The sequence below is a fragment of the Schinkia azotoformans genome (genome assembly GCF_035811335.1).
GTDB lineage: Bacteria > Bacillota > Bacilli > Bacillales > Bacillaceae_J > Schinkia > Schinkia azotoformans.
Map to the genome: position 1 here is coordinate 115,344 of NZ_JARSMD010000005.1, position 57,310 is coordinate 172,653.

Below are 57,310 nucleotides of genomic sequence, written 5' to 3' on the forward strand. Positions count from 1 at the left end.
GCAATGTATCAATTGGTACCCGTTGCTTTTTTAACGCCGATTTGGAATGAAACATTTGGGTTTATTCAATTTTGGATTACAGCCATTGGAATAACCGGATTTGCATTATCACTGGCATTTTCCCCTAAACTCACAATGATAACAGGGTTTATTACGTTGATTGGTGTATTAATGTTTCTCTATCAAATGGCAATGACTATGAAAAAGCAGACGGAAAAGAATATCCTAACCGCTTTGGTTGGCACTGCCTTAGTTTGTTTGCTGCTGACAATTTTGTTTGGTATTTTTCTCGCAGCAAGTGTTAGTGGCCATCTTCCATTAGCCAATCATGTCGCATTGTTGAAAACCCATATCATTCTAGGAATTGCAGGATGGTTTTCGCTGCTAATATTCGGGTTTTCCTATAAAATGGTGCCAATGTTTTCATTAGCACATGGCTTTTCAATGAAATTAAGCAAGCCGATTTATTTTCTTTATATTTTCGGCTTACTTTCGAGCATTTTATCATTTTGGACCAACCGATCGATTCTCTTTCAATTGGGAATGATGTTGTTATTTATTTCATTTTCTCTTTTTGTCTGGCATATTAAACAAATTATTAAAAAACGTCTAAAGAAAAATTTAGATAAGCCTTTTACCTTTTCTTTAGTGGCCATTATAATTGGCTGGATTATGCACTTGGTTGCTTTGATTTCGTCATTCATTTCAATTTCTCCTTATTTATTTGGAGTTATTATCTATTTATATATTATGGGTTGGATTGTATTCAGCATTATGGGTTATTTATATAAAATTGTCCCTTTTTTATGGTGGACCTATAAATACAGCAAGGAAATGGGACAGCCTAATGTACCAACCTTAAAACAACTTATGAATGAAAAGCTTGGAACCATTTTATTTATTTTATGTTTAATCTGCTTTGCAGGGTTTGCTGTTTCATTCAGCTTTAAACTAGCAGGCCTGTATATGTTTGTACAATCATTGTTTGCTGTCACAACCGTTGTTTTTAGCGCGACTGTAGTTAGTATCCTTAAAAAATAACGATATTGGAGGAGTTTACCATGGAATTAAAAGAAAAAATCCTAAAAGAATTAGAAACTGTTATCGACCCTGAATTAGGACTAAACATTGTTGATTTAGGCTTAATTTACGATATAAATATTGACGAAGAAAATAACGTAAATATCAAAATGACGTTAACAACGCCTGGCTGCCCGCTACATGACAGTATTACAAGTGGTGCAAGATATGTCCTTGAAGCTATGGAAGAAGTGAATGAGGTTAACGTTCAGTTAGTATGGGAGCCAGCTTGGTCTCCTGAGCTAATGAGCGACCGTGCAAAAGATTGGTTAGGAAGAAGATAAATAGAAAAGCGGAAGCACCCGTTTAGCGACGTATAAACTGGAGCCCATCGACTGAGATAAAGGAAACACGGCGAACTTGTGAGCCGATGTTGACTTATCGTAGGGAGGTGGGCGAAGTTTACGAGTCGCTGGGTGCTGAAGCTAGACAATGAAGAAAAGCGGAAGCACCCGTTTAGCGATATTTCATAGAAAAAATTGGAGTGATGAAGATGAGTAAAGTTGTAGAACTAGACGTACGTGAGGATCTAAAAAATAAACAAGAACCATTTCAAAAAATAATGAAGGCTATTGAGGGTTTGGATTCAACTGGTGATACATTTATTTTACATGCACCATTTAAACCAACACCATTATTAGGTGTATTTAGCTCAAAAGGTTTCTCTAACGAAGCTGAAGAGATCGAAGAAGACTACTGGAAAATAACTTTTGTTAAACAGTAAGGAGAATTCTTATGAAGCTTGATAATCGTGGACTTGAACCACCACAACCAATGATGAGAACACTGGCAGCACTTGATGAATTGCCTGAGGGTGAAGAACTGATTATAAATAACGATCGCCGTCCAATGTTCCTATACGAGGAATTAGATGGACGGGGCTATAAGCATGAAACGATTGAATTGGAAGATGGCAGTTTTCAAATTACAATACGAAAATCGTAAGCGCCTTGCTTAGCGAAATCCACTAGGCGCTGAGCGCTGGAACTAGACAATTAATTATGCACAGACTTAAAAAGGTAGTTCAGCCAACTTGGGCCTGAACTACCTTTTCTATTTTTCCTTCCTTTATATAGAAGATGCGCTCTCCTAATTTTCTTGCTTCCTGGAGATCATGTGTGACCATTAATATCGGAATTCCCCATAATTCATGAAGACGAAGAAGCTCTTCATGGCACTGCAAGCGTGTTTCATAATCCAATGCTGAAAATGGTTCATCAAGCAATAAGAGGGATGGTTCTGTGGCTAAAGCCCTTGTTAACGCAACTCTTTGTTTCTCCCCACCCGAAATTTCTCTCGGGTATTTATTTAACAAATGTCTTATATTTAAAACATCAATGATTTGTTCCGTTAATTCCGTGTTTTTCATACCATAGGCAATATTCTTCCAAACCGTCATATGGGGGAATAAGGCGTAATCCTGAAAAAGGTAGCCAACATTCCGATTTTGTACGGGAAGCGGCTTACCGGCAGAGTGAAAAAAGTCGACTCCATTACTTACGATCGAGCCATAATCTGGCTGCGCCAATCCTGCAACGCAATTTAAAATTGTTGTTTTACCTGAACCGGATGGGCCAAACAATATGGCAATTTCCTTATTAATATGTAAATCAACATCAACTGTAAAATGGGCAAGCTTTTTTTTAATTTGAATTGTTAACATCGATACCCACCTTCCTACTCTTTAGATGCGTACTTCATTATATTTCGCTTACTCCACCAATTTAGCCACATAATTGTGCTGAATCCAAGAGCAACGATGATGATGACCCAAAACTGGGCTACCTCCGTTTGTCCCGATTCTACTGCAAAATAGATCGCCATTGGGATCGTATCCGTTTTATTTGGTATATAGCCGGCAATCATTAGCGTAGCCCCGAACTCACCTAATCCCCTTGCAAATGCCAATACAAGCCCTGATAACAGCCCTGGCCATGCCAGCGGAAAGACGATCGTCCAAAACACCTTCCACTTGGATGCCCCCATCGTCAAAGCAGCATTTTCTAAATTCCGGTCATAATTTTGAAAGGCTGCTGACGCACTTTGATACATAAGTGGGAACGATACAACAATGGCGGCAATGACAGCACCCAACCAAGTAAACACGATCTGGATATCAAACCAGTCCAGTAACAGCCTTCCTATCAGCCCATTTTTTCCAAATAATAAGAGCAAGCCAAAACCGACAACGGTCGGCGGAAGTACTAAGGGTAAAAGAAGTACAGATTCAATTACACTCTTCCCAAAGAAGTTGCGACGCGATAAAAATCTTGACACAACCAGACCTAAAAAAAATACAATAATGGTGGAGATACTTGATATTTTTAAGGAAAGTAGCAACGGAGAATAATTCAATTGTATCAGCACCCTTTTTGATCTGCTTTATTTAACAAAACCATATTTCTTCAAAATACTTTGTCCGTCTTCACTTAGTAAGTAATCAATAAACTGCTGTGCTTCTTCTTGATTTTCACTATCAGCAATGATTGCTGCCGGATAAATAATTGGAGTATGTAATGTTGCATCAGCTTCAGCTAATACTTTTACTTTATCTGATGTTAAAGCATCACTTGAATAAACGAAACCAACATCTGCATTCCCTGATTCAACATATGTTAACACTTGACGTACATCTTTCGCATAGACTAACTTTGCTTGTACTTCGTCCCATTTTCCAAGAGCCTCTAGTGCCTCTTTAGCATATTTTCCGGCCGGGACACTTTCTGGCTCACCAATAGCTATTTGAGATAATTTGCTAGGGTCGATATCTTTGAATGAAGGAATTGTTATCCCATTATTTTTTTCTCCAACTAGGACAATTTTGTTCCCAGTGAAGTCCGCTCTTGAATCAACAGTAATTAAAGATTTCTCTTCCAAATTATCCATTGATTTTTGATCAGCTGATAAAAAAAGATCAGTTGGCGCTCCCTGTTCAATTTGTGTAGCCAATTTACCTGAGCCCCCAAAATTGAATGCCAGTTTAACAGAGCTATGCTCATTTTCATATACTTGTTTCATTTCATTTAAGGCATCTGTTAAACTCGCTGCTGCTGATATCATTAATTCAGTTTGTTTTTCTTCAGGCTTTAGTGTCTCTTGCTTTGGTTCTTCCGCATTCTGCTGCTGTGAAGAATTATTTGCTCCATTATTTTGGCTGCATCCTACTGATAATATCATAATAAACAACAAAACTAGAAAACCAATTGATATTCTTTTCTCCATGGTGAAACCTCCTTTTGGCTTTAATTATAAATAATTATATCTAGTTATAAATAGTTATAACTAATTTGATTATAATTATAATTAGTTATTTTGAGCTTGTAAATGATAAAATATGGATAGTTAATGAACTCTAATTTTTCTTAGGTGGAGGAAGGTAATGAAAAATGAATCTTATACGACGGAAGAAATTTCACAAATATTAAAAGTATCAAAATTAACTGTTTACGATTTAATCAAAAAAGGGGAATTAAAGTCTTACCGAGTCGGTCGGCAAATGCGAGTAGATGCCTCTGACCTTGAAAACTATAAAAGAAAAGCTAAAGGTCTTCCACCCCATGAGGAGCAACTGCATTCGATTTCGAATGATCTTGCGGCTACACTAAAACAGGACCCGACTTTAAACAATGCACCACGTTCGATCATTATAAGTGGACAGGATATGTGCCTAGATATTTTGGGCAAACAGATTGAAAAAAGGTCCAATCTATACCGCCCATTGCGCTCCTATGTTGGTAGTCTAGATAGTTTATTTTCAATGTACAAAGGTGAAGCGGATATTGTCAGCACCCATCTAATTGACGGGGATACGGCAGAATACAATATTCCTTATATTCGAAAAATCCTAGTCAGCCATCATTTTATCGTTTTAAATCTTATCTCTCGTTTGGCTGGTTTTTATGTAAAAAAGGGAAATCCATATAATATCCGAACTTGGGAAGATCTAAAAAATAATCAAAAATTAAAGTTTGTTAATCGGGAAAAAGGCTCCGGTGCAAGAATACTTGTAGATGAAATGTTGAGGGTTCATAATATTGAAGAATCTGAGATTAATGGCTATTTACAAGAGGAAAACTCTCACCTTGGTGTGGCTGGAATGGTCGCAAAAGGTGATGTTGATTTGGCAGTTGGGATTGAAAAAGCTGCCCAAATAGCCGGAATTGATTTTGTACCATTAGTTAAAGAACGATATGATATCGTTATTTTAAAAACCGAACATAACAAAGAATTAATCGAACTAGTTACCGAAATTCTTCAGTCCCATAAATTTAAAGAAGAGCTTTTGGCGTTAGGATACGATGTCACTCAGACGGGAAATATCCTTTATGAGCAATAATACAATATTCCAAATATTATGAAAGGGCTTTCTTAAAGTATTTGACATTGAATGGGTCTAGTGGTATTCTATAATAGACCGTTTACTTCATATATAGGTTTAAGCAATAATGAAATGATCATTAGTAATTCAGCTGTGTTCTGTCTCGCGATGAGAAAATCGTTATTTAGAATTTATGTAAGTCGTAATGGTTCAAGATTACAAAGCACATATCGAAGTGCAAGGAATTTTAGGAGGCAAACACATGCAAACTGGTAAAGTAAAATGGTTTAATGCAGAAAAAGGTTTTGGATTTATCGAAGTTGAAGGCGGAGACGACGTATTCGTTCATTTCTCAGCTATTCAAGGCGAAGGCTTCAAATCATTAGAAGAAGGTCAAAACGTTGAATTCGAAATCGTTGAAGGCAACCGCGGACCTCAAGCTGCTAACGTTGTTAAAAGATAATAACTGCTAAATGTCAAAGGATGTCCTATTAATAGGGCATCCTTTTTTAAATGGTTAAGAAAGTATGCATTTTGCGCATAATTGTCTAGCTCCAGCACCCAGCGACTAGTAAACTTCGCTAAACGGGTGCTTGCGCTTTTCTAATCAAATACACTTATCTTTAGTCTGACATGAATTTTCAATAGCACAGCCTGCACATTTTCCTTTTTTACTGTTTTTAATATATTTTATTAATGCCCAACCGGCGTAACCAAAAATTGCAGCACCGATGATTATACTTGCCAACACGGAATTCCCCGCCCTTCTATAAGAATATCAGCCGAAAAAACGCAAGATTTCCGGCTGAATCAATCTTTAAGCATATCCAAGCGCACGACCCACCTGATATATGATTAAACATAATACATAAGCTAATACAAGTGCGTATCCGATCGCAAATAATGTCCATTTCACTGATCCGGTTTCTTTTTGAATAGTTGCTGTCGTTGCCAAACATGGTACATATAACAGAACAAACGCCATGAATGTAAAAGCAGAAAGTGGTGTATAAGCACCTGCTAGCATCCCTTGTAACGAATCAACATCCGGTACATGATAAATAATATTCATCGTTGATACAACAACTTCTTTAGCAAAGAAACCCGTTAATAATGATGCACCCGCCTGCCAAGTGCCGAAGCCAATTGGAGCTAACAGTGGTGCAAACACGCTGCCAATCATAGCAAGAAAGCTATCGTCCATTTCTACCGCTAAGCCATGAGGACCTGCATAAGATAACAACCAAATTACAACTGAACCTGCAAAAATGAATGTTCCGGCTTTACGAACAAATCCTTTCCCTTTATCCCAAGTGCTTCGTGCCAATGTCTGAAACTGTGGAACACGATATGGGGGAAGTTCGATTACAAATACCGATGTTTCACTTTTTAATATTGTTGAAGAAAATATTTTAGCTAAAATAAGTGCCATGACAATTCCTAATACATAGAGTGCTAGTACAACAAATGCCTGATTTGCGGCGAAAAACGCACCAACAAACAATGCATACACAGGCAAACGTGCTGAACATGACATTAAAGGAGTCAATAATATTGTTAATAATCTTTCCTTCGGCTGTTCAATCGTTCTTGCCGCCATGACACCCGGTACATTACAGCCAAATCCAATAATCATCGGAATAAATGATTTACCATTTAACCCGACTGATTCCATAAGACGGTCCATTACTAATGCGACCCGTGCCATATAACCTGAATCCTCTAAAAACGATATGAAGAAAAACAAAATAAAAATTTGTGGGACAAACACCAAGACGCCTCCCACACCTGCGACGATTCCTTCCAATATAAGCGATTGTATAAAATCAGAAGCTCCAATACTTACTAAGCCAGCAGTAAGCCATTCAGTTAATGGTCCTGAGAAGAACGCATCAAGTGCATCTGATAACGGAAAGCCTAGCCAGTTAAAAGTAAGCATAAACATTAAATACATGAAGAATAGAAAAATCGGAATTCCTAAAATTTTATGGGTTACGATCAAATCAATTCTTTCAGTGAGCGGAAGCTTATCAGCTTTATTTCGTTTTGCTACACCATCAATGATTTTGTCAATGAACTCTCTTCTTACATTGTAAATTGCCTGATGCAAGGATTTGCCTTCATTTTTTTCAATAAGTTTTGCTTCTGTTTCGAGAAGTAATTGTTCCAACTCTTCACTAGAAATAAATTTCTGTAAATAGTCGAAAACAACCTTGTTTCCTTCGTAGAACTGTAGGGCTAACCATCTTAACGGTGGCAATTGCTCTATAATTGATTTTTTCTTCCCAACAACTAATTGAGAAAGTTTATCAATCCCTTTTTCAATTGCAGAACCATAATACAAATTGAGCGGTTCTTTTCTTTGGGTTGACGTTACAACAAGAAGTTTGCTTAATTCATCGCAGCCTTTACCCGTACGGGCAATAATTGGAACAATTCGGACTCCTAATAGGTCGCCCAATAATCTTTCATTTATATCGATGCCTCGATTTTTGGCAACATCCATCATATTTAAACCGATGATCAACGGCTTGCCGAATTCTAATAATTGAACCGTTAAATGTAGATTCCGTTCAAGCTGTGAAGCATCGACAATATTTAATACCTCTGTAAAAGATTCGTGAAGCAAAAAGTCAGTAACGACCCTCTCATCCTTTGAAAGAGGGTTTAAAGAATAGATACCAGGAAGATCAATGAGATGTCCTTGTTTGTTGCGAAGTAAACCAACCTTTTTCTCAACGGTTACTCCGCTCCAGTTTCCTACGTATTCATAGGAACCTGTTAAACTATTAAAAAGTGATGTTTTTCCTGTGTTCGGATTTCCAAATAAGGCTATTTCAATCATGATTTATCCACTCGTATAGTTGAGGCTTCATTTCTTCTTATGCCGACACATTGACCATATGTTTCAATCATACAAGGACCACCAAAAGGCATATTGCTCTTTAAACACACTTCCACACCTTCATAAATACCCATATCTATTAATCTACGTTTCACTATATCTGAAAGCATAGAAAAATCTTTTATTCTAGCTTTTTCACCTTGCTTTAAATCTGATAAAACCAAGGTTCATCCCTCCACACTTGGATAATGATAATTATTCTCATTCTTAATTATAAAAAAAAATTGTCCTGTTTTCCACAAGAAATTATTTATTCAACAAAAATGTATAAAAAAATAACATTAAATAGACATAAGTTGCTTATCAAAAGGAAAAGGGGGATATCATCCCCCACTTACAGGTGGTATTAATGCTACTACATCTCCAGCTTTTAATTCGAGTTGATCTTCCGCGTATTCTTCATTTACGGCAACCATTACTGATTGAAGCGGTAAATTATACCTTTGAGTTATCTTTTGTTTCAGATCCCCTACGGTTATCGGCAATTCTGTCCAAGTAACGCTGGGTTCACCAATTGCTTCCCCAAGATGGGCAAATAATAAAATATTAATCATTACCAAAGTCCTCCTTTTCAGGTTTTCCGGAAGGATAGGCTTTTCTCTCAAGTTGATCGCCAATCCACGATTCGCCATCTTCCCAATGTTCCTTTTTCCAAATAGGAACAATTTCCTTAATTCGCTCAATAGCATATCGGCTTGCTTCAAACGAATCAGCACGGTGTGGAGTTGAAACAGCGATTACAACAGCAATATCTGATATTTCAAGTCTGCCAATTCGGTGGGTAATGGCAACAACTGCGTCACGCCATTTTTCTTTTATTTCGTCACCGATTTGTGTCAGCTTTTTCTCAGCCATTGATTGATAGGCATCATACTCTAGATAAAGCGTTTTTTTACCCTTAGTCAATTCACGAACCGTTCCAATAAAAGTATTAATTGCACCTGCTTCACGGCGTACTACTTTGTTAGTAACTTCTTCAATCGAAATCGGGTCTTTTGTTATTAAAAACAATTGTTCACTCAATCAAATCTATCCTTTCAAAATAGGATTTAACCCATCTCAGATAATCATTTTCATCATTAATATGAAATTGGTTCCCTATTTTTGTCTCAAGTGGTTTGTACCAAGAAATTACAGCTTGAATATTTTCCAGCTGTTCCAAAAGCACTTCGTCCTCCTCCGACCGTAAAAGAACAACTTTTGGAAAAACCTCCCTCTTAAACCCTTCAATCAAAATTATATCAAGTGGTAGGTTATTATAAAAAGATAACATCTCAGGGAGCGTCCATCCTTCACCATTAAATGCATGTAACTGGAGCATTCCTGCCCCTTCAACACCTGTCACGGTTGCACCAGCTTGCCGATGCTTAGCTGTGTCCTTGCCCGTATCATATGAATCCGGAAGGCCACCATGTCCATGATGTTTAATTGTACCAACCTTTATTCCACTTGCACTCATTCCTTCAATTATCTTTGTTAGCAAAGTTGTTTTGCCACTATTTTGAAAGCCAACAATCTGTAGTACCGGGATGGTTAATTCCACGGCCACTCACTGCCTATTTGATCTTCTAATAATAAAACGTCTACTTCATCACCCTTTGTAAAACCTCTTGTTCCCCCAGGCAAGATGATAAGTGAATCACAATCTACTAATGAAGTTACAACGTTTGATTTGTCCAAGCCGGATGGTTCTACAAACAATTTTCCCTCATTAAACAGTAATTTACTTCTTACGAATCTTGTAAACGGATTTGCTTTTGTAAAATCACTATTTAACGTTGCCTTTACCTTTTGCATATGTGGTTTCTGTGAATGGAACCAGCTGCGTATGATCGGTCTTGCATAAAGTTCAAAGCCTACAAAACAGGCGGATGGATTACCGGATAAACCAAATAAAAGTTTACCATTGTGCTGGGCAACGGTTGTAACACTTCCAGGTCTCATCATAATTTTATTAAACAGGACTTCAGCCCCTAGCTTTTTATAGATTTCAGGGACATAATCATAGTCTCCAACTGAAACACCGCCGGTTGTAATGAGAATATCAACTTCATCCAATGCTTTTTTTACTGCTTTAAAGCAAGTGTCAAAGTCATCTTCAAGTTTACCGTAATATGTTGCTTCAGCACCTACTCGATTGATCTGTGAAGAAATCATGTAAGCATTGCTGTTACGAATTTTCCCCGGCTCCATTGGTTCATTAACGTCAAGAAGCTCAGTCCCGGTAGCATACAAACCGACAACCGGTTTTTTTACAACTGGAACTCTACCATATCCAAATGTAGCTAATAATGCCTTAACACCCGGATTAATTCTGCGACCTGCCTGAACAAGTACTTCCCCGGCTTTCGTTTCTGAACCTTGGTAGGAAACATTATCACCTGGTTTATATGATCGTTTGATGACCATATACGGTTTTCCATCCTTTTCAATGTCTTTTGCCAGCTCAAGCATGACAACAGCATTGCATTCCTTTGGCATTAAGGCACCTGTCATAATTCGAACAGCTTGGTAAGGACCGACTTCTTTCTTTGCGATATAACCAGCACCAATCTCTTCAATAACCTCGAACTCAACCGGATTATCTAAAGAAGCATGGACTGAATCTTCAGCGCGAATGGCAAAACCGTCATATGGTGCACGATCAAATGGGGGAATATCATGACTAGCCTTGACTGCGTCCCCCAAATACCGCTGGTCACATTTATCTATTGATACATATTCGATTTCCCCTTTAGGAGCATATTTCATAACTTGTTTTACTGCTTCTGGGACAGCGATTGCATCTCTTTTATCTAGCACATTCCGTGCCTCCTTTTAAGAGTGTTTCTTTAAACATAGTTTATTCTAATAATACAGGCATATTATGACTGTGATGAATTTCACGTTTTCCACTGATACTTTTATCAATATACAGAAAAACTCCATTTGCAGCCGCTTTTTTATAGTAAAAATTCAAAAAACGGCCATAAATAGAGTTGTTCTTTAATTGATTATGATAATGTTAAAACTTCATATTGCGAAGATAATTCAATAAACTTATCCATTCCACTGATTTTTCCAGCCGTAAGTTTATCTGAAACCTCATAATAATCTGCACATGTTTTGCATGCTAAGACTGATACCCCTTGATTCTCCAGTTCTTTCAAGTGAACAGAAACAAGCGACTGATCAGTCATAGTAAAAACGCCACGGTTCATACAAAAAATAGCTTTTGGCTTTTGCTCTTTTTGTTTTAAAAGAGTAAAAAAGGTTTCTAAAATACCTTCCCCTAAATTCTTATCTCCTTGACCAAGCTGATCAGAAAGCACCAAAATTACTTTATTTTCCACTCTCTTCTCTCCTTAATTGCTCTTAATCTGGAATACCTAATGCAATCTTGGCATAACGAGACATTTTATCCTTAGACCAAGGTGGTGTCCAAACAATTTTCACGATTGTTTCCTTTATTTCAGGTAAATCTGCTAAAGCATTTCTAACATTAGCTTCGATTGAGCCTGCTAACGGACAACCCATTGAAGTTAAAGTCATTTCAACTGTTAAAACCCCATTTTCATCCATATCCAAACCGTAGACTAGTCCTAAATTAACAATATCTACACCAAGTTCAGGGTCTAGGACATTTTCTAATGCGCCAAGAATATTTTCTTCCAAAGCTTTATCCATTTCTCGCAACACCTTTCCTTCTATCAAATACGCCTTGGCGTATTTGCACCCAGATTTTTTAGGCCCACAGGAAGTGGGTCACAAAGACGTTGCCACAGGAAGTGGCGTTTTTAGTCTTTGATCTTAGCTCGAAAATCTTCCTCTGAAAATCTGAGGCATCCGCCGGAGGCCTTAACTTTATTCATTAATGAATAAAGTTAAGCTTTTCTTATTTCTTTTAGTATACCGAAAAATCAGGTCGGATAAAAATGATTTACATCAAGTTACAAAAATTTGCGAAACCATTGGACAGTTTCAAGCACCCCATTTCTTGAAACCTTGTGTCCTGCCTTTGGTTCACTCAAGAATTTAAATTTTTCAGGATTATTTTTGTAGAGGTCTTTATTATTTACATAAAACTCATAGGCATAATCATATGGAACAACTGAATCCTCTTTGCCATGCCAAAATAATAATGGACGATTATAAAGCTTTTCCGGTTCAAGTGATAAATCATATGGTTTCAATTCATTGATTTTTTCTTCTAATTCTTCATCTGTAAAAGGCAGCTTTTCCCCTTGCCTTTTAATTTCAGTGATTAGTCCATTTGCGAATTGCTTATAGGCGGGGCAACCCATTAAGGAGACCGCTGTTTTTATCCATTCGTATTGTTTTAGGGCACCAAGCGTGATGATTCCACCCATCGATAACCCTGCTAAACCAATTCTCTGTTCATCAATAAGCGCTTTTCTTACTAGCTCTTTTCTAATTTCATTTAATTCGTGGATTGTTTGGATAACCATATCCCAGAATTTATAATATATCTTTTCTGTACTAATATTGGAATGGTCCAACCGCTCCCCATGCAAATAAACCTCCGGTAAATAAACCCGGAAACCTTCATTTGCTAGCAAGTAGGCATAATGTAAGTTATGCTCTTTTGCACTTGTGAATCCATGGATAAAAAATACTACTGGAGTCTTTTTATCCAATAAGCTTTGATTAGATACATGTAATGTCGGAACACCGGCGATCACTTCATGATTTATTGTAAACATACCTTGGCTCCCTCAAAGAATAAAGTTAATCAACTATTATATCCTACCATTTTTTCCTAATCCCTAAAAGTTTAAAGTCCTTTTGGAAAAGTGTTTTTCTAGACAAAAATTTCAAATAAAACTAAACTTAATATACTGATAAGAAAAGCGAAAGCGCCTTGCTCATCGCCGTACAAACTGGAAGGACTTCGGTCTCGAGATAAAGGAAACTTGAATTGCGTTACAATTCTTAGTTGACTTATCGTAGGGAGGAGGCCTGAAGTTTGCTAGGCGCTGGCTGCTTGCGCTAGACAATGATGCTACTTTCTTAACCTTGACTAGAAAGGACTTGACACGGATGAAACCACATTTAATTGCAATTGATTTAGACGGAACACTTCTTAGAGATAATAAAACAATATCAGAACGAACATTGAATACAATCAATCATGTGCGTAAACTTGGCCATCATGTAATGATCGCTACTGGAAGACCTTTTCGTGCAAGTCATGTATATTACAAGCAAATGGGGTTAGATACGCCTATCGTAAATTATAATGGTGCTTATGTTCATCATCCACATGATGCTGCCTGGGGTACTTTCCATTCACCGCTTGAACTTAATGTAGCCCAACAAATTATTGATACCTGTGGAAAATACAATATTAGAAATATTATGGCACAGGTTAAAGATGAAGTTTTTTTACAAAATTATGATGAAGCAATTATGGAATTTCTTACATTCGGTACCCCTCCAAAAATTGAAATTGGTCATGTTCGCGAAAAATTAAAAACTGAAACAACTTCCATCCTTATTCATTCAAAGGAAGAAGAACTTGACACTATCCGCCATCATCTCGCAAAAGAAGTTGGCAATTATATCGAACACCGGACTTCTGGTTCACCATGGAATATTATTGAAATTATTAAGGCGGGTATTAATAAAGCGGTTGGTGTAAAGAAGGTTGCGGCCACGTATGAGATTCCTGAAGAACGGATTATTGCCTTTGGTGATGAGGATAACGATCTTGAAATGCTCACGTTTGCGAAATATGGGGTTGCTATGGGGAATGCAATTGATGAAGTTAAATCAGCTGCATATGATGTCACCAATTCAAACGAGGAAGATGGTTTGGCTCAATTTTTGGAAAAATTCTTTAAAATTTCCTAAGCATAGATCCCGTCATCTTGATTCAAAATAAAGATGAGTCATCTTGAAATTTGAACTCAAGAATAGGGGGAACAACTATGAGTAAAAAAAGTAAAACAAAACGTTTTTACCAACAAAGTGCTGATGCGATGCAACGATACCATGAAAAAATCCCTTATTATTCTACCTTAGCGGAAGCTGAAGAAAAACAGCGAAAACATGAAGAACAGGTTAATTCTTCACTTGGGGGCATTTAAGGATGGGAAATAAACTTTTTCAGATGGCTAAAGAAGCCGTTTATTGGGCGGAGACAACCTCTAATTTAGATGATATTGAAAAAGCCAAAAATCAAATTTCATCTGCTTTTGCAAACTCAACTGCTGCAGAACAAATGCAGCTTCAAGAACTCCAACAAAGATTGGATGGAGTGCAAAATAGCTCCAACGGCTCCTAATTAGAAAAAAGTACAAGCGCCTAGATGGAGCTTGTACTTTTTTGTTTAATAACATTTAGAACTTTGTTTTTGCATGTTTTATTTGATTAATTCCAGTTGCCAATTTTTGATCGACAAGTTCAGCGTCATCTATATGCTTCATAATGGCATCATTTACTTCTGAAAAAAGATCTGTAGTAACACTAATTTCTTTCATAACGTCGCCACTATATTCTTTTTGTTCTTTAATCGTTTGAATGACGTCATTGACCTCACCTTGGACGGAGCCGATTACTTTTTGGATATCGTCGATTTTTTCTGTTGTTATCGTACTTAAATCGATTCCTTCTCTTACAAAGATAATACTTTTTTCATTTGCTTTTAAGGCTGCATCGATCTCTTGTTGGATTTTCTTTGTTAGTTCACTAATATTTTTTGTACTGTTTGCTGTGTTTTCAGCAAGTTTTCGAACTTCACTGGCAACCACAGCAAAACCTTTTCCGTGCTCACCAGCACGTGCGGCTTCAATAGAAGCATTTAGAGCCAACAGATTAGTTTGCTCTGCAATATCAGTAATTACTTTCACGATATCCTCAATTTCTTTTGAGCGGACCCCTAATTGCGTCATGCTTGATGAAGTTTCGATCGACTGTTCTCCAAGTTGTTTAATTAGCGATTCTACCTTACTAACGGAATCGCGACCTTCGATTGATTTGTTTACCATTTCCGTCGTTGATTCAATTAGAACTTGTCCTTTTTCTGTCATCGTTGAAGAAATTTGATTAGATTGTGCGCTAATTGAATTAACTTTATCAAATCGTTCTTTTATTTTAGAAACAAAATCAGCCAATACATAATGTTGGTTATTTACGATTTCATGCTGATCAACAGTACCTATTAATTCTTGATATAAGCTATCTAATAAAACCTGAATATCATTTGTTGAATATTGATTGTTCTCTATATCGTTTAATCTTTCTTTCAGTTCGGCATTTTCTGCCCTTAAACGTTCTATCTCCCTTTTTTGACCAAACATCCCAAAATCCTCCTTTATCCCTAGGGATAAACTCATATCATATAATTACTTATTACTATACATGAACTTTAAAAATTATTTAACAAAAAAACTCTCATAAATGAGAGTTTTTTGTGAATTTTATTGTTTAGAAGCCGAATTCTTCCAACTTGACGAAAGTTTCATTGATTACAGAACCATCTTTCGCGCTCTTTTCATATAATTCTAATGTCAAAGTTCCGTTTATTGGAAGTTGATCTTCTGGAATTGAAATTTTCAATTCAAAAGGAGACCAAGCAGGTGCACCTTCATCAGCAGTTACTTTTGTTTCCTCAATTAAATACTCATGGCCTTCTTCGACAGAATAAAAGAATACCGCTTCAAATACCCTAGCTTCACCGTTAACAACATATTCGCCATTTTCCCCTGACACTGAGATATTTCGAAAAGCAGTCGACTCACTTTGTTCATCATTCACTTTCGGTGGATTTTGTGAATCTTCGATTGGAGTATCTGTTTCCCGTGTTTCTGGTTGATTAGCTGGTGTTTCAATTTTCTCAGTCCCATTACCATTTTCAGTTTTCTGGTCCCCGGTCCCACAAGCAGTCATGATCATTAGCACACCAAATACAATACAAAATCCTAATTTTTTTACATTCACCCTTCTCTCTCCTCTCTAGAGTCTTTATACATTAGTCGTTCAAATGCCGTAAGAGTTTCATGTTACCACAAATATGCAGGCTTTAATCTTTACGAAAGAACCCAAAAATTCCTGCTGTTTCAACAATATTAGTAAATGCTTTAGGATCTACAGTTCTAATTATTCTTTCTAAATCAAATAACTCATACCTCGTAATCACAATAACCAACATTTCTTTCTGTTCCTTTGAATAGGATCCTCTAGCAGGAATTGATGTTATTCCTCTTACCAACCTTTCATGAATCGCTTTTGTAAGTTCTTCCCCTTTATTTGTGATAATCATGGCAGTCACTTTTTCATGCCTTGTATGTATCGTATCAATGATACGTGTCGTTACATAAAGCGTAACTAATGTATATAACGCTTTTTCCCAACCATATAATAACCCGGCCATTATAATTATAACGGCATTCAAAGCAAAAATATAGGTGCCTACAGGCTTATCCTTCATTCTTGATAGGTACATAGCAATAATATCAACCCCACCCGTAGAAGCACCCCATCTTAACGTAAAACCAACACCAACAGCTAAGATTACTCCACCAAACACCGCATTTAAAAGGATATCCTCAGATAAAGGATAAACGGGAATGATTTCTAGGAAAAAAGTCGTTGCCGCTACACTAATAAAACTGTAGAGGGTAAAGGATTTCCCAACTTTCATCCACCCTAAAATCGTTACTGGAACGTTTAAGAGGAATAAGAGAATTCCCGTAGAAATAGTTATAGGTGTATACTGTGTCAATATACTAGATAAGAGCTGGGCAATACCGGCAAAGCCACTAGAATATACATTTGCGGGAATTAAAAATAAATTTAAACCAGCTGCCGTTAACATTGCACCTGCTAATACAACAAGTAATTTTTTCATTTCCAGCCAAAGCACAGTGTTACCTCCGTCCCTAAATTTTTTAAATACTTTCACGTATTACCAATGTTTCCATATGTCTTACGATTCATTACAAAAATTGAAATTATGGCGTGTAAAACGTACAATAAGAAGAGAAAGGAAAATATTTCTGAGAGGAAAGATTCCAATGAGTGTAAAAATTCTCGCTGACAGTGCTTGTGATTTACCCTTAGAGCTATTCGAATCACTAAATATAGATTTACTGCCACTAGTAGTTCAGATAGATGATCAACAATTCTATGATTTAGAAACCATTCAACCAAAAGAATTATATGACGAGATGCGCAATGGAAAGGCGCCAAAAACGGCACAGGTTCCACCTGCAAGGTTTGAGGAAGCGTTCCTAAAATATGCCGAAAAGAATGAAACCTGTATCTATATCGCATTTTCTTCTGAGCTTTCCGGTACATATCAAACCTCTACGCTTGTAAAAGATGATGTATTAGAAAAATATCCAAATTTTGATTTAACGATTATTGACACAAAAGCCGCCTCACTCGGCTATGGTTTAATCGTAAAAAAAGCGGCCGAATTAGCACAGGAAGGAAAATCAAAAGATGAAATCCTGTCTGAAATTGAATTTTACTGTACCCATATGGAGCATTTATTTACAGTAGATTCATTGGAATATTTATATCGCGGTGGACGGGTGAGTAAAACCTCTGCCTTTGTTGGAGGCTTACTTAATATAAAGCCAATTTTAAATGTTGAGAATGGAAAACTGGCTCCTTTGGAAAAAATAAAAGGCCGAAAAAAGGTCCTCAAACGCATCGTTGAGATTATGAAAGAACGCGGTGACGGATTAAATAATCAACTTGTAGCCATCAGTCATGGTGATGACCTTGAAACAGCCGAAGCAATGCGTGACTTAATTAAAGAAGAATTTGGTACAGAGGAGTTTCTTATTCATACAGTTGGTTGCTCGATTGGAGCCCATTCCGGCCCAGGAACAATCGCAATTTTCTTTTTGAATAAGCTTAACTAAGGCATAAACCTTCCTATTTTAGCAAAAAATAAGGCTTGAACGAAAATGGAAGGAGCGAATATTCATGCAGCCGTGGAATTCAATTGAAAAAGATAATGATAAAAAACCAGTAGACAGAAACGCACAGCGCCAAAAGAAAAACGAAATGATTGAGAAAAATCGTCAAGCTGGCAAAAACCAGTTTTCAAAGGAAACGAATCATTTGTAGACAAAATGAAATCAGTGGGTTTTATACACCCACTGATTATTTTTTACTGTTCTTTTTTAAAATACGTCCAGCCGTTTTCTTGGTATACCTTTCCTTCCTTCATCAGCTTTCCAAGTGCACGCTTGAAGGCTCCTTTACTCATACCAAACCTTGCTTCAATATCTTCTGGCTGGCTTTTATCCCAGTAAGGCATCGCCCCGTTCCTAGTTTCCATATAGGCATATATTTTTTCGGCGTCATCGCCCATTGCCTCATGCTTTCTTGGCAACAGCGATACATTAATGGTGCCATCCTCTTTAATATCAATAACACGCCCAGTTACCTTCTCGCCAATCCGCGGCTCTTCATTCCGTTCGCTTTCATGAATAAAGCCAAGATAACCATCCTCTGTAAAAATAAATGACCCTGCATATAAAGTCCGATAAATTCGGCCAGTTACATTTTTATTAAATAATGATTTGTCTGCACTTTTTGCAATATCCCAAAAATCTGCTTCCTTGGCAAGTCTGACAAACAAACGCCCATTGTGACCAATTTCCAATGTACAATAAATTTCATCATCAATCTGTGGCCAAACTTCTTCAAGCGGTGGTAAATCATCTTTGGATAACAGCATTGCTTTATCAATGCCAATATTAACAAATACACCCATTCCACGTTTAACTTCTTCAACCTTGGCCCAACCAAACGTATGTATTGTAATGGAAGGTATCGTCATTGTTGCCGTTAGCCTGCCTTGACGGTCTTGAAATAAAAATACTTCTACTTCCTCATCTTCACGTAATTCATCACGAGTCATCTCATTATGGTGAAGCAAAATATCCTCCTCTTGTTCACCACTTTCTAGAAAATAACCAAACGGTGATTCATGAGATACCTTTAAAGTCGTAATTGTTCCCGGCATCATGTTGCCCATCATTTTCCCTGCTTTCTTTCCTTAAAATAAATTCACTACATTATCCATTATGTTGCATTTTACCAACATTTAATAGAAAATAAAAGCAAATCGGCAAAATTCTGGAGGGATGAAAATGGCATCTGAAAGTTCTTTTGATATAGTATCAAAGGTAGACGCCCAAGAAGTATCAAATGCAGTTACAATGGCACTTAAGGAAATTGGAACACGTTATGATTTTAAAGGAAGTAAAAGTGATATTTCTCTTGAAAAAGAGGAACTCGTCCTCATCTCTGATGATGAATACAAGCTGGAACAATTAAAAGACGTTCTTGTCAGTAAATTAATTAAAAGAAATGTTCCAACGAAAAACCTCGACTACGGAAAAGTCGAGCCAGCATCCGGCGGTACTGTTCGCCAACGGGCTAAGCTTGTACAAGGAATTGACAAGGACAACGCTAAGAAAATTAATTCGATCATTAAAGACTTAAAAATTAAAGTAAAGTCACAAATCCAAGATGATCAAATCCGCGTATCCGGAAAAAGCAGAGATGATCTCCAACAAGTTATTGCTGCCATAAGAGGTGCAGATTTACCGATTGATGTGCAGTTTATTAATTACAGATAATTATAAAAGCTAACCGGAATTTTTTCGGTTAGCTTCTTATTGTGCATCATTGTCTAGCTCCAGTTTATACGTCGCTAAACGGGCGCTTCCGCTTTTCTATTATAGCTTCACACAAATATTAGTTATTTCTGTATAGAACTCCCAACTGTGAACCCCTCCGACACGACCTAGGCCGCTATCTTTCGTGCCACCGAACGGAGTTCTTAGGTCACGTAGGAACCAGCAATTGATGTAAGATAATCCAGACTCAATTGACTGTGCAACACGGTGTGCACGACGAATATCATTAGTCCAGATCGTGTTACTTAAGCCCATACGAGTATCGTTTGCTTTTGCGATTACTTCTTCTTCTGTATCAAATGGAAGAACACATACAACAGGTCCAAAGATTTCTTCACGAACGAGACGGGAGTTGTCGTCTAAACCAGTGATAATCGTTGGTTGGATAAAATATCCCTTATCCAACCCTTGCGGACGTCCACCGCCTGTTACAAAAGTACCGCCTTCTTCTTCTGCAATCTTTAGATAGCTCATTACTTTGTCATAGTGGACCTTTGCTACTAACGCACCTTGATCATTGTCCATATCAAATGGATCACCGACTTTTAATGCTCTTGTTTTTGCTGCAAACTTTTCAACGAATTCATCAAAGATTGGACGTTCCACATAGATTCTTGAACCACTTACACAAACTTCCCCTTGGTTTGTGAAGCTTGATCTAATAGTGCCCTCAACGACTTCATCAATATCTACATCGGCAAAAATAATGTTAGGGTTTTTACCGCCTAATTCGAAAGAAAGCTTTTTCAATGTAGGTGCAGCTTCCGCCATGATTCTAGCACCTGTAGATACTTGACCGATAAAGCCGATACCAGCGATATCAGGATGTTTGTTAATGGCGCTTCCTGCACCAGGCCCGAAGCCATGAACTAAGTTAACAACGCCATTCGGAACACCAGCTTCTTGAAGAATCTCCATTAGTAACGTTGCTGTCATTGGTGTTAATTCAGATGGCTTAATTACGACTGTATTTCCTGCTGCTAAAGCTGGTGCTAGTTTCCAAGTTAACAAGAATAATGGAAGATTCCACGGCTGAATTAATCCAACGACTCCGAGCGGACGGCGATATCCGAAGTTAAGCGCCTTATTCGTTTCATCTTGGAATGCTTCTGTTCCTACTGAAATCATATAGTCAGCAAAGAAATGGAAGTTTTTCGGCGCACGAGGTGCATCCACGTGACGCGAGAATTTAAGATGTTTACCAGTATCCAGTGATTCTAGTTGGGCGATTTCTTCTTGGCGTTCTAAAAGGATATCACCAATTTTACGGATAATATTTGAACGTTCTTGTGTGCTCATTTTTCCCCAAGGACCTTCTTTAAGAGCACGTTTTGCTGCTTGTACCGCTAAATCAATATCTGCTGCACTACCTTCCGCAACAGTGCCATAAACCTCTTCCGTTACAGGGTTAACATTATTAAAAGTTTTTTTATCTACGGATTCTACAAATTTTCCATCAATATAATGTAGACAATCAAATGGTTTTACAATCTTTTCAACAACTTTTTGTGTTTGTACCGCCATTCTATAACTCCTCCTATAACCTTAATTTTTATTTATATTCTTCATAATTTTATGATAATAGTCATTTGTTTCATATACAACTCCATAGTTGCTGTATACGAAACATTTTAGTGATTTTTTTCTATTTATTTTTAATTTAGCCTCAGTAAGAAAACCCGCCGCAAATATTGTGGTGGGTTTTAGAAATCTTTATGACGCGCGTTCGCACAAATGTGTTTGAACAGGCTGCTTTGATCCTATTCTTTGTAGCATTCTTACAAAAATATTATTGGACAAAAGTGAAACGATGATAAGGAATGTACCTAGAAGATCGTACACTGTTATGCAATTCCCTTGAAAAATTGAGACTAAAAGTGTTGTAACAGGAACAAAGTTTATGAATAACAAAGCATTTAAAGGTGATAAAATAGTCACACCAATATTCCATCCAACGAGCGCAATCGCTCCAGGGAATATAATCATAAATAATAAATGCGGGCTTACTGCTAGAATATTTTCCGCTGAAGGGACAGGTAAAACTCCAAACAAAGATGCCCCAACTGTAATAACAATAGCCGTAATTGTTCCAAGTAAACAGCTTAATGTTGAATATCGCAATTTTGATATTATGAAATTATATAAAAATTTAAAGGTGGATCATCATGGAATTTAAAGATTTAGAGATTTTTCAGATGGTGGCGGAAAAAGGAACGATTTCTGAAGTAGCAAAAGAATTAAAGTACGTGCAATCCAATATAACAATGAGGATTCAGAAACTCGAACAGGAACTGAATACCCCATTGTTTAACCGCCATCGTCGTGGGATGAGTTTAACACCAGAGGGGAAAAAATTACTGGCCTATAGTAAAAAAATATTATTGTTAACCGCTGAAATGAAAAAAGCCGTTCAAAGTAAAGAAGAACCATCTGGAAAATTAGACATCGGAACCGTTGAAACTGTCATACATTTACCGAAAATATTGTCTACCTTTATTAAAAAATATAAAAATGTAGATTTATCTTTATTTACTGGCGTGACGGAAACATTAGAAAAAGAGGTATTGCATCATAAATTAGACGGAGCGTTCGTTACAGAATCAGACTTTCATCCCGATCTTGTATCGCATGAAGTGTTTCGAGAGGAGCTTGTACTCATTTCAGATAAGCACTCCTCCTCTTTGGAAGAGTTGAAACAGGAGCCATTCTTATGCTTTAGCGAAGGCTGTGGATACCGCGCACGTCTTGAGGCTTGGGATAGGGACCAGAACATCACACCGCAGAAAGTGTTGGAATTCGGCACATTAGAAACGATCTTGCAAAGTGTTGCCGCTGGATTAGGCGTTACATTTGTTCCAAAGTCAGCAGTCACCCATATGGAACAAAATGGACTCATCCATTGTCATACACTCCCTGAAAAATACAGCAAGATAAAGACTGTTTTTATAAGAAGAGCCGATACTTACTTAACATCAACAATGGAAAAATTTATTGAAACAATCGAAAAGAATAATCAAGTGGGTCTATCCTTATGATAGCCCACTTTTTTACTCTCATTTCGTTGCCTGTTTAATATACTCAACTTCTTGGTCTTGTTCAGGTTTACGAACACTTTTGTTTTTTGGTGCCATTGATACTACCACAATGGCCATGAAGATTAAGGCAACACCAAGCCATGATGTCAATGTTAAATTTTCGCCGACTAAAAATGCGCCTAAGAGTGCTGCTGTTAGCGGTTCAAACAACGATAGAGTAACAGCCGTGGAGGCGGGGATTTTCACTAATCCTTTACTAAACAGTAAATAAGCAATTCCTGTTGCGAATACACCTAGATAAAGGCTTGTTCCAATTCCATTGATTTGGAATAACCATGATAGGTCAAATAAGAATAATAATGGAGCCAACATTATGGCTGCTAATGTAAATACGACAGCAACTACGGTATCCGGCGCCTGTGTTTTGAGCAATTCTTTACTAACTAATGTATATGTAGCAAATGATAATCCAGCTCCAAGTGACAACAGTATTCCGAAGGGTTGCACTTTTACCGCTCCGTTAGTTGTAAATAGAAGCAGGCATCCACTGATGGCAACAACGGTTGCAAGCCACCACGATTTTGTCGGCATTGTCTTTTTAAATATCCATTCCATGATGCCGGCTAAAATAGGAGAACTGCCGATTGCTACTACTGTTCCGATAGCGACCCCTGTTATTTTTACAGCTGAGAAAAAAAATGGTTGATAACATGCCATACATAAAGCAGCTAGGATAACCTCTTTCAATGGCCAATTTTTAAGCTTCAATTTTCCTTGCAATGCTACAAAAAGTAATAACGTAGTACCACCAAAGGCTAATCTCATCGCTCCAAATGAAATCGGATGAGTATCAGGCGGGGCAAATGTTTGCGCTGTACCTGTCGTCCCCCATAAAACAGCAGCCAATAAAACTAAAAATGTTGATAATCTGTCCTTCAAAATTCCGTTCCCTCCCCCCAACCATTATCAAAATCATATCACATTTCAAGCTCTTTAAAATATATATACATGAATACTATCTTTTTACCAATTCTAAAACTTATATGGAGAAATAAAACTGAAAGGATGGATTAAGTTGGCGAAAGACATTGAAAATATTTTGCAGGAAGGTATCCATGGTCCGAAAGAAATTAATCCCGAAGAAAGAAAAAAGTTCCTAGGAACATTAAGGGAAAGAATTTTAGCAGTGTTAACAAAATCTCAAGTCAGAGCATCCGGAACTAATAGTCAAATTCAAGATTTACTTAAACAGAATCCAAAGGTCAAGATGATTTTAAATGGGGATATTGACTACTCATATTTAAGAAAATACATTAAACTTGCGAACGATAATCATATTCCTTTTACTATTTCAAATGACCAGGAGCATCCGACCGATATTGGATTAGTTTTAGCTTATGATTATGCTGTCGATATAGAAAATATATATATTCAATGACATTTTCTTGACATGTATTCAACTTCCAATCTTTGGATGATAAAATTCAAATAGATAAATAAAAGAGTTGACTGTTACTCTGGATAAGTTTATCTTATCTTTATACCCTTGTAGGTATAAAGAATAATTAATATTCCATTGGGAGGAATAAACATGGGGAATAAAATTATTATCGTGGGTGGGGTTGCCGGAGGTGCAACTGCTGCAGCTAGATTAAGACGATTAGATGAAAAATCACATATTATTATGTTTGAAAAAGGCGAATATATTTCATTTGCAAATTGTGGACTTCCATATTATATTGGAGAAGTTATAAAAGACAGGAAAAAACTGTTAGTTCAAACTGTCGACGGCATGTCAAGCAGATTCAACATGGATATTCGCAATTTAAGTGAAGTAACAAAGATCAATCGTGACGCTAAAACGGTTACTGTTCACAATTTAAAAACTGGGGAAATCTATGATGAAAGCTATGATCAGTTAATATTATCACCGGGTGCGAGACCTATTGTCCCTCCGATCCCTGGAATTAAAGAGGCAAATAATTTATTTACACTTCGAAATATTCCAGATACAGATGCAATCAAGGCCTATGTGGATGATAAGAAACCAAAGAAAGCGGTCGTTATCGGCGGTGGTTTTATTGGTGTTGAAATGGCTGAAAATCTTCATGAGCGCGGAATTGAAGTCACATTAGTTGAAATGTCAAACCAAGTAATGGCTCCTTTCGATTTCGAAATGGCATCCATTTTACACACTCATATGGCCCAAAAAGGTGTCAACCTCATTCTCGAAGATGGTGTCCAAGCTTTTCAGAATAATGGTACAAAAGTAATTTTAAATAGTGGAAAAGAAATTGAAACAGAGATGATTTTATTAGCAATCGGAGTAAGACCGGAAAATGAACTAGCAAAAGATGCTGGTCTTGATCTTGGAGAACGCGGCCATATTAAAGTAAATGAATATCTCGAAACAAGCGATCCGGATATTTATGCTCTTGGTGATGCAATTGAAGTTACAGATTATATTAATGGTACCACCACTGCTATTCCACTCGCATGGCCAGCAAACCGCCAAGGTCGGATTGTTGCCAATAATATTTACGGAAAAAAAGAGAAATATAGTGGAACAATGGGTACTTCAGTCGCAAAAGTATTTGATTATACTGCTGCAAGTACCGGTAATAATGAGAAAACATTGAAACGCTTATGTATTAACAATTATCAAGTCATTCATATCCATCCCGGTTCACATGCCGGCTATTATCCAGGAGCAGCGCCAATCGCCTTAAAGGTCATCTTTGACAAAGAGACTGGAAAAATTTACGGCGCTCAAGGCATTGGAAAAGATGGTGTCGAAAAGCGGATTGATGTTATCGCAACCGCAATCAAAGGTGGCTTATCTGTGCTTGATTTGCCCGATTTAGAGTTGGCCTATGCCCCACCCTATTCATCTGCAAAAGACCCGGTGAATATGGCTGGTTATGTAGCTTCAAATATTATCGAAGATGCCGTTGAAACGATACAATGGCATGAAATCGACGATATTGTAGCGAATGGCGGCTATCTTGTAGATGTACGTAATCCAAGTGAATTGAAGCTTGGATTCATCAAAGGAGCTGTAAATATACCACTAGATGAACTTCGTGATCACCTTGATGAACTTCCAAAAGATAAACCAATTTATGTGAATTGCCAAGTTGGTCTTCGTGGTTATCTCGCCGCAAGAATATTGACACTTAATGGATTTAAAGCAGTAAACTTGGATGGTGGTTGGAAAACTTATTCCACAGTTTATGGAACTGGAAAAGATTCAAATTGTAACATCGTTACAGATGACTCTGGTGTAGCACGATTCGATTGCGTTGGTAATCCAATTAAATAGGCAATTATAGTCATTGACAAAGGGTGGCCAGGAAAAAAACTCCTGTTCCACCTTTTTGGTATTTTTACCTTTATTGTAATATTTTCAATAAATTGTAAACAAATTGTGATCAAATTCACATCAAATTTAGAAGAAAAAAAGTTATAATTCAATTACACTATTATTACTATTTTTAAAATGGGGACTGCTCGATGGAAACAACTTCTACAAAGGTGCAATTAGATCAACTAAATTCATTAAATTCTTTAATTGAAAAAAAACGGAAACAAATGATAAATAATGGACTTCAATATGGTTTTACTAATAAAAGGACAATCATGATTAGCCAAGAATTGGACAAGCTTATTAATGAGGTTCTCCACCTTGGAAATTTATTAACCAAAGAATGTAAAGAGTAATATCCACAACCTTAATAAGTTGTGGGTATTTTTTTGACAATTGATACTATTTAACAATTCAAAAAAATCACTTGTAAATTTCGGTGTACTATAGTAAATTAGTGTAAACAAAAATACTACCCTAAGTATAAAACTATATTCTTATCTCGAGAGGTGGAGGGACTGGCCCTATGAAATCTCAGCAACCAGCCTGAAGGTCAGGTGCTAATTCCAGACAGATAAGAAGAAGAATTGCAATGCAAAAAGTCTTCTTCTTAATGGAGGAGACTTTTTCTATTTTGACGTATTTTTAGTTTGACTTAATCAAAACTATTAGGTAGTAGGTGAAAACATGGGATTTTTACAAGATTTGCAAAATCGTATTTTAATAGCTGATGGTGCGATGGGGACACTCCTTTATTCATATGGTGTTGATTTTTGCTTTGAAGAATTAAACCTCTTGCAGCCGGACCGTATTACACAAATCCATGAAACCTATATTAAGGCTGGAGCGGATGTAATACAAACAAATACGTATGGCGCTAACTATATAAAACTTGGTAGGTACGGTCTCGAAGATCAGGTCAAAGATATTAATACAGCTGCCGTACGCCTTGCAAAAAAAGCTGCTAAAGAAAATACGTATGTGCTAGGAACTTTCGGTGGAATACGAGGAATTAAAAAAAGTGCAGCAACGATTGATGAAATTAAACGGTCTTTTCGTGAACAGCTCTACAGCATTCTGATGGAAGGTGTAGACGGATTATTACTTGAAACATTCTACGATTTCGATGAAATAAAGACCGTTCTAGAAATTGCTCGAAAAGAAACCGATTTACCGATCATCTCCCAGGTTTCTATTCATGAGGTTGCCGTCTTACAGGACGGAACACCACTTCGTATTGCCTTAAAAGAACTTGAAGATCTCGGGGCTGATGTTGTCGGTTTAAATTGCCGTCTCGGGCCCCATCATATGACCCAAGCGTTGGAAGAAATACCATTGCCAAAGAAAGCGTTCCTTTCAGCCTATCCAAATGCAAGCTTACCAGATTATGTAGATGGGAGATTAATATATGAATCAGATGCCGAATATTTTGGCGAGTGTGCCGTTAACCTCAGAAATCAAGGTGTTCGCCTCATCGGTGGCTGCTGCGGAACAACGCCCAAACATATTAAAGCTGTTAGCAAAAGACTAAAGGGACTAGCACCTGTTACACATAAGGATGTAAAAATTAAGGAAAATAAAAATATTATTACTGTTACAGCCAAACCTACTCAACCACACCTGCATGAAATTGTTACAAAAGAACGGTCCGTTATCGTTGAGTTGGACACTCCAAAAACATTAAATACTACTGCATTCATAGAAGGAGCTAAAGCTTTAAAAGAGGTCGGCATAGACGCTCTTACAATGGCAGATAATTCATTGGCTTCACCAAGAATAAGCAATATGGCAATGGCAGCGATTGTTAAAAATGAAGTGAAAATACGCCCGCTTGTGCACATTACCTGCCGGGACCGAAATTTAATTGGACTTCAATCCCATTTAATGGGTTTGGATGCTTTAGGGATCGACCAAGTGTTAGCTGTTACCGGTGACCCTACAAAGGTTGGGGACTTTCCGGGTGCCACATCTGTTTATGACTTGTCTTCTTTTGAATTAATTAGTCTTATTAAGCAATTTAATGAGGGGATAACATTTTCAGGAAAACCCCTGCAAAAAAAGACTTCCTTCTCAGTTGCAGCGGCCTTTAATCCAAATGTTCGCCATCTAGATAAGGCTGTTAAAAGGCTGGAGAAAAAAATTGAGCATGGTGCCGATTATTTTATTAGCCAGCCCATTTTTAATGAACAGCAATTTTTACACGTTTACGAAGAAACGAAGCATATCACAAAACCCATTTATATTGGGATTATGCCAATTGTAAGCAGCCAAAATGCCGAATTTCTTCACAATGAGGTGCCGGGAATTAAATTGACCGATGTAATAAGAAGAAGAATGGCTGATTGCGGAACAGACCGCGAAAAGGCTGCCATCGAAGGCATCGCGATTGCCAAATCTTTAATCGATATGGCGTTCGATTTATTTAAAGGAATTTACTTAATCACACCGTTTATGCGCTATGAAATTTCGGTTGAACTTGTGCAATACTTAAAAACTAAAAACTCCAAAAATTTACTAACAAGAAATTAAAAGTTTTCTTAGCTAAGAGAGGAAGATTAGATTGTCACACAATACATTGCAAGAACAGATGAAGAAAAAAATACTGATTATAGATGGTGCAATGGGAACAATGCTACAGCAAGCAAATCTTTCTGCAGCAGATTTCGGTGGTGAACTATATGAGGGCTGTAATGAGTATTTAAACATAACGGCTCCCCATGTTATTGAATGGATTCACCGTTCTTATTTTGAAGCTGGGGCAGATATCGTCGAAACAAATACATTCGGTGCGACAAAGTTGGTTTTAGCTGATTATGAGCTTGGTGCAAAAGCTTACGAGATTAATAAGGTAGCCGCCGAACTTGCTTGTAAAGTAAGGGACGAATTTGGAACACCTGAATGGCCCCGCTTTGTCGCCGGATCAATGGGACCTACAACAAAGTCATTATCGGTAACCGGAGGGGTTACCTTTGATGAGCTTGTTGATAATTACATGGAGCAAACACGTGGTTTAATTGACGGCGGTGTTGATCTTTTACTGCTGGAAACTAGTCAAGATATGCGCAATGTTAAAGCAGCCTTTGTTGGGATAGAACAAGCACGCTGGTCTTCAGGCAAAAATATTCCTTTGATTATTTCCGGAACGATCGAGCCAATGGGAACAACACTGGCTGGACAATCGATTGAAGCTTTTTATATATCTGTAGAGCATATGAAGCCTTTAGCTATTGGCATGAACTGTGCAACCGGACCCGAATTTATGCGCGACCATATTCGCTCCCTATCTGATCTTTCTACAACAGGGGTAAGCTGCTATCCGAATGCCGGATTGCCTGACGAAGATGGTAAATACCATGAATCACCAGAATCACTAGCGGCAAAACTCGCCGGCTTTGCCGAGAAAGGCTGGCTCAACATGGCCGGCGGCTGTTGTGGTACGACACCAGACCACATTCAGGCACTTGCCGAATATTTAAAGGACTACGAACCGCGGCAAATTCCTACAGAAACCCATCATCATGTTGTCTCAGGAATTGAGCCCCTTCTTTATGACGATTCAATGAGACCATTATTTGTTGGGGAAAGAACGAATGTCATTGGTTCACGAAAATTCAAAAACCTAATCATTGACGGCCAATTAGATGAAGCGGCTGAAATCGCCCGAGCCCAAGTGAAAAATGGTGCCCATGTTATCGATGTTTGTTTAGCAAATCCAGACCGCGATGAACTGGAGGATATGGAGAATTTCTTAGATGTACTCGTTAAAAAAATTAAAGTACCACTCGTAATTGATTCAACAGATGAAAAGGTCATTGAGCGAGCCCTAACCTACTCTCAAGGTAAAGCTATTATTAACTCTATTAATCTTGAAGATGGTGAAGAACGATTTGAGAAAATCGTACCTCTCATCCACCGCTATGGTGCGGCTGTTGTCGTCGGCACCATCGATGAAACTGGTATGGCGGTAACAGCCGAGCGCAAACTTGAAATTGCCGAACGATCCTATCATTTATTAGTAAATAAGTATGGACTAAGCCCTGAAGATATTATTTTCGATCCGCTTGTTTTCCCTGTCGGAACAGGTGATGAACAGTATATTGGTTCCGCCAATGAAACGGTAAAAGGAATTCGGCTTATTAAAGAAAAACTGCCAAGAAGCTTAGCCATTTTAGGGATCAGCAACGTTTCATTTGGACTTCCACCGGTAGGACGTGAAATTCTAAATGCCGTTTATTTATATCACTGTACACAGGCTGGACTAGATTATGCGATCGTCAATACTGAAAAGCTAGAGCGCTTTGCATCCATTCCAAAAGAAGAAATTACGCTTGCAGAAAAGCTTTTGTTTGAAACTACCGATGAGGTATTGGCGGAATTCACCAACCTTTATCGTGATAAGAAAAAAGAAGTAGCGGTTCAAAAAAATGATATGACACTTGAGGAAAGGCTTGCCTACTATATTGTTGAAGGTACTAAAGAAGGTTTAGTCTCTGATCTTGAGCTTGCCTTAAAGGAATATGATTCACCGCTTGATATTATAAATGGGCCGTTAATGGCTGGTATGGCTGAAGTTGGCAGACTTTTTAACGAAAATCAACTCATTGTCGCAGAGGTTCTGCAAAGTGCCGAGGTCATGAAAGCATCTGTTTCCTTCTTAGAACCTTACATGGAAGCAACAGAAAATGACAGCGGGAAGGGCAAGGTTTTGCTAGCTACCGTAAAAGGTGATGTCCATGATATTGGTAAAAATCTAGTCGATATCATCCTGACAAATAATGGTTTTAAGGTTATTGACTTAGGGATCAAAATAGCACCAGCTAATTTAATTAAAGCGATTGAAGAAGAAAAACCAGATATCGTCGGCTTATCAGGGTTGCTTGTAAAATCAGCCCAACAGATGGTGTTAACAGCCCAGGATATGAAACAAGCCAATATCTCTATTCCGCTTCTCGTTGGTGGGGCTGCCCTTTCACGGAAATTTACGGATACAAGAATCTCTCCGGAATATGACGGTCCGGTTCTCTACGCCAAAGATGCGATGAATGGATTAGATCTAGCGAATCGATTACAAGATAAGGAAGAACGGACAAAAATCATAAATGAAAAAATAGAGGCCTTAAATGCTGAAAAAGTCGAAGTACATCAACGTCATCGTTCTACTGTACCAGCAGAAAATGTCCGTTCTACAGTAGCAAAAGACGTACCTGTTTATAAACCAAGAGACCTTGAACAGCATATCTTAAAAGAGTATTCGATTGCCCATGTTGAACCTTATATTAATATGCAAATGCTCCTAGGACACCATTTAGGACTAAAAGGGAAAGTAGCCACGTTACTTGCGGAAAAAAATGAGAAGGCTGTTCAGTTAAAAGAAACCATTGATGGTTTGCTTACGGAAGCTAAAACAGGGGATTTTCTGCAGCCATCGGCCATTTATCGTTTCTTCCCAGCCCAATCTAATGGGGATTCAGTCATCATCTATGATCCAGATGATGTAACAAGAATAATCGAAACGTTTACGTTCCCACGTCAACACAAGGAGCCTTATTTATGTCTTGCTGACTATCTTCGCTCCGTTGATAGCGGTGAAATGGATTACGTTGGCTTCTTAGCGGTTACAGCCGGAAAAAATGTACGGAAGTATTCAGAGAAATTTAAAGAGGAAGGCAATTTCTTATTAAGTCATGCGATTCAATCATTAGCCCTTGAAACAGCTGAAGCCCTTGCAGAACGGGTTCATCAATTGATAAGAGACCAATGGGGCATTATTGATTCAACGGACCTATCAATCCAGGACCTGTTTGCGGCTAAATATCAGGGCCAACGCTATTCATTTGGCTACCCATCATGCCCAGAAATTGAAGATCAAGCCAAACTATTTAAGCTAATACGCCCTGAACAGATTGGAATCCAACTTACGGAAGGGTTTATGATGGAACCTGAGGCTTCTGTAACAGCCATCGTATTTGCCCATCCAGAAGCACGTTATTTTAATGTACTTTAAGCTTTCAAGAGAAAAAAGTAACTATCCTATCCATTGGTCGTGGCAGTGATCGTTACTTTTTTCTTATTTCTTTGATGAAATTATATAAAATTAACGCTCTTTTGGGAGCTTTTTTGTCCCTTTTACCGGGATCATGATACGAAAACACATCAAAAAGGATAAAATTAAGCGTGTTTCTTTTCTTTACTCTCTGCTCCTTCTCCACTCGGAAATATAGATGACTCCACTTTTTTTGATTCTTGTGACTCGAAAATCTTCATTTCAAGCATTCCTTCGATTTTTGCTTTATCTTTATTGCTAAGTTGCCTATATAGTATGAGAAATTTGATTTCATCATCAGTTAATTTTCCAAAAGAATTACTGTCAGGTATACCGTCATCAGTGGCTTGCTGCCTTGCTTTTGTTTCTTTGCCTGTCAGCAAATATTCCATCGATAGTCCTAATAATTTTGAAAGATTATAAAGGATTGTGGCATCAGGAATCCTTCCATTAACATAATTAGTCATAGCATTTTTAGATAATTTAAGTTCTTCTGTAGCCCTTGCTTGAGTATAACCCGCGTTTTTTAAAGCTTTTCTTAACCTTTCTCCAAAGTCATTAACTCCATTCATAAATTACCCCCCCACAAGCATGTGTCGTTATTTTAAAATAAAGACAAAAAAATTAGACATTTTCAGTTGACACCCCACGAATATGGGGTTTATAATTTGTTATAATTCGGTTGTGCATCATAATTTTACCACTCCTGTATGGAAAAAATAATATTTAGAAAATATTTTATTTTTTCCATACTTATTCTTAGTTCTTTTTTTGTAACATTTTCAAGTTTAATTTGCAAAATTGAATTGAAAACGTGGAAAATAATAGGATGAAAAACAAGTATCAATTGGCCGAAAAATCTTTAAATAGATCAGGTAACTATATAATTCATTGGGGGGCATATTAAAAAAAATAAAAATAGGAGTAGATAAATTTGTCTAATAAAAAGCACATTCCATTTTTCGGAATTAGAGTAAAGAAAAGACTCATTGAGCTGAACATGACACAAAGGCAGTTGGCGAAGAATATTGGAGTTAATGAAAATTATCTAACTGATATTCTAAATGGAAGACGTTCAGGAAAAAAATACATTGACCGGCTAACAAAGACACTAGCCCTTGATATAGATGAAAAGTAACTTATATAAGAATGAAGTTGAAAAGAATATGTTTGACCTTGAGCGGAAAATTTAAACATAAAATTTATTTCAAATTAATGAGAAAAATTATCATAATTACATTTCGTTAAGTATTAGAGGTGGAATCCATTGTTAGCCTATGATCAATTATTACATTTTTCAAATCGCAGAAAATATGAGTATGAATTGCAACGTGCGATTGATATAGAAAATAATGTGGGAATCTTATTTTTAGATTTAGATCGTTTTAAATATATAAATGATTCGCTTGGGCATAGAGTTAGAGATAAGCTCATTGTATCAGTTGCAAAAAGGCTAAAAGATCTTGTTGACAATGATACGATTGTATTAAGGCAAGGCGGTGATGAATTTACTATACTTGTCAAAGGTATAGGAAAAGACAATATTTCAAAACTTGCAAAAGATATTTTAGATCACATGAAAAAACCTTTTATTATTGATCAACATGAAATATTGATAACATGTAGTATTGGTATAAGCATTTATCCAGAACATGGCAAGGATATTGAAACGCTAATGAAAAATGCAGATGCAGCGCTGTATTGGGTAAAAGAAAACGGAAAAGACAATTATTCAATTTATAAAGGCTATATGATTGAAAAATCTGCTAATATTATGGAATTAGAATTAGAGCTTCGAAAGGCGGTTGAAAATCAAGAATTCATCCTCTATTATCAGCCTAAAATTGATCTAAATACGGAGGAGATTGTTGGTTGTGAAGCATTAATTAGGTGGGATCATCCTAGAAGAGGGATTATTTCCCCAGAAAAGTTTATACCGTTGGCTGAAGAGACTGGCCTAATTAATCAAATTGGGGAATGGGTGCTTAGAGAGGCATGTAAACAAAATAAAAAATGGCACGATACAGGCTGGTCTGATATTCAAATGGCGGTCAATATGTCTGTTTCCCAATTAAAACAATCGAATATAGTTACAACTATTGAAAGTCTATTAAATGAAACACAACTTGACCCGAGATTTTTAGAGATAGAAATAACAGAGAGTATTTCAATGGTAACTGAGGAAGAAAAAATAAAGCAGTTATTTGATTTAAAAGAATTTGGTATCAGTTTAGCCATTGATGATTTCGGTACGGGCTATAGTTCCCTGAAATATTTAAATAAATTGCCTGTCGATACATTAAAAATAGATAAATACTTTATAGACGAAGTTGGAATGTCTAATTATTCTACATCTTCACTAATGGTCAATGCGATTATTTCTTTGGCAAAATCATTAAATCTTAAAGTCGTTGCTGAAGGAATTGAAACACAGGAACAAATGAAATATTTAAAAAAACATCAATGTGATATTGGACAGGGGTATTTCTTATGTAAACCACTGCCAGCAGATGAGCTGGAAAAGTTTTTTAAAAGGTAATACTTGGTACATAATATCAACAAAAGGAAAAATTCTTTTATAAGTGGATGGCTGTTTCAAAAATACAATGCGCATTTAAAACAGCCCTTAGTATAATTATTGTAATAAAGTTTGAACTTTACGTATAACTTCCTCAACCTTTTTTGCATTTTTCGAATACATTTGTTTTGCTTCCTCATTTTCAGTGGCAAGTGCAAATAATTCCAAATCTGCTTGGCACTTTTTTATTGAAGATAATAATAAGGGCATTTCTGTTGGCTTTGGAACTTGTATCTTATCATCGAATAAATCTACAGTTAACTGTCCAAAGGAATCCACTTGACCTAAAAACACATTTTCGATTGCGACCCCTTGTTTATCAAGTTCAGTCTTTAACCAGGCTTGATTTAATCCAAGTGTAGCCAATGGTTCATTTAGAATTTTTCCATCCATTATAACCGCTTGCGGTTCTTTTTCATCCGGTATTTTTACATTTAAATCTTTAAGGGTAAGCGGCTGGCGGTCTCGTTTTAGCAACACATTTAACTCACCCGTTGGTTCAAGGACTGCAAATTCGACATCTGCAAATTTAAACGCATTTTTTGTCCGTAATTGTTTTAGGAGCATATCAGTTGTAAATTGTTCCTTTTTTAGGTTATCCTCCATTACCTTTCCATCTTTTATTAAAACAGTACTCTTGCCATCAATAAAGGTTCGGACAACTTTGCTTTTAAGGGCAAGTAGATCTAGTAAGTATGTAATCCCCACCCAAACAACAACTGCTAGAATTCCATAATAAAAGTTGACCTCCAAGTGTAGGATTGTAATGGCTGCAATTCCACCAAGTGTGATACGCGAAATATAATCAAAATAAGAAAGCTGGGCCACCTGCTTTTTTCCGGCTAATTTGGCGGCAAAAAATAATAACATCAGCATTCCGATTGCACGAAGTATAACTTCAATCCAATTTGCCATAACACTATACTCCTTTTAGTTGAAGTTAAAGTCCTTTATATTGTGGTTCCTCCATTTCAAGCTGCTCCACCCGTTTATCCAAATCCATAATAACCTCATTTAAAGTATCTCTTGCTTCGTTAAGTATTTTGCGAGCTGCCTCTTCCTGTGCTAATGTTGATAATCCAAGTAACCCTTGTTCTATACCTTGCAAAGTAAATTTACATTGTTTCACCTGTGAACCAACCGTCATATGGATCCAACTCCTTTTTCCTTATCCTTTTGGCTTAAACAACACTGCACCGATAAATCCGAAAATAATAGCTGCTGATATACCGGAACTGGTCACCTCAAACATCCCGGTGATCACCCCAATAATCCCATGTTTTTCAGCCTCAGCCATTGCACCGTGAACTAAAGAATTACCGAAACTTGTTATTGGCACAGTTGCACCCGCCCCGGCAAATTCGATGAGCGGTTCATAAAGGCCGAATCCGTCTAGAACGGCTCCTAGACAAACTAGTGTACTTAAGGTATGTGCTGGAGTAAGCTTAAACACATCAAACATAATTTGCCCCATCACACAAATGGCTCCGCCTACTACAAAGGCCCAAAAATAAATGGCCATCTATAATCCACCTCCAGCGCCTACTTCAGTTTCTATAGAAACTGCGTGTGCAATACAAGGGATTGTTTCTTTTTGTTGAAATGTTAGTGGGGATAATAAGGCTCCTGTTGCCACTACCAATATTCTTTTTAAATTTCCATTTTTCATTTCATTTAGTAAATGTCCATATGTGACAACGGCTGAACAACCAGCACCACTTGCACCGGATAATATAGGCTGGCCCTCCCGGTAAATCAAAATTCCGCAATCTTTATATGTCTCTTCCGTTACTCCAATCCCATGCTTATTTAAAAGACCAAGGGAAATTTCATGTCCGATACGCCCTAAATCACCCGTGACAATTACATCATAATAGGATGCCGGGACATTCCTTTCTTTAAGATGAGCCTCAATCGTATCGACTGCCGCCGGAGCCATTGCCCCACCCATATTAAATGGATCAGATAACCCCATATCTACGACTTTGCCAATAGTTGCAGATGTTACAAATGGCCCATCCCCTTCCTCGGCAATAACGGCTGTACCCGCACCGGTAACGGTCCATTGGGCGGTTGGTGGCTTTTGTCCGCCATATTCAGTCGGATAGCGGAATTGTTTTTCAACTGCTGTATTATGACTGACAGCACCGGTTAATACGTATTTAGCGCCCTTTGCGTTCACAACAAAGGCGGACAACGCCAACCCTTCCATCGAAGTCGAACAGGCACCAAATAACCCGAAATAGGGTGCACCCAAGGTCCTTGCCGCAAAACTACTGGAGGTAATTTGATTGCTTAAATCACCACAAAAAAAGAATTGAATATCCTCTTTTTGTAATCCCGCTTTTTTTATCGATGCTTGACATGATTCCTCCAAAAAAACCTTTTCTGCCTTTTCATAGGAATCCTGCTCAAGCCATAAGTCATCGTGGATAATATCGAAGTCGTCAGCTAATCTGCCATTCCCTTCAAACGGTCCAACAACGGTAGCTGAAGATTTTATGACTGGTTTATTTTCAAAAATCCACGTACGGTGTCCGACTAACATTTATAAACCACCTCACATAGTTAAAAGTGTTTTAATTAAAGCGACAACAAAAGCAGAGAAAACACCAAACATAATAACAGAACCTGCCAATTTAAACATATTACTGCCTGTCCCTAAAACTAATCCTTCTGTCCGATGTTCAATTGCTGCAGAAATAACCGCATTTCCAAAACCAGTCACCGGTACGGCAGTTCCTGCACCTGCAAACTGGGCAAAGCGGTCATAAATCCCAAAGCCGGTCAATAGCATCGTAATAAAAATCAAAACAGCAACAGTTGGGTTTCCAACCGTTTGTTCAGTGAAATTAAAATAGGTCATAAAAAATGTTTGAATCATTTGACCAATAAGACAAATAAAACCACCAACTAAAAAAGCACGAATACAATTTTTAACAACAGGACGTTTTGTCTCCCGCTCTTTTTCATATTGTTGGTACTCCTGCATCGTTGGTGTGAGATTTTTCTTTTTTTGATTAGGCATTGTAGTGCTTCCCCCTTTTATGTTTGTTCTTTCATAAGTTGATTTATTTGCTGCAATTCTTTATCCAGTTTCTTTTTTGAAATGTCATGGTTAATAATTTTTTCCTCAAGTTTTTCTAATTCAATAAAAATTTTATGATCTGTTGTTACTTCAACGTTTTTTATGTTTATTTCTTTTTCTAACGTTTTTTTCATTTCTTTAGTTAATATTTTAGACTTAAAGGTATTCCAATGCTCTAACTCAACGGCAGCAATTAGAAGATCCTTTGACTGAACCGAACGAACTAACTTTACTTGGTCCTTCTTTAATAAAATATTTTTTGCTTTATTTGCTTCATCTTGATCAATGGTCTGTTGACTTTCGGAGGTGCTCATTTTAACAGGTCGTATACCGTTATTTATCGTATCCGGTTCCACCTGACCACAACCTGATAATAAAAAATATAAAAAAGAAATAATAAATAAAAATGGCGTTTTTTTCATGCAATCATCCTTTTATGTGACATGAAAGAGGCTGTATTAGCAGCCCCTTAATTACAGTGTTTTCGAAAGTTACGTTAGCTGTTATATTGTGGTTCCTCATTTTGAATTTCTTGAACACGGGCACTCAAAGAGTCGATAATTTGCTGGGTTTGTTGGGCAGCATTTTGATACATTTGTTTTGCAGTTTTATTCTCCGTTTGAAGGGCAAATGTTTCAAAGTTCGCTTGTGCACCTTTTAATCCGGCTAAAGTTTGTTTTACCTGTGTTGATACAGTCATATTTCTACCTCCCGAAAAAATAAGTTTTTAAAATTTTACAATTGTAGTATCAGTTAAAACCGACATGTTATACAAAGTCGCAATTAGGAATTTGCTTCCAGCAGAAAATAAGTAGCTATCCCCCCTGAAATTTTGTATTTTTTTACGAAAAGTGTGAAACGATAGTAAAAAGTTATAAAAGGGGTAATTTAAATTGAACTTACATAGAAAACTTGCTGTTATTCCTTTTCAAGAAAGAGCTTTTGTCGAAGGCACACTAGAGCAAATCGGGGATGAATGGATTTTTTTCGATGAAATCAATGAGGAAGCCTTTGATCTTGGGGAATTGTCCGTGGAACTTGAGGTATTCTTAAAAGGAATATGGATGAAAGGGATTATCATTGATAAAAGTCTTCTTTATATCGAAAACGATTTTCATTATTTTAAAGATGGGGACCGTATTCGATATAAAAAAAACCTAACCCATTCCTTTAAAAAACTGATTGAAGAACTTTCAGAAGAATCATATATGAGTTTTGTAGAAACCTTAAACTCACTTTCCTACTCGTTGTATGATTGTGTTTTCTGCAATAATTTTCTCGATTTACTGCAAATGAGACAAGCTAAAGAGGGAATGAACGTCATAATCTTTGATAATGAAGAACAAATTTGTGTTGTTCAACATTATTTTTCCAGACATTCCGACAATAAAATCGAGGACCGGTTTGAGTTCGCATTAAGCGACGGCAAACGAATCATCGGTTCATTTATATCATAATTAAAAAAGCTGCCGAATTGGCAGCTTTTTTATAAAACAACATAACCGAAAAATAACACGATTAATAATGATACAACAAATTGAATCCAAAATAGTTCGGTAGATTTACCTTTCGCTTGCTTCATTAAAAGCATCTCCATTGAAGCAATAACCCACAGTCCCGCTAAAGCTTTCCAAAATACAGCAGACGTAAATATACCTGAACCTAGACTAGAAGCATAAATTCCAAATAAATGTCCGCCAGTAGCTAAAATCAATATATAAAACAGACGTAAAATCATCTTTGTAATTTTAGCTGGTTTTTGTTTCCCTTTTTTTTGCATAGAATAACTTACAAACAATAAAATTATTGCTATAAACCAAGTTGTGACGTGCGCATGAATCAATCTATTTCCCCTCCAAGTCTTTTCTATATAACTCACAATCAAATTCCATTATACACGTAGATGATTCAAACTCAAAAAATATTGTCTGTTATAATGCTCGGATTAAACCACCATCTACTAATAATGCCTGGCCTGTTACATATGAATTGGCCCCGGAACATAGAAACACAGCAATGTTGGCAAACTCTTCCGGTTGTCCGTAGCGACCAAGTGGAATGGAGACTGCTTTTGATGCTCTTATTTCTTCAAGCGTCATTCCTGCTTTACTTGCACCAATTTGATCCAGTTCAGTCAATCTGTCAGTTCCAATCCGTCCAGGTCCTAGTGTATTAACTAAGATTTTATCTTTACCTAACTCGGTTGCCAGGCTTTTCGCTAAACCTGCAATACCATTTCGAAACGTATTCGATAAGATCAGTCCATCAATCGGCTCTTTAATCGACGAAGAAGCAATATTTAAAATCCGTCCGCCGCCTTGTTTTCTCATATGCGGCAATACTTCACGTGTAGCTCGTACAAAGCTTAGTAAATTCAATTCAAAAGCTTTTTGCCATGCATCATCTTCGAAGTTGTCAAATCCACCAGCTGGAGGACCACCGGCATTATTCACAAGAATGTCTACAGGACCAAATGCCTCGACTGCCGCTTGAACAGTTTCCTTTATTGAGGTTGGATTCGTAATATCACAAACTGTATAATGAACATTTCCATTTGTTTTATTTCTAATTTCCTCCGCTGCTGTCTTTAATGCATCCTCACTTCGGCTTGCGAGCATAATATTTGCGCCTTCTTCAGACAATTTCATAGCGATGGCCTTTCCTAATCCACGACTTGACGCCATCACTAAAGCTGTTTTCCCATTCAATCCTAAATCCAAATCAATAACCTCCCTATTCATCCCAATTATGTATCTTTTTTAACCTTATATGTATTTTCATATTATTCAAAAAAAATGTCAAAAAATAAGATCTATTAAAACAAACAGGAAGCAAATGGAACTACATCCTGCTTCCTGTTTGATCTTTTATTAGTTTACAAAACGGCCATCTTTCGATTTTCCGCTCTCTTCCCATTTTTGGTTGCGTAGATGGATTTTTTGAATTTTACCAGAAGCCGTTTTCGGTAACTCATCAACAAAGGTTACACCGGTAACAGCTTTAAAGTGAGCAAGTTTACTTCTTGAGAATTGGATAACCTCTTCTTCTGTTAGTGCTACTCCTTCCTTTACTACTACAAATGCATGTGGAGTTTCTCCCCATTTTTCGTGCGGCAAGGCAACAACGGCGGCCTCTAATATACTAGGATGTTCATATAACACACCCTCTACTTCAATTGAAGAAATGTTCTCTCCACCGCTAATGATGATATCTTTTTTACGGTCAACGATTTCAATTGTTCCATATTCGTCAACTGTTCCCATATCCCCTGTATGCAGCCAACCATCTTGGATCGTTTCCATAGTTGCTTGTTCGTTTTTCCAATAGCCTTTCATAACACTGTTGCTTCGTGTAATGACCTCGCCAATTTCTTGGCCATTCCAAGCCACTTCATCACCTAAGTCATTGACAACCTTTACTTCACAACCTATCATCTGAATTCCTGCTTTTGCTTTTAAGCGATACTTTTGCTCTTTTGTTAAATCTTCCAAATGTGGTCGGATTGGTGAAAACAAGCTAAGTGGTGATGACTCTGTCATGCCATATACTTGAATAAACTCCCAACCGATTTCCTCTTCTACTTTCGTCACGAAGGCTGGTGCAGGCGCAGACCCAGCAATTACAATGCGAACGTCATGGTCAAACGTTGGTTTCTTTTGATCATAATATTGCAGCAATCCATTTAATACCGTTGGAGCCATATGCATAACAGAAACTTTATGCTTTTGAACCAAATCCATAATCGTTTCCGGTACAATCTTTCTTAACATCACTTGTGTTGCGCCATTTGCCGTGTAATAAAATGGAGACCCCCATCCATTTACGTGGAACATCGGCAAAATATGCAATAATGTATCTTTGTCGGAAACACGAAGATGATGTTGTACAGATAATGCATGGAAGTAATTGTTACGGTGTGTTAACATTACTCCTTTAGGATTTCCTGTTGTTCCGCTTGTGTACAACAAACTACATACATCCTGCTCGTCCATTTCCGGACGATCAAAACGGTTAGAAGAAAATCTGCTTAACCATTGATCGTAGTTAATATCCTCACAAGTCTCATCAGCATAATGAATTAAAACGCTTTCAACTGTTTGCAACTTTTCACGAATCGGAGCAATCTGATGATATAGTTCCTGATCGCATACTAAAATTTTGGTTTCGCTATGGTTCAGTATAAATAGATAATCTTCCGGAGTTAAACGTGTGTTAAGCGGTACCATGATTGCACCAGTTTGAAAAACACCGTAAAATCCTTCTAGCATTTCTAAAGTATTTGGAGCAAGATATGCAACACGATCCCCTTTTTGTACCCCTAATGACTGTAACCCATGTGATAACTGATTCACTCTTTCATTTAACTCGGAATAAGTGTATTCTCTTCCGTCTGTATTAATAACTGCTTTTTTAGAGCCGTATAATTTAACAGCGCGGTCCAGAAAATCATTTAATAACATTGGTACGTACATGAAAATCCCCCTTGTGTTGAACTTTTTAGAAAATTCTAACACAAATATAGCATATATTACCCAATAAATGCCTAAAAAATTTTGCCCACTTCCTATAATTTTTTGTTCTGTAACACAATCTGGGTAAAAGTCATAAGGATATAACAAGTAATTAAACTAAAAGGGTGTTTTTATGCCAGCTATTGTAGGAGCAATTAACGTTGTAAATATCGGTACAGGTGCGGTCATAAATATCGGTGACGTCTTTACAATTGCACCAAAAGCATCCGCCAAAACATTTTCTGGTGCAGGGTCTTTTAATACAGGCGATTATAATACACTTACAAATTATTATAGCAACACAAATACTTATGAATCTGATGCGGTTGATCAGCCGATGGCCTTTAATTTATAAAAAATATTAAAGGGGGTTAACATATGAATTTTTACGTGAATCAAAGCATTATCATACAATATATTAAAATTGGCGGTATATCAAATTCATCCGTCCTTCAAATTGGTAGTGCCGGGATTATTAAACCACATTCCTATTTAGCTAATACAGGTGGTTATACGAAGCCGGCACCTACAGTAAAACCAAAACTTGTTCCTTTAGCCCCACCATAATTAATATAGGCATTCACCTATTCAGACTCGAGTCATAGGATATGTATTAGAAAGAGGTGAAGCTTATGTTTGGAAATAAATGCGGAATCAATCTATACCATTACTTTAGCCAAGTTGATACCTATTTACGGACACAACAAGAACAGATAAGAAAATTGAAAGAAGAAATAACCACTCTCAAGGAAACCATTAACCAATTACGCGAAAATCGAACTACAAATATAGATAAAATTGAGTACAAGTTTGACCAATTAAAAATCGAACGTTTAGAAGGAACTTTAAATATCGGGTTATCTCCTCAAGGCATGGCTGACCCTGAAGCATTCGAAAATTTTTCTGTAAACCAGAATCCACCTTCAAATATACCGATATTACAGCAGCATCCAGATCTTTATCCAACACTTAAACAAGATATCCGGCAGTTCATGGCAACAGATTGTCAACAGTTTATTGACGAATGCGCCGCAAAGTATAACATGAACCTGGGCGGTCCACACAGGTCATTTATTACGCAAGATATAGAAAGGCAGCTGGATGCGCGCCTTCATCATTACTTAAATCAAGCAGCACAAAACCATTTACGTGAAGGCAGTATGGAGGAAATCTTCCAATTTGTATCATCAGCAGTAAAAAAGGATATTGTTAATGCCATCGATGCCTTTGTTAAGCATATTCCAATGGGAGGGAGTTTTTAATGATTAATTATACCGTAATAAATCGTGAAGTATGTGTCGGTGACATTAAAATCATCGGGGTTTCCACCTCTTCGGTGTTCCTTGTAGGCGATACCAATACAATTTCAATGGTATCAGCCTTTGACACACCTCCAGAATCATTAATAATCGGCCCGTTTGTTCCATTAAATCCGCTTGGCTAGGAAGTTACTAGGAAGTGATATATTGAAATACAGACTTTCCATTGTTGATAAGTTTAAACTACGTACTCTATCCTACAGTTCTATCCTTGAGGTCGGAGATTCAAATCAAATTCTTCCTTACTCTTTAGCACTAGCCGTCCAACGGGAACAAGAAATATTTTTTGGAAATGAAGGGCATTTTAATTACCCGGTTTTTACTACTCCGATACCAAGACCGCTTATTACAGAACAAATACAGATAAATACAATAAATGAATCGCCCAAAATATATGTCCATTCAGTAGACATAACAGCTGCTTCTGTTTCGGGTGTCATTCAAATTGGATCCACAAATACTATTCAGGGAGAATCTAGAATTAAGCATATCCGTCAATTAGTAAATATCGAGGAAGAAGAAGTGGAAGAAGCTCAGACACAGCAGGCGGTACAACAATTATCTGGAAGTTAATAACCAAAATACCCGAACACTTTTTTCAGAATTTCCATACATTAATAATAGGACTAAGTTAGTATTAAAAAGGGTGTTCAGTATGCCTTCAGTAATTGGTGGACCGATAAATATTGGCACGGCAAGTGGAGTTGTTCATTTCGGTGATTCTTTTTATATTTCTCCAAAAAATGTTTCCAAATTGTATTCCGGATCTGGTGGAAGTAACACAGGAAATTTAAACGTGACTAATAATGGGGTAAGTGCGACGAATACATTTGACCCTGATGCTGCAGATCAACCTAATGCACAAAATGGATAAAGAGTGAATAATCATAACCTTTTATGATTTTCACTCTTTTTTCGCTATCTTCATCTGTTTGCTTCCCTACCTAGTTCCACTTTCGAGTATCAATTAATTTCTTTGAATCAGGTTTTAAGGAGCCTTTGGGAAGAACTTTAACAATAGGTGTTACACGTATTATATCTTTAATTTTCGCAACAATTTGGTCATTGATCAATTCAGCAGTTTCTATCATGATCTCAATCTGATCTTGATTGTTTTCCCTTGAAACGATAGCTTGATAAGTTTGAAAGCCTAATTCTTGAATGGTATTCGTTAGTTGCTTTTCACGGACAAACATTCCTTTTACCTTTACCCCATCACTTACTCTGCCTAATACACCTTCTAATCTTTGTCCTTCAAAACCTTTCACCCAACGTGATAGGTCCCCAGTACCAAATCTTATGAGCGGATATATTTCATCAAATAATGTTACGACTACTTCTCCTTCTCCCCCATCCTGTGGCAACTCTTTCCCTGTCAATGGATCACATAACTGAACTAATGCGGTTTCGGTTAGCTTTAATCCTGGGCCCTGTTTATCTTGATAGGCAATTAATCCGCAATCAGCTGTACCATATCCTTCATATGCGCAAATATTTAGCTTGTCACATCTTTGCTTTATTTCAGCAGTGACCATTTCTGCTGTAAAAAAAGCCTTTGAAAGCTTCAATTCATCCCCAACATTCCACCCTTTTTCCTCTGCGGCATCTAATAATATTGTTAAAAAACTAGGAGTCCCGACATATCCGGTTACTCCTAAGTCCTTCATAACCTGAATTTGCAGTTCCGTGTTTCCTGTTCCAGCGGGAATAACGGTAGCACCTAATCTCCGTAGGGCACCATCAAACATAAAACCTGCCGGTGATAAATGGTAGGAAAATGTATTTTGAACAATATCATTTTCGTTAAAGTTTGCAGCTTCTAAAGCTTCAGAGAATCTCCAATTATCACCCTCAATCGATTGGGGATCATAAATGGGACCCGGTGACATAAAGATTCTCACCATTTTCGATGCTTCCATTGTTGTCATTCCGCCGAATGGGGAGAATTCCTTTTGAAGGGTCGGCAAGTCCTCTTTTTTTAAGACGGGGAGTTTACAAAGGTCTTCCCTTGCCTCTATGTCTCGTGGCTCTAAATTAGCTGCAATCATACGATTTCTAAAGTCGTCCGAATTTTTATAGGCATGTTGAATAATATTTTGTAATTCGATCATTACAACCACCGCTTTCTCCGTTTATATGACTTTAAATCACGATAACTTTTTCTGCCTTTATCACTTAAACCAAGGTAAAATTCTCGTACATCTTCATTGGATAGAAGCTTGTCAACAGGACCATCCAATACAATTCTGCCGTTTTCCATAATATAGCCATAGTCCGCAATCGAAAGGGCGATATTCGCATTTTGTTCCACCACAAGAATAGTGGTACCTTCCTCTTTATTAATTTGTTTAATGATACTGAAAATCTCTTTAACTAGTAAAGGTGCGATCCCAAGGGATGGCTCATCTAATAGAAGGAGCTTTGGCTTCGCCATCAGTCCTCTACCGATCGCAAGCATCTGTTGCTCTCCACCAGAAAGATAGCCTGCTTGGGCGTGCTTTAACATTTCAAGCTTTGGAAAATAATGATACACCTTTTTAATATCTTCTTTTAAATTTTTTCTGTCCTTCCTTGTATGGGCACCAGCAATTAAATTATCTTCAACAGTTAAATGTTTAAAAACACGCCGCCCTTCCATACATTGAAAGATCCCTTTTTTAACAATCGTTTCGGCACTATTTTCATCAATTCTTTCTCCGCTTAAATTAATTTGCCCGTCGGTAACTTCTCCACGTTCACTTTTTAATAAGCCGGAAATAGCTTTAAGAGTTGTAGTTTTTCCTGCACCATTACTTCCTAATAAGGCAACGATCTTTCCTTCAGGAATGACCATTGACATCCCTTTAAGAACAAGAATGACTTTATCGTACATAACTTCAACGTTATTTAGAGTGAGCATATTTAACCTCCCATCTTAAAAGAAGGGTGTTCCCATTAGAAACACCCTCATTTTTTGTATTAATGGCCAATGTAATCTGTGATTACTTCAAACTTTCCGTCTTTTACTTGAGCAAGGCGGATTTGATTTGTTCCAGCGTGATTATCAGCAGAGAATGTTACTGGTGCTGCCAGACCTTGTAAATCCAAGTTATTGATTTTTTCTAACCCAGCGCGAATTCCTTCACCAGTAGTTGGATCGTCTGCAAGTCTGATACCTTCAACCATGATTTTTGCAGCAACCCATCCTTGAACGAATTTTTGGTTCTTGTCTTCAAGTTTTTCGCCTTTACTTTCAAGGAAAGTTTTAATTTCTGCTAAACCTGGAAGATCTTCATAAGGGAATGCATGGGTTACAACTCCGATAAAGCCTTCAGCAGCGTCACCTGTGATAGGTAGCAAGCCTTCACCTGTTGCCCAGTTTAAGCCAATAAACTGTGTAGTAATACCTAGCTTTTTAGCATCTTTCAGAATTGTTGCTGTTGCGCCCCAAGTTTCTTGGATAATTGCATAATCTGGATTTTTCTTTTGCATATTTAGTAATTGAGGTGTTGCATCTAACGCTTTCAGGTCAACGATTTGTTCATCAACAACTTCTATCCCAATTTCTGCAGCAAAATCTTTAGCATCTTGAATTGGAGACTTACCAAAGGCTGTATCATTATAAAGTAAGGCTACTGTTGGTGTTCCTGCAGTGTGATTATCCTTAATCCACTTTAACGCTGAGCGAGCTTGGTCAGAGTAGGACGCAGCTGATAAAAAATTGTATGGGCTCTCATCCATATTTTTTAGATTCTCAGAATAGGAAGCTGAAATAAATGGAAGCTTATCAGCAGCCACTAGTTGACGTAGTGCCTCTGTATCTCCAGTACCCCAGCCAAGAATCGCAGCTACTTGATCTTTAGATTTTAATTTTTGATAAAGCTTTGTTGCTTCAGGAATTTTGTATGCATAATCATCCCCAATTAATTCTAATTTGTAGCCATTTACAGGACCCTGTGTTGCTAAGTATTCAAAATAGGCTTTCTCCCCTTCTGCATATGGGGTTCCAACGTCACCAGTTCCACCGGTTAAATCAAAAAGGCCTCCAACCTTGATTGTTCCTTTTATTTCTTCCGCGGATATTGCTGTTTCCTCGGACTTTGCTTCCCCTTCATTTTTGTTGGTTGCTGCCGTTTGAGATGCTTTCTGCCCCCCACCTGAACATCCAACTAACATTCCAATTGCCAATACTGCCATCAAAACAAGCGACCAAAACTTCTTCATACTGCTCCCCCTTTTTTCTAAAAAATTACTATGCTATTGAAATAACGATAAGCGTTTTTTTGTATTTTCCACTTATCGGTTACCCCCGTTTTAAGAAAAATCAATCAATACGAAAATGGCCACAATTTAAAATAATCCTTAATGTTCTGCCATATTTTCGCCAATCCTTGTGGCTCGTAAATTAAGAAAATAATAATCACCAAACCGAAAACAACTTCCTTTAGACCATTTAAGACGTCAGCTAAATCTGGAAAAATACCACTAAACACCTCAATCACAGAACGAAGGACAACCGGTAGGAGTGTAATAAAGACTGCTCCATAAATGGAACCAAATACACTGCCAAGACCCCCAACTAAAATCATCGCTAAATATTCAATTGAAACAGTTGTACTATATAGTTCCGGGCTAACCACCATCATGTAATGGCCTAATAAGGCTCCAGCAATTCCTACGAAAAAGGAGCTAACGAAAAACGCCAGCACTTTATATTTGAATAAATCAATGCCAATAACCTCAGCAGCCACATCGCGGTCACGTACGGCTATAAAAGCGCGTCCAACCCTTGACCTAAACAAATTAAGTGAAAATAGAACAGTAGCTACTAAGATTACAAACATTAAATAATAGTAGCTCGTTTCACTATAAAAAGAGAAACTGCCAATTTCCGGCCGGTTTAAGACAAGACCCGCTGTACCCCCTGTTAAGGAATCCCATCTGGAAATGACAAACAAGATGATGACCTGTGCCGCGAGTGTTGCAATCGCCAGATAAAGTCCTTTTAAACGGAGTGATGGGATTCCAAATAGGGCACCTATCAAGGCCGTAATGACTCCTGCAACCGGCATCGCAACCCAAAAGCTTAAGCCAATCTTAGTAGTCAAAATCGCAGATGTATAACCACCAACCCCAAGAAAGGCACCCACACCAATCGAAATCTGGCCTGTAAAGCCCGTTAAAATATTAAGTCCAATCGCACCGATTGCTGCTATCCCACATAGTGTCGCCAGACCAACAATATAGTCGGAAGCAAATAACGGAAAAATCGCGAACAGAATAACAATGGCCAAAATACGCATCCGCACCCGCGATATTTTCCAAATCGCCATATCTTGCTTATAGTTCACATGGAATTCACCACAGTCCATGACAAATGGGTTTCTCAATTCTTACACCCTCTCTATTTCTTTTTTGCCAAATAATCCATATGGCTTAAACATTAAAATGAGTACAAGGATGATAAATGGCATGACTTCTTTCAATCCCCCACCTACTAGAGGATCAAGATAACCACCTGTCATACTTTCAACTACGCCAATGATAACTCCACCGATAATGGCTCCAGGGATACTATCAAGACCACCAAGAATTGCTACCGGAAGTACTTTTAAGCCAATAAAAGCGAGGGAAGAGTTTACCCCATTAATATTCCCGATTAAAACCCCGCCAACTGCTGATACGATGGCAGCTATCGCCCATGCACAGGCAAAGATAACCTTAACGCTGATCCCCATGGACATTGCTGCTTGTTGATCATCTGCTGTTGCCCGCATCGCAATCCCCATCTTAGAATATTTGAAAAATAGGGTGAATAGTAAAAGCATGACAATAACAATCGCAAGCGACCATAAATAAACAGGTGCTACTACAACACTGCCAAGTTTTACAGGTGTTTCGGAAAAAATGCTAGGAAATACTTTCGTTTCATGACCCCAGATAATATGAACAATCCCTAACAAAACGCTTGATAAACCAATAGTTGCCATGATTAAGGAAATAACCGGCTCCCCTATGAAAGGCCTTAAGACAATCCGCTCGATGACCAACCCTAGTACTGCACTAAATAGAAGGGTAATGATCAGTGCTGGAATAAATGGGATATGATAGCTTGATACGAGTGTCAAACACACATATGTACCAACAAGCAAAAACTCCCCTTGAGCAAAATTGATCGCATCACTAGATTTGTAGATTAAGACAAATCCTAGTGCAACCAAGGCATAAACACTGCCAATAACAATTCCCGTCACTAGCATTTGCAGAAAGAACGTCATGCAATCCCCACCTCTTCTTCCCATAATGAGATGACCTGTAAGGTTGTACGAATGGTTTGTTGTTTTCCATCCCGATATTTAATTAATCCTTGAACATCAATTTTTTCATTCTCTGAATACAACCCTTCGATGAGATCCTCATATTTTTTAGCGACAAATTGGCGGCGCACCTTCTTGGTACGAGTCAATTCCTCATCATCTGCATCTAATTCTTTGTAAAGGAGAACAAATTTCTTGACTCGAGCTTTTTCAGGTAAGGCTTTGTTCACTTCATTCACCTGTTCCTGAATGAGGTCAAGGACCGCTTCCTTTGATGATAGATCCGTGTACGTTGTATACGTAATCTGGTTTTTCTCTGCCCAGCGGCCGACATTTTCCATATCAATATTGATCATCGCAACAACATATGGTCTTCCACGTCCAATCGCAACAGCCTCTTTAATATATTGACTAAACTTTAATTTATTCTCGATAAATTGCGGTGAGAACATTTCTCCTGTTTGCAGGCGGATTACATCTTTTACCCGGTCAATGATGTACAGATGACCACTTTCATCCAGACTGCCTGCATCTCCAGTACGCAACCAACCGTCTTCAATTGTTTCTTTTGTCGACTGTTCATTTTTATAGTAGCCTTTACAAACACTAGTACTTTTAATTAGTATTTCTCCTTCTTCAGAAATCTTCACCATTGTGCCTGGTAAAGCAACACCGACGCTGTCTATTTTTATATCACCGTCACGATGAACGATAGAAATACCGGAAACCTCAGTTTGTCCATAAATGCTCTTTACATTTACACCGATACTATGGAAAAAGCGGAATACGTCCGGACCAAGCGGAGCACCACCTGTATAGGCACGCTTTATTCTTAATAACCCTAAATGATCCCGAATTGCACTAAACATTAGATAGTCCGCGAGATTATACATTATTTTCGTTCCGGTGCTTATAGTTTTATTGTTTAAATGGGCATCGGCCACTCTCTCACCAATAGGCTTACACCATTCATATATTTTGCGTTTGAGCCAGCTTGCATCTTGAATTTTCACTTGAAATCTTGAAAGCATATCTTCATAAATTCTTGGAGGCGAAAACATGACATGAGGGCCAATTTCCCTAATATTTTGTAAAACAGTTGAAGGTTCTTCTGGAAAGTTTATGGTTAGACCGTTATAAAGTCCAAGTGCTATTGACATCATTTGTTCCCCGATCCATGCCAGCGGGAGAAACGAAAGATATTGATCATTTCCTTCCAATGGATCAATACTTGAAAGATTTTTTGCCATATCAAATAAATTTTGATAGGTTAGCATCGTTCCTTTTGGATTTCCTGTTGTTCCGGACGTATAGGATAAGATTGCAACATCCTCATATTTTCCCTTTTCAAGCTCTTGTTCAAATAGTTTGGGATCTATTTCGTTTACCTTTTTACCAATAGATTGGACATCTTTAAAAAATAATAGATTAGGATCATTGTAATCTCTCATTCCACGATCATCATAATAGATAATCCATCTAACCTTTGGAATTTCTTGCTTGATTTCTAATAACTTATCAACCTGCTCTTGATCTTCCACAACAACAATACAGGCATCAGAATTATCGATAATATAGCTGATTTCGTTCGGGAGTGACTCTTGATAGATTCCAACCGAGACCCCGCCTAAGCTTTGCGTGGCTATTTCACTTATGACCCACTCTGGCCGATTGTCGCCAATAATAGCCAACTTATCGCCTCTTCTTAAACCTAATTCTGAAAGGCCCAGTGCAAATTGCTTCACCTGCTCAAGATAGTTCAAGTACGTGTATTCATTCCAAATACCAAAGTCTTTTTCACGTAAAGCAACTTTTGCCCCTTCTTTCCTTGCCCTTTCTACTAGAGCCTGAGGAAATGTCAGATTTATCATTCAATCTCCCCCCTTATCCTACTTTCTCTTCACCAAGATAGGCTTCTATCACTTTAGGATTATTCTGAACTTCAGTTGGAGTTCCATAGGCAATTAGCTTTCCAAAATCAAGTACTGCAATATGATCTGATAAATCCATTACGACACCCATATCGTGCTCTATTAAGATGATCGTAGTTTTCATCTCTTCATGTATGTCAATGATATAACGAGCCATGTCTTCCTTTTCTTCCGTATTCATACCTGCCATTGGTTCATCTAACAACAATAACTCCGGTTCCAGCGCTAGGGCTCGGCCCATTTCAACCCGTTTTTGCAGACCATAGGAAAGTGTCCCTACCGGTATGTTTCGAATATCTTCTATCTCTAAAAAATCGATAACATCCTCTACTTTCCTGCGGTGCTCTACTTCCTCACGCTGTGCCTTTCCCCAATAAAACCCGCTTGCCAAGAGTCCAGTTTTCATTCTGACATGCCTTCCAAGCATTAAATTATCCAATACAGATAAATGTGGGAACAGCTCAATATTTTGAAACGCCCTGGCAAAACCAAGGGCCGCTCTTTTGTGAGGCTTTAAGTGATTGATTTTTTCCCCATTAAAAATGACCGACCCCTCAGTCGGATGGTATAAGCCGCTGATACAATTCAGCATACTTGTTTTCCCAGCCCCGTTAGGTCCTATTAATGAAAAGATTTCCCCTTTGTTTACAACATAACTAACGTGATCAAGGGCAAGTACGCCCCCAAACCGTAATGTTACGTCTTTTATTTCTAGAACTCCCAATTTTCCCCCTCCTATTATATAACAGAATTGAAAGCGTTTACCAATTGATGATAACATCGTTTTAGTTAGAATACAACGAAAATTTATAATTTTCTTACAACATATTATGTTTTATGCAAAGATTTTTTAATTAATGATTGATTTAACAAAATAAGTGTACAAGTTGTATAGTAAAAAAAATGAGGCTACCCCATAAGGAGTAGCCTCACTTTATTTTTATATTAGTCTTCCATTGTTGATAGGTCGCCTGTTGGTAGACCAAGCTCCCATGCCTTTAGGACACGGCGCATGATTTTTCCTGATCTTGTCTTAGGAATTGTTTCACGAACCTCAATCATTCTTGGTGCGGCATGTGCAGCTAAACGTGTTTTAACAAATGAACGAATTTCTTCTTTTAATTCATCACTATCAACGAAACCTTCACGAAGTGTAATGAATGCTTTAATTACTTCACCGCGAACTGGGTCAGGGACACCAATTACTCCTGCCTCAGCAACAGCCGGATGTTCTACAAGCTTGCTCTCAACCTCAAATGGTCCAACACGCTCACCAGATGTATTGATAACATCGTCCACACGGCCTTCAAACCAGAAGTAGCCATCTTCATCCTTGTAAGCAGAGTCACCAGTTACAAACCAGCCAGTTTCAAAATATTGATCATACTTCTCTTGGTTATTCCAAATAGCTCGTACCATTGCCGGCCATTTTGGTTTAATCGCCAAGTTGCCCATTCTGTTTGCCGGTAATTCATTTCCTTGGTCATCAACGATGGAAAGTGTAATGCCTGGAAGCGGCTTGCCCATTGAACCAGGGCGAATTGGGTTACAACGGAAGTTCGCACAAATACAAGAACCAGTTTCAGTCATCCACCAGTTGTCATGAATCCGATGATTTAATACCTCTAATCCCCAACGAACAACTTCAGGATTTAATGGTTCGCCAGCTGAAAGGATATGGCGCAGCTTTGATAAATCATATTTCTTAGGAAGCTCATTTCCTGCTGCCATGATCATTCGTAAAGCTGTTGGTGCACTGAACCAAACATTTACACCATACTTTTCTAGCGTTTGGAACCACTCTTCAGCTTTAAAACGTCCGCCACGGAGAACAGCGGTTACACCATTTAACCAAGGTGACCACATACCTGCTGAAGTTCCAGTTACCCAGCCTGGGTCAGCTGTACACCAATATACATCGCCCTCGCGAAGGTCATACGTCCATTTTCCTGCTAGGTATTGATGAATCATGGCATCATGTACTTGAAGAACCCCTTTTGGTTTTCCCGTAGATCCTGACGTATAATGAAGCAGCATACCCGTTTCACGGTCTACCCATTCAATTGTATATTCATCAGACTTGCTCATTAAATCTTGATATAAAACTTGATTATCAGCTGTTGTCTCTTCTCCGCCTACTAAAATGACATGTTTTAATTCAGGTAGTTCATCAACTGGAATCCGTTCTAGTAAGGCAGGTGTTGTTACAACTGCTACCGCTCCACTATCACTCAAACGGTCTTTTACAGCTTCCTCCATAAACGCTTCAAACAACGGACCTGCGATCGCCCCCATACGAATAATTCCTAAAAGCGAAATATACAATTCCGGTGTACGAGGCATGAAAATAAAGACGCGATCCCCTTTTTCCACACCATATGAACGCAATCCGTTCGCAAATTGACTTGAAAGCTTTTGGATATCCTGATAAGTATAGGCTTCATCACGGACACCATCTGTAAAAAACAAGGCAGTTTGATCCGCTTTTCCATTGTTTACGTGACGGTCGATTGCTTCGTAAACCATGTTAACCTTTCCTGTTTGGTACCAAGTAAACGTCTTCTCAATCTCTTTCCAGTCAAAATTGGCAACTGCTTCATCATAATTTTTTAGATTTGCTGTTTCATCAATCAATAGTACTTCATTTGTCATTGCGTTCGTTGTCATATCCCCTGACCCCCAATAATAAGATTTTCTCTTGTTATATAACACTACCACATATCGACAAAACTTTAAATATTCTTTAAAATGTTCACAAAATTTTATAAATTTCTTACAAAAGAATAATACGCTTTCAAGCAGCTTATTTTAGGTTGAAATAAAATATTTACACCATTAGACAGAATTCGCTAAATAAAAAACTCGTATTACTTGGTAAATGCAACCAACTGTAATACGAGTTTTTAGTAAATTGTTATATAACATCTACATTTCAATCAAAAGGCTTCCATCAAACAAAAATAGATATTTTTCGACAGATGGCAGCTTCCAAATGTCCTGAAGTGCCTTTGCGTATAAATCAATTTGCAAACGATAGCGTTCTTCCAATGTTTTCTTGGCAATTTCCTCGTTTTTAAAACGGCCGGTAATTGTATCGGTTTTATAATCGATTAGCACGACTCCATTATCATCTTTAAAAACGCAATCCATAACCCCTTGAACTAAAACATGGGCAGTATCCTCCTCCGCCCAATCAGGATAGGCATCTTTCGCAGGAAGTGCCAAGCTAAAAGGTACTTCACGACGAACCTTATCGGCCTTTACTAATCGTTGTCCTAACGGAGTTTCAAAAAACTGAATGATACTGTCTATTTCAATTACTGTACTTTGTTCTTCAGTTAATAGCTCCTTAATCACCATCGATGCTAGTAAATTAGCCAGCGATTCAGGTGTGATATCTGCACGTAAATCAATATGCTGCATCACCATATGCATTGCCGTTCCTTTTTCAGCGGCCGTTAACGATTTCTGCTGTAAAAACTTTGGGCGGTCCTGTAATGGGGCCCGGAACCTTTGGATTAATGCTGTATCCGCATACGCATCGGTCACTTGTTTTCTAGATTTTATCTCAGATACGGATTGCTTCGAGCGTTTGATTTGTGCTTGCATAAATGGATAGTTCCATGAAAGTTGATGATAAACATCATTTTTCATTGCGCTTTCGATTGGGACAGCCCGCCAATTTTCAATATCGCTTAGTAATTCTAAATTTTGTTTCACAGATTCACTTGAATCCTTAGGAAAGTTTTCGGCATTTAGAACATTGACCTCCCATTTAGAAGAATGAGAAGAAATTTCGTTGGCATATTCTTTGGCGCTTAATACGGTACAATCCGGGTGACGGATTAAGGCTGGTCCAATCCAGTCTAAATAACATTTTGCTTTTGCCCGCACATAATCCGGTAATAACCATTCGTCCTCGTCTATTTCACTATTCCACTTATCCATCGTTTTCTCCATATCCTTTACAGTGCCGACAAGGTAGATTTTTTCTTTTGCTCTTGTCAGGGCAACGTAGAGAACACGCATTTCTTCAGCTAACAGCTCCATTTGCAGCCGTCGTTTCATCGCAAGAAGAGGCAGCGTTGGATATGTAATACGAAGCTTGGGATTAACAAGCTTAGAGCCAAATCCGAGTTCTTTATGCAACAGCACTTTTTTTCGTAGATCCTGCATATTAAATTGTCGGCCAAGACCCGCTACGAAAACAATTGGAAACTCCAAACCTTTACTTTTATGAATCGTCATCATCCGGACGACATCCTCTTGCTCTCCAAGAGCTCTAGCCGTTCCTAAATCTTCCCCGCGGTCCTGCATACGTTCTATAAATCTCAAGAAACGGAATAAGCCACGGAAAGACGTTTCCTCATATTGCTTTGACCGATCATAAAGAGCCCGTAAGTTAGCTTGACGCTGTTTTCCACCAGCTAGACCACCAACATAATCAAAATACCCTGTATCCCTGTATAACTGCCAAATCAATTCAGATAAAGCCCCTTGCCTTGCTCTTGTTCTCCATGCCTTTAATTCTTTGTAAAATAAATCTAGTTTTCCGGCTAATTCATGATTGGCACCAGATCTGATATAGCTTTTTACACTCTCAAAAAAACCATTATTTTTATCGTGAATTCGAATCATTGCCAGCTGTTCTTCCGTTAAGCCGACAATCGGTGAACGGAGGACAGCGGCTAATGGGATATCCTGATACGGATTATCGATTATCTTTAAAAGGGAAAGCATCACCGTAACTTCTGTTGCTTCAAAATAGCCAGTAGAAAGCTCGGCATATACCGGAATTCCAAGCTCCTTAAATTCTTCCATAATCGTTTCCGCCCATGGCATCGACCGTAATAGAATGACAATATCACGATACGTTACGTTTCGCTCGTTCCCGCTTTTATCTGTCACTTTATAAGGCTTTTCTATTAATTCTTTTATTTTTAAACCTATAACCCTCGCCTCTAATTGAACAGTTTCCAATTCTACTATATCCGCTGAGATTGATTCGTCCTCATCATCCCCGTCGTCATTTACCTCTTTCTCAGTTGACTTGTCTTTCCGATCGATCAAGAGAAGTTCGGCTTTTGTCTCTTCGGATTCAGGGTAATTCAGATTCCCTAGCTTTAGCTCCGCATCATCATCGTACTCAATTTCTCCAACAGTTTTATTCATGATC

Annotated in this window: 67 protein-coding genes and 1 riboswitch (2 of these 68 only partly in view); of the genes, 27 read left to right on the forward strand and 40 right to left on the reverse strand. The window is 37.8% G+C overall.

Features of this window, described 5'->3' with window-relative positions; translation table 11 throughout:
- From P9E47_RS02805 to P9E47_RS02820, 4 genes are all read left to right on the forward strand, one after another.
- Positions 1-1,041, forward strand: the 3' portion of a protein-coding gene (locus P9E47_RS02805; protein ID WP_326162563.1) for a hypothetical protein. It extends 210 nt beyond the left edge of the window; 1,041 of the gene's 1,251 nt are visible here — the last part of the coding sequence; its start codon lies beyond the left edge, outside the window; its stop codon occupies positions 1,039-1,041.
- A gap of 20 nt (positions 1,042-1,061) precedes the next feature.
- A complete protein-coding gene (locus P9E47_RS02810; RefSeq protein ID WP_004431774.1) occupies positions 1,062-1,364 on the forward strand; it encodes a metal-sulfur cluster assembly factor in 303 nt (100 codons plus the stop codon).
- Positions 1,365-1,573: 209 nt separating this feature from the next.
- Positions 1,574-1,804 (forward strand): DUF2249 domain-containing protein, encoded by a 231-nt coding sequence (locus tag P9E47_RS02815; RefSeq protein ID WP_004431771.1) that lies wholly within the window; start codon positions 1,574-1,576, stop codon positions 1,802-1,804.
- Between the two features lie 11 nt (positions 1,805-1,815).
- Complete coding sequence (locus tag P9E47_RS02820) at positions 1,816-2,025, forward strand: DUF2249 domain-containing protein (protein ID WP_004431769.1); 210 nt, start codon at positions 1,816-1,818, stop codon at positions 2,023-2,025.
- Between the two features lie 79 nt (positions 2,026-2,104).
- Here P9E47_RS02820 and P9E47_RS02825 read toward each other — a convergent pair whose 3' ends face one another.
- From P9E47_RS02825 to modA, 3 genes are read right to left on the reverse strand one after another with little or no spacing between them, the layout of a single operon-like run.
- On the reverse strand, positions 2,105-2,743 hold the full coding sequence (locus tag P9E47_RS02825; RefSeq protein WP_004431766.1) for an ATP-binding cassette domain-containing protein: 639 nt from the start codon (positions 2,741-2,743) through the stop codon (positions 2,105-2,107).
- Positions 2,744-2,757: 14 nt separating this feature from the next.
- A complete protein-coding gene (gene modB, locus P9E47_RS02830; protein WP_004431763.1) occupies positions 2,758-3,435 on the reverse strand; it encodes a molybdate ABC transporter permease subunit in 678 nt (225 codons plus the stop codon).
- Between the two features lie 27 nt (positions 3,436-3,462).
- On the reverse strand, positions 3,463-4,302 hold the full coding sequence (modA, locus tag P9E47_RS02835; RefSeq protein ID WP_004431760.1) for a molybdate ABC transporter substrate-binding protein: 840 nt from the start codon (positions 4,300-4,302) through the stop codon (positions 3,463-3,465).
- Positions 4,303-4,459: 157 nt separating this feature from the next.
- On the opposite strand from modA, the gene P9E47_RS02840 reads away from it, so the two are divergent.
- Both P9E47_RS02840 and cspD read left to right on the forward strand, forming a co-directional pair.
- Positions 4,460-5,416, forward strand: coding sequence for a helix-turn-helix transcriptional regulator (locus tag P9E47_RS02840; RefSeq protein WP_004431757.1), 957 nt, complete (start codon positions 4,460-4,462; stop codon positions 5,414-5,416).
- 244 nt (positions 5,417-5,660) lie between these two features.
- The gene (gene cspD, locus P9E47_RS02845) at positions 5,661-5,861 is read left to right on the forward strand and encodes a cold-shock protein CspD (RefSeq protein ID WP_004431754.1); all 201 of its coding nucleotides are present in this window, start codon (positions 5,661-5,663) and stop codon (positions 5,859-5,861) included.
- Between the two features lie 144 nt (positions 5,862-6,005).
- On the opposite strand, the gene P9E47_RS02850 is transcribed toward cspD, so the two are convergent.
- The 10 genes from P9E47_RS02850 to P9E47_RS02895 all read right to left on the reverse strand — a co-directional run bounded on the left by P9E47_RS02850 (position 6,006) and on the right by P9E47_RS02895 (position 13,006).
- Positions 6,006-6,149: a FeoB-associated Cys-rich membrane protein gene (locus P9E47_RS02850; protein WP_004431752.1), complete on the reverse strand. Its 144-nt coding sequence runs from the start codon at positions 6,147-6,149 to the stop codon at positions 6,006-6,008.
- Positions 6,150-6,215: 66 nt separating this feature from the next.
- Positions 6,216-8,243: a ferrous iron transport protein B gene (gene feoB, locus P9E47_RS02855; protein ID WP_004431748.1), complete on the reverse strand. Its 2,028-nt coding sequence runs from the start codon at positions 8,241-8,243 to the stop codon at positions 6,216-6,218.
- Positions 8,240-8,467, reverse strand: a complete 228-nt coding sequence (locus P9E47_RS02860) for a FeoA family protein (protein ID WP_004431746.1) — start codon at positions 8,465-8,467, stop codon at positions 8,240-8,242. The genes feoB and P9E47_RS02860 overlap by 4 nt, the downstream gene beginning before the upstream one ends.
- Positions 8,468-8,626: 159 nt before the next feature.
- A complete protein-coding gene (locus P9E47_RS02865) occupies positions 8,627-8,857 on the reverse strand; it encodes a MoaD/ThiS family protein (RefSeq protein ID WP_004431743.1) in 231 nt (76 codons plus the stop codon).
- Entirely contained in the window at positions 8,850-9,326 is a 477-nt protein-coding gene (locus P9E47_RS02870) for a molybdenum cofactor biosynthesis protein MoaE (protein WP_004431740.1), read from the reverse strand. Before P9E47_RS02870 ends, P9E47_RS02865 begins: the two co-directional genes overlap by 8 nt.
- Complete coding sequence (gene mobB, locus P9E47_RS02875; protein WP_326162564.1) at positions 9,319-9,846, reverse strand: molybdopterin-guanine dinucleotide biosynthesis protein B; 528 nt, start codon at positions 9,844-9,846, stop codon at positions 9,319-9,321. Before mobB ends, P9E47_RS02870 begins: the two co-directional genes overlap by 8 nt.
- On the reverse strand, positions 9,837-11,105 hold the full coding sequence (locus P9E47_RS02880) for a molybdopterin molybdotransferase MoeA (protein ID WP_326162565.1): 1,269 nt from the start codon (positions 11,103-11,105) through the stop codon (positions 9,837-9,839). The genes mobB and P9E47_RS02880 overlap by 10 nt, the downstream gene beginning before the upstream one ends.
- 191 nt (positions 11,106-11,296) lie before the next feature.
- Entirely contained in the window at positions 11,297-11,635 is a 339-nt protein-coding gene (locus P9E47_RS02885) for a DsrE family protein (RefSeq protein WP_004431730.1), read from the reverse strand.
- A gap of 22 nt (positions 11,636-11,657) precedes the next feature.
- A complete protein-coding gene (locus tag P9E47_RS02890) occupies positions 11,658-11,969 on the reverse strand; it encodes a metal-sulfur cluster assembly factor (RefSeq protein ID WP_035195718.1) in 312 nt (103 codons plus the stop codon).
- 263 nt (positions 11,970-12,232) lie between these two features.
- Positions 12,233-13,006, reverse strand: coding sequence for a prolyl oligopeptidase family serine peptidase (locus tag P9E47_RS02895; RefSeq protein WP_004431726.1), 774 nt, complete (start codon positions 13,004-13,006; stop codon positions 12,233-12,235).
- A 337-nt stretch (positions 13,007-13,343) separates the two neighbouring features.
- On the opposite strand from P9E47_RS02895, the gene P9E47_RS02900 reads away from it, so the two are divergent.
- The 3 genes from P9E47_RS02900 to P9E47_RS02910 all read left to right on the forward strand — a co-directional run bounded on the left by P9E47_RS02900 (position 13,344) and on the right by P9E47_RS02910 (position 14,589).
- Positions 13,344-14,156, forward strand: coding sequence for a Cof-type HAD-IIB family hydrolase (locus tag P9E47_RS02900; protein ID WP_004431724.1), 813 nt, complete (start codon positions 13,344-13,346; stop codon positions 14,154-14,156).
- A gap of 77 nt (positions 14,157-14,233) precedes the next feature.
- The gene (locus P9E47_RS02905) at positions 14,234-14,392 is read left to right on the forward strand and encodes a hypothetical protein (RefSeq protein ID WP_004431721.1); all 159 of its coding nucleotides are present in this window, start codon (positions 14,234-14,236) and stop codon (positions 14,390-14,392) included.
- A 2-nt stretch (positions 14,393-14,394) separates the two neighbouring features.
- Positions 14,395-14,589: a DUF3813 domain-containing protein gene (locus P9E47_RS02910; RefSeq protein ID WP_004431718.1), complete on the forward strand. Its 195-nt coding sequence runs from the start codon at positions 14,395-14,397 to the stop codon at positions 14,587-14,589.
- Between the two features lie 55 nt (positions 14,590-14,644).
- Here the strand turns inward: P9E47_RS02910 and P9E47_RS02915 are convergent, their stop codons facing one another.
- From P9E47_RS02915 to P9E47_RS02925, 3 genes are all read right to left on the reverse strand, one after another.
- Complete coding sequence (locus P9E47_RS02915) at positions 14,645-15,604, reverse strand: methyl-accepting chemotaxis protein (protein WP_004431715.1); 960 nt, start codon at positions 15,602-15,604, stop codon at positions 14,645-14,647.
- Positions 15,605-15,731: 127 nt separating this feature from the next.
- Positions 15,732-16,244 carry a Gmad2 immunoglobulin-like domain-containing protein gene (locus P9E47_RS02920; RefSeq protein ID WP_326162566.1) on the reverse strand — a complete coding sequence of 171 codons (513 nt, stop codon included), beginning with the start codon at positions 16,242-16,244 and terminating at the stop codon, positions 15,732-15,734.
- Positions 16,245-16,326: 82 nt separating this feature from the next.
- Positions 16,327-17,169, reverse strand: coding sequence for a YitT family protein (locus P9E47_RS02925; RefSeq protein ID WP_004431709.1), 843 nt, complete (start codon positions 17,167-17,169; stop codon positions 16,327-16,329).
- A 151-nt stretch (positions 17,170-17,320) separates the two neighbouring features.
- Between P9E47_RS02925 and P9E47_RS02930 the strand changes: the two genes are divergently transcribed.
- Positions 17,321-18,178, forward strand: a complete 858-nt coding sequence (locus P9E47_RS02930; protein WP_004431705.1) for a DegV family protein — start codon at positions 17,321-17,323, stop codon at positions 18,176-18,178.
- 64 nt (positions 18,179-18,242) lie between these two features.
- Positions 18,243-18,386 (forward strand): DUF3941 domain-containing protein, encoded by a 144-nt coding sequence (locus P9E47_RS02935; RefSeq protein ID WP_004431701.1) that lies wholly within the window; start codon positions 18,243-18,245, stop codon positions 18,384-18,386.
- 43 nt (positions 18,387-18,429) lie between these two features.
- Here the strand turns inward: P9E47_RS02935 and P9E47_RS02940 are convergent, their stop codons facing one another.
- The gene (locus P9E47_RS02940) at positions 18,430-19,305 is read right to left on the reverse strand and encodes a CvfB family protein (protein ID WP_004431698.1); all 876 of its coding nucleotides are present in this window, start codon (positions 19,303-19,305) and stop codon (positions 18,430-18,432) included.
- A gap of 112 nt (positions 19,306-19,417) precedes the next feature.
- Here P9E47_RS02940 and P9E47_RS02945 point away from each other — a divergent pair, with 112 nt between their 5' ends.
- Entirely contained in the window at positions 19,418-19,909 is a 492-nt protein-coding gene (locus P9E47_RS02945) for a YajQ family cyclic di-GMP-binding protein (RefSeq protein ID WP_004431695.1), read from the forward strand.
- 99 nt (positions 19,910-20,008) lie between these two features.
- On the opposite strand, the gene P9E47_RS02950 is transcribed toward P9E47_RS02945, so the two are convergent.
- A complete protein-coding gene (locus P9E47_RS02950) occupies positions 20,009-21,493 on the reverse strand; it encodes an aldehyde dehydrogenase (RefSeq protein WP_326162567.1) in 1,485 nt (494 codons plus the stop codon).
- Between the two features lie 189 nt (positions 21,494-21,682).
- On the reverse strand, positions 21,683-22,090 hold the full coding sequence (locus tag P9E47_RS02955; RefSeq protein WP_235786747.1) for an EamA family transporter: 408 nt from the start codon (positions 22,088-22,090) through the stop codon (positions 21,683-21,685).
- A 44-nt stretch (positions 22,091-22,134) separates the two neighbouring features.
- Between P9E47_RS02955 and P9E47_RS02960 the strand changes: the two genes are divergently transcribed.
- Positions 22,135-23,004 carry a LysR family transcriptional regulator gene (locus P9E47_RS02960; protein ID WP_326162569.1) on the forward strand — a complete coding sequence of 290 codons (870 nt, stop codon included), beginning with the start codon at positions 22,135-22,137 and terminating at the stop codon, positions 23,002-23,004.
- 18 nt (positions 23,005-23,022) lie between these two features.
- On the opposite strand, the gene P9E47_RS02965 is transcribed toward P9E47_RS02960, so the two are convergent.
- Entirely contained in the window at positions 23,023-23,943 is a 921-nt protein-coding gene (locus P9E47_RS02965; RefSeq protein WP_326162571.1) for an EamA family transporter, read from the reverse strand.
- Between the two features lie 136 nt (positions 23,944-24,079).
- On the opposite strand from P9E47_RS02965, the gene P9E47_RS02970 reads away from it, so the two are divergent.
- From P9E47_RS02970 to metH, 5 genes are all read left to right on the forward strand, one after another.
- Positions 24,080-24,442: a YueI family protein gene (locus tag P9E47_RS02970; protein WP_004431680.1), complete on the forward strand. Its 363-nt coding sequence runs from the start codon at positions 24,080-24,082 to the stop codon at positions 24,440-24,442.
- A gap of 153 nt (positions 24,443-24,595) precedes the next feature.
- Complete coding sequence (gene cdr, locus P9E47_RS02975) at positions 24,596-26,326, forward strand: CoA-disulfide reductase (protein ID WP_326162572.1); 1,731 nt, start codon at positions 24,596-24,598, stop codon at positions 26,324-26,326.
- 191 nt (positions 26,327-26,517) lie between these two features.
- Positions 26,518-26,724, forward strand: a complete 207-nt coding sequence (locus P9E47_RS02980; protein ID WP_326162574.1) for an aspartyl-phosphate phosphatase Spo0E family protein — start codon at positions 26,518-26,520, stop codon at positions 26,722-26,724.
- A gap of 138 nt (positions 26,725-26,862) precedes the next feature.
- A riboswitch (SAM riboswitch) is annotated at positions 26,863-26,949 on the forward strand.
- 106 nt (positions 26,950-27,055) lie between these two features.
- Positions 27,056-28,897 carry a bifunctional homocysteine S-methyltransferase/methylenetetrahydrofolate reductase gene (locus P9E47_RS02985; RefSeq protein ID WP_326162576.1) on the forward strand — a complete coding sequence of 614 codons (1,842 nt, stop codon included), beginning with the start codon at positions 27,056-27,058 and terminating at the stop codon, positions 28,895-28,897.
- A gap of 58 nt (positions 28,898-28,955) precedes the next feature.
- Positions 28,956-32,372, forward strand: coding sequence for a methionine synthase (gene metH, locus P9E47_RS02990; protein ID WP_326162595.1), 3,417 nt, complete (start codon positions 28,956-28,958; stop codon positions 32,370-32,372).
- A 164-nt stretch (positions 32,373-32,536) separates the two neighbouring features.
- Here metH and P9E47_RS02995 read toward each other — a convergent pair whose 3' ends face one another.
- The gene (locus P9E47_RS02995; RefSeq protein WP_326162577.1) at positions 32,537-32,983 is read right to left on the reverse strand and encodes a helix-turn-helix domain-containing protein; all 447 of its coding nucleotides are present in this window, start codon (positions 32,981-32,983) and stop codon (positions 32,537-32,539) included.
- A 362-nt stretch (positions 32,984-33,345) separates the two neighbouring features.
- Between P9E47_RS02995 and P9E47_RS03000 the strand changes: the two genes are divergently transcribed.
- Entirely contained in the window at positions 33,346-33,549 is a 204-nt protein-coding gene (locus tag P9E47_RS03000) for a helix-turn-helix domain-containing protein (protein WP_035195709.1), read from the forward strand.
- Positions 33,550-33,678: 129 nt separating this feature from the next.
- Positions 33,679-34,950: a putative bifunctional diguanylate cyclase/phosphodiesterase gene (locus P9E47_RS03005; RefSeq protein WP_326162578.1), complete on the forward strand. Its 1,272-nt coding sequence runs from the start codon at positions 33,679-33,681 to the stop codon at positions 34,948-34,950.
- Between the two features lie 96 nt (positions 34,951-35,046).
- Here P9E47_RS03005 and P9E47_RS03010 read toward each other — a convergent pair whose 3' ends face one another.
- The 7 genes from P9E47_RS03010 to P9E47_RS03040 all read right to left on the reverse strand — a co-directional run bounded on the left by P9E47_RS03010 (position 35,047) and on the right by P9E47_RS03040 (position 38,777).
- Positions 35,047-35,904, reverse strand: a complete 858-nt coding sequence (locus tag P9E47_RS03010; RefSeq protein WP_326162579.1) for a DUF421 domain-containing protein — start codon at positions 35,902-35,904, stop codon at positions 35,047-35,049.
- Between the two features lie 25 nt (positions 35,905-35,929).
- Positions 35,930-36,136: a DUF4094 domain-containing protein gene (locus P9E47_RS03015; RefSeq protein WP_326162581.1), complete on the reverse strand. Its 207-nt coding sequence runs from the start codon at positions 36,134-36,136 to the stop codon at positions 35,930-35,932.
- Positions 36,137-36,157: 21 nt separating this feature from the next.
- Positions 36,158-36,511, reverse strand: coding sequence for a stage V sporulation protein AE (gene spoVAE / locus P9E47_RS03020; RefSeq protein WP_004431652.1), 354 nt, complete (start codon positions 36,509-36,511; stop codon positions 36,158-36,160).
- Positions 36,512-37,537 carry a stage V sporulation protein AD gene (gene spoVAD / locus P9E47_RS03025; RefSeq protein ID WP_326162582.1) on the reverse strand — a complete coding sequence of 342 codons (1,026 nt, stop codon included), beginning with the start codon at positions 37,535-37,537 and terminating at the stop codon, positions 36,512-36,514.
- Between the two features lie 12 nt (positions 37,538-37,549).
- On the reverse strand, positions 37,550-38,017 hold the full coding sequence (gene spoVAC / locus P9E47_RS03030) for a stage V sporulation protein AC (protein WP_004431648.1): 468 nt from the start codon (positions 38,015-38,017) through the stop codon (positions 37,550-37,552).
- A gap of 17 nt (positions 38,018-38,034) precedes the next feature.
- Positions 38,035-38,499, reverse strand: coding sequence for a hypothetical protein (locus P9E47_RS03035; RefSeq protein ID WP_004431645.1), 465 nt, complete (start codon positions 38,497-38,499; stop codon positions 38,035-38,037).
- A gap of 74 nt (positions 38,500-38,573) precedes the next feature.
- Positions 38,574-38,777, reverse strand: a complete 204-nt coding sequence (locus P9E47_RS03040) for a DUF1657 domain-containing protein (protein ID WP_004431643.1) — start codon at positions 38,775-38,777, stop codon at positions 38,574-38,576.
- Between the two features lie 193 nt (positions 38,778-38,970).
- Between P9E47_RS03040 and P9E47_RS03045 the strand changes: the two genes are divergently transcribed.
- A complete protein-coding gene (locus P9E47_RS03045) occupies positions 38,971-39,534 on the forward strand; it encodes a DUF2777 family protein (protein WP_004431642.1) in 564 nt (187 codons plus the stop codon).
- Between the two features lie 29 nt (positions 39,535-39,563).
- On the opposite strand, the gene P9E47_RS03050 is transcribed toward P9E47_RS03045, so the two are convergent.
- From P9E47_RS03050 to P9E47_RS03060, 3 genes are all read right to left on the reverse strand, one after another.
- Positions 39,564-39,920 (reverse strand): YisL family protein, encoded by a 357-nt coding sequence (locus P9E47_RS03050; RefSeq protein ID WP_004431640.1) that lies wholly within the window; start codon positions 39,918-39,920, stop codon positions 39,564-39,566.
- 88 nt (positions 39,921-40,008) lie between these two features.
- Positions 40,009-40,797, reverse strand: a complete 789-nt coding sequence (locus P9E47_RS03055) for an SDR family oxidoreductase (protein WP_004431638.1) — start codon at positions 40,795-40,797, stop codon at positions 40,009-40,011.
- Between the two features lie 150 nt (positions 40,798-40,947).
- A complete protein-coding gene (locus tag P9E47_RS03060; protein ID WP_004431637.1) occupies positions 40,948-42,549 on the reverse strand; it encodes a long-chain-fatty-acid--CoA ligase in 1,602 nt (533 codons plus the stop codon).
- Positions 42,550-42,721: 172 nt separating this feature from the next.
- Between P9E47_RS03060 and P9E47_RS03065 the strand changes: the two genes are divergently transcribed.
- From P9E47_RS03065 to P9E47_RS03090, 6 genes are all read left to right on the forward strand, one after another.
- Positions 42,722-42,943, forward strand: a complete 222-nt coding sequence (locus P9E47_RS03065) for a spore germination protein (RefSeq protein ID WP_004431635.1) — start codon at positions 42,722-42,724, stop codon at positions 42,941-42,943.
- Positions 42,944-42,966: 23 nt separating this feature from the next.
- Entirely contained in the window at positions 42,967-43,155 is a 189-nt protein-coding gene (locus P9E47_RS03070; protein ID WP_004431633.1) for a spore germination protein GerPB, read from the forward strand.
- A gap of 65 nt (positions 43,156-43,220) precedes the next feature.
- Entirely contained in the window at positions 43,221-43,850 is a 630-nt protein-coding gene (gerPC, locus tag P9E47_RS03075; RefSeq protein WP_004431632.1) for a spore germination protein GerPC, read from the forward strand.
- Positions 43,851-43,852: 2 nt separating this feature from the next.
- A complete protein-coding gene (locus P9E47_RS03080) occupies positions 43,853-44,032 on the forward strand; it encodes a spore gernimation protein GerPD (RefSeq protein ID WP_035195799.1) in 180 nt (59 codons plus the stop codon).
- Between the two features lie 22 nt (positions 44,033-44,054).
- On the forward strand, positions 44,055-44,480 hold the full coding sequence (locus P9E47_RS03085; RefSeq protein WP_004431629.1) for a spore germination protein GerPE: 426 nt from the start codon (positions 44,055-44,057) through the stop codon (positions 44,478-44,480).
- Between the two features lie 82 nt (positions 44,481-44,562).
- On the forward strand, positions 44,563-44,781 hold the full coding sequence (locus P9E47_RS03090; RefSeq protein ID WP_004431627.1) for a spore germination protein: 219 nt from the start codon (positions 44,563-44,565) through the stop codon (positions 44,779-44,781).
- Positions 44,782-44,851: 70 nt separating this feature from the next.
- Here P9E47_RS03090 and P9E47_RS03095 read toward each other — a convergent pair whose 3' ends face one another.
- From P9E47_RS03095 to addA, 9 genes are all read right to left on the reverse strand, one after another.
- Entirely contained in the window at positions 44,852-46,018 is a 1,167-nt protein-coding gene (locus tag P9E47_RS03095) for a phenylacetate--CoA ligase family protein (RefSeq protein ID WP_004431624.1), read from the reverse strand.
- The gene (locus P9E47_RS03100; RefSeq protein ID WP_004431621.1) at positions 46,018-46,806 is read right to left on the reverse strand and encodes an ABC transporter ATP-binding protein; all 789 of its coding nucleotides are present in this window, start codon (positions 46,804-46,806) and stop codon (positions 46,018-46,020) included. Before P9E47_RS03100 ends, P9E47_RS03095 begins: the two co-directional genes overlap by 1 nt.
- Before the next feature lie 59 nt (positions 46,807-46,865).
- The gene (locus P9E47_RS03105) at positions 46,866-48,110 is read right to left on the reverse strand and encodes an ABC transporter substrate-binding protein (RefSeq protein ID WP_004431619.1); all 1,245 of its coding nucleotides are present in this window, start codon (positions 48,108-48,110) and stop codon (positions 46,866-46,868) included.
- A 104-nt stretch (positions 48,111-48,214) separates the two neighbouring features.
- Positions 48,215-49,276 (reverse strand): branched-chain amino acid ABC transporter permease, encoded by a 1,062-nt coding sequence (locus P9E47_RS03110; RefSeq protein ID WP_326162584.1) that lies wholly within the window; start codon positions 49,274-49,276, stop codon positions 48,215-48,217.
- Positions 49,277-49,279: 3 nt separating this feature from the next.
- Complete coding sequence (locus P9E47_RS03115; protein WP_004431616.1) at positions 49,280-50,164, reverse strand: branched-chain amino acid ABC transporter permease; 885 nt, start codon at positions 50,162-50,164, stop codon at positions 49,280-49,282.
- Positions 50,161-52,074, reverse strand: a complete 1,914-nt coding sequence (locus tag P9E47_RS03120) for an AMP-binding protein (protein WP_004431614.1) — start codon at positions 52,072-52,074, stop codon at positions 50,161-50,163. The genes P9E47_RS03115 and P9E47_RS03120 overlap by 4 nt, the downstream gene beginning before the upstream one ends.
- A 13-nt stretch (positions 52,075-52,087) precedes the next feature.
- Positions 52,088-52,858: an ABC transporter ATP-binding protein gene (locus tag P9E47_RS03125; protein WP_004431613.1), complete on the reverse strand. Its 771-nt coding sequence runs from the start codon at positions 52,856-52,858 to the stop codon at positions 52,088-52,090.
- Positions 52,859-53,079: 221 nt separating this feature from the next.
- The gene (acsA, locus tag P9E47_RS03130) at positions 53,080-54,801 is read right to left on the reverse strand and encodes an acetate--CoA ligase (RefSeq protein ID WP_004431610.1); all 1,722 of its coding nucleotides are present in this window, start codon (positions 54,799-54,801) and stop codon (positions 53,080-53,082) included.
- Positions 54,802-55,059: 258 nt separating this feature from the next.
- Positions 55,060-57,310 carry the 3' portion of a helicase-exonuclease AddAB subunit AddA gene (gene addA, locus P9E47_RS03135; protein ID WP_326162586.1) on the reverse strand. Its footprint extends 1,490 nt past the window's final position, so only the last 2,251 of its 3,741 coding nucleotides appear in the window; the start codon falls outside the window, past its right edge; the stop codon is at positions 55,060-55,062.

Coding starts and splice junctions, on each gene's coding strand:
- P9E47_RS02810 (WP_004431774.1), top strand. CDS start 1,062: ATGGAATTAAAAGAAAAAATCCTAAAAGAATTAGAAACTGTTATCGAC.
- P9E47_RS02815 (WP_004431771.1), top strand. CDS start 1,574: ATGAGTAAAGTTGTAGAACTAGACGTACGTGAGGATCTAAAAAATAAA.
- P9E47_RS02820 (WP_004431769.1), top strand. CDS start 1,816: ATGAAGCTTGATAATCGTGGACTTGAACCACCACAACCAATGATGAGA.
- P9E47_RS02825 (WP_004431766.1), bottom strand. CDS start 2,743: ATGTTAACAATTCAAATTAAAAAAAAGCTTGCCCATTTTACAGTTGAT.
- modA (WP_004431760.1), bottom strand. CDS start 4,302: ATGGAGAAAAGAATATCAATTGGTTTTCTAGTTTTGTTGTTTATTATG.
- P9E47_RS02840 (WP_004431757.1), top strand. CDS start 4,460: ATGAAAAATGAATCTTATACGACGGAAGAAATTTCACAAATATTAAAA.
- cspD (WP_004431754.1), top strand. CDS start 5,661: ATGCAAACTGGTAAAGTAAAATGGTTTAATGCAGAAAAAGGTTTTGGA.
- feoB (WP_004431748.1), bottom strand. CDS start 8,243: ATGATTGAAATAGCCTTATTTGGAAATCCGAACACAGGAAAAACATCA.
- P9E47_RS02865 (WP_004431743.1), bottom strand. CDS start 8,857: ATGATTAATATTTTATTATTTGCCCATCTTGGGGAAGCAATTGGTGAA.
- P9E47_RS02890 (WP_035195718.1), bottom strand. CDS start 11,969: ATGGATAAAGCTTTGGAAGAAAATATTCTTGGCGCATTAGAAAATGTC.
- P9E47_RS02895 (WP_004431726.1), bottom strand. CDS start 13,006: ATGTTTACAATAAATCATGAAGTGATCGCCGGTGTTCCGACATTACAT.
- P9E47_RS02900 (WP_004431724.1), top strand. CDS start 13,344: ATGAAACCACATTTAATTGCAATTGATTTAGACGGAACACTTCTTAGA.
- P9E47_RS02905 (WP_004431721.1), top strand. CDS start 14,234: ATGAGTAAAAAAAGTAAAACAAAACGTTTTTACCAACAAAGTGCTGAT.
- P9E47_RS02910 (WP_004431718.1), top strand. CDS start 14,395: ATGGGAAATAAACTTTTTCAGATGGCTAAAGAAGCCGTTTATTGGGCG.
- P9E47_RS02915 (WP_004431715.1), bottom strand. CDS start 15,604: ATGTTTGGTCAAAAAAGGGAGATAGAACGTTTAAGGGCAGAAAATGCC.
- P9E47_RS02930 (WP_004431705.1), top strand. CDS start 17,321: ATGAGTGTAAAAATTCTCGCTGACAGTGCTTGTGATTTACCCTTAGAG.
- P9E47_RS02935 (WP_004431701.1), top strand. CDS start 18,243: ATGCAGCCGTGGAATTCAATTGAAAAAGATAATGATAAAAAACCAGTA.
- P9E47_RS02940 (WP_004431698.1), bottom strand. CDS start 19,305: ATGATGGGCAACATGATGCCGGGAACAATTACGACTTTAAAGGTATCT.
- P9E47_RS02945 (WP_004431695.1), top strand. CDS start 19,418: ATGGCATCTGAAAGTTCTTTTGATATAGTATCAAAGGTAGACGCCCAA.
- P9E47_RS02950 (WP_326162567.1), bottom strand. CDS start 21,493: ATGGCGGTACAAACACAAAAAGTTGTTGAAAAGATTGTAAAACCATTT.
- P9E47_RS02960 (WP_326162569.1), top strand. CDS start 22,135: ATGGAATTTAAAGATTTAGAGATTTTTCAGATGGTGGCGGAAAAAGGA.
- cdr (WP_326162572.1), top strand. CDS start 24,596: ATGGGGAATAAAATTATTATCGTGGGTGGGGTTGCCGGAGGTGCAACT.
- P9E47_RS02980 (WP_326162574.1), top strand. CDS start 26,518: ATGGAAACAACTTCTACAAAGGTGCAATTAGATCAACTAAATTCATTA.
- P9E47_RS02985 (WP_326162576.1), top strand. CDS start 27,056: ATGGGATTTTTACAAGATTTGCAAAATCGTATTTTAATAGCTGATGGT.
- metH (WP_326162595.1), top strand. CDS start 28,956: ATGAAGAAAAAAATACTGATTATAGATGGTGCAATGGGAACAATGCTA.
- P9E47_RS02995 (WP_326162577.1), bottom strand. CDS start 32,983: ATGAATGGAGTTAATGACTTTGGAGAAAGGTTAAGAAAAGCTTTAAAA.
- P9E47_RS03010 (WP_326162579.1), bottom strand. CDS start 35,904: ATGGCAAATTGGATTGAAGTTATACTTCGTGCAATCGGAATGCTGATG.
- P9E47_RS03015 (WP_326162581.1), bottom strand. CDS start 36,136: ATGACGGTTGGTTCACAGGTGAAACAATGTAAATTTACTTTGCAAGGT.
- spoVAE (WP_004431652.1), bottom strand. CDS start 36,511: ATGGCCATTTATTTTTGGGCCTTTGTAGTAGGCGGAGCCATTTGTGTG.
- spoVAD (WP_326162582.1), bottom strand. CDS start 37,537: ATGTTAGTCGGACACCGTACGTGGATTTTTGAAAATAAACCAGTCATA.
- spoVAC (WP_004431648.1), bottom strand. CDS start 38,017: ATGCCTAATCAAAAAAAGAAAAATCTCACACCAACGATGCAGGAGTAC.
- P9E47_RS03035 (WP_004431645.1), bottom strand. CDS start 38,499: ATGAAAAAAACGCCATTTTTATTTATTATTTCTTTTTTATATTTTTTA.
- P9E47_RS03040 (WP_004431643.1), bottom strand. CDS start 38,777: ATGACTGTATCAACACAGGTAAAACAAACTTTAGCCGGATTAAAAGGT.
- P9E47_RS03060 (WP_004431637.1), bottom strand. CDS start 42,549: ATGTACGTACCAATGTTATTAAATGATTTTCTGGACCGCGCTGTTAAA.
- P9E47_RS03065 (WP_004431635.1), top strand. CDS start 42,722: ATGCCAGCTATTGTAGGAGCAATTAACGTTGTAAATATCGGTACAGGT.
- P9E47_RS03070 (WP_004431633.1), top strand. CDS start 42,967: ATGAATTTTTACGTGAATCAAAGCATTATCATACAATATATTAAAATT.
- gerPC (WP_004431632.1), top strand. CDS start 43,221: ATGTTTGGAAATAAATGCGGAATCAATCTATACCATTACTTTAGCCAA.
- P9E47_RS03090 (WP_004431627.1), top strand. CDS start 44,563: ATGCCTTCAGTAATTGGTGGACCGATAAATATTGGCACGGCAAGTGGA.
- P9E47_RS03095 (WP_004431624.1), bottom strand. CDS start 46,018: ATGATCGAATTACAAAATATTATTCAACATGCCTATAAAAATTCGGAC.
- P9E47_RS03100 (WP_004431621.1), bottom strand. CDS start 46,806: ATGCTCACTCTAAATAACGTTGAAGTTATGTACGATAAAGTCATTCTT.
- P9E47_RS03105 (WP_004431619.1), bottom strand. CDS start 48,110: ATGAAGAAGTTTTGGTCGCTTGTTTTGATGGCAGTATTGGCAATTGGA.
- P9E47_RS03115 (WP_004431616.1), bottom strand. CDS start 50,164: ATGACGTTCTTTCTGCAAATGCTAGTGACGGGAATTGTTATTGGCAGT.
- P9E47_RS03120 (WP_004431614.1), bottom strand. CDS start 52,074: ATGATAAATCTGACATTTCCTCAGGCTCTAGTAGAAAGGGCAAGGAAA.
- acsA (WP_004431610.1), bottom strand. CDS start 54,801: ATGACAACGAACGCAATGACAAATGAAGTACTATTGATTGATGAAACA.